Source organism: Duganella sp. 3397 (assembly GCF_031456625.1).
Lineage (GTDB): Bacteria > Pseudomonadota > Gammaproteobacteria > Burkholderiales > Burkholderiaceae_D > Rugamonas > Rugamonas phyllosphaerae.
The window spans coordinates 740,834-788,675 of record NZ_JAVDVB010000005.1; the positions used below are offsets into that span (position 1 = coordinate 740,834).

General features: G+C 62.4%; 48 protein-coding genes (1 of these 48 only partly in view). 15 read left to right on the forward strand and 33 right to left on the reverse strand.

Annotated elements, in window-relative coordinates; genetic code table 11:
- The 14 genes from J2X54_RS19585 to J2X54_RS19650 all read right to left on the reverse strand — a co-directional run.
- Positions 1 to 35 carry the start of a flagellar motor protein MotB gene (locus J2X54_RS19585; protein WP_229255238.1) on the reverse strand. The gene continues 937 nt to the left of window position 1, outside the view, so only the first 35 of its 972 coding nucleotides appear in the window; the start codon lies at positions 33 to 35; its stop codon lies beyond the left edge, outside the window.
- Positions 19 to 936 carry a flagellar motor stator protein MotA gene (gene motA / locus J2X54_RS19590; RefSeq protein WP_070246675.1) on the reverse strand — a complete coding sequence of 306 codons (918 nt, stop codon included), beginning with the start codon at positions 934 to 936 and terminating at the stop codon, positions 19 to 21. The genes J2X54_RS19585 and motA overlap by 17 nt, the downstream gene beginning before the upstream one ends.
- Before the next feature lie 54 nt (positions 937 to 990).
- Positions 991 to 1,728: a FliA/WhiG family RNA polymerase sigma factor gene (locus tag J2X54_RS19595; protein ID WP_070246674.1), complete on the reverse strand. Its 738-nt coding sequence runs from the start codon at positions 1,726 to 1,728 to the stop codon at positions 991 to 993.
- A 33-nt stretch (positions 1,729 to 1,761) separates the two neighbouring features.
- On the reverse strand, positions 1,762 to 2,241 hold the full coding sequence (locus tag J2X54_RS19600; protein ID WP_310182796.1) for a flagellar basal body-associated FliL family protein: 480 nt from the start codon (positions 2,239 to 2,241) through the stop codon (positions 1,762 to 1,764).
- 7 nt (positions 2,242 to 2,248) lie between these two features.
- The gene (locus J2X54_RS19605; RefSeq protein WP_310182799.1) at positions 2,249 to 3,742 is read right to left on the reverse strand and encodes a flagellar hook-length control protein FliK; all 1,494 of its coding nucleotides are present in this window, start codon (positions 3,740 to 3,742) and stop codon (positions 2,249 to 2,251) included.
- Positions 3,739 to 4,056, reverse strand: coding sequence for a hypothetical protein (locus J2X54_RS19610; RefSeq protein WP_310182801.1), 318 nt, complete (start codon positions 4,054 to 4,056; stop codon positions 3,739 to 3,741). Before J2X54_RS19610 ends, J2X54_RS19605 begins: the two co-directional genes overlap by 4 nt.
- Positions 4,049 to 4,444 carry a flagellar export chaperone FliS gene (fliS, locus tag J2X54_RS19615; RefSeq protein WP_070246703.1) on the reverse strand — a complete coding sequence of 132 codons (396 nt, stop codon included), beginning with the start codon at positions 4,442 to 4,444 and terminating at the stop codon, positions 4,049 to 4,051. Before fliS ends, J2X54_RS19610 begins: the two co-directional genes overlap by 8 nt.
- Positions 4,445 to 4,507: 63 nt before the next feature.
- Positions 4,508 to 5,911 carry a flagellar filament capping protein FliD gene (gene fliD / locus J2X54_RS19620; protein WP_070246671.1) on the reverse strand — a complete coding sequence of 468 codons (1,404 nt, stop codon included), beginning with the start codon at positions 5,909 to 5,911 and terminating at the stop codon, positions 4,508 to 4,510.
- 144 nt (positions 5,912 to 6,055) lie between these two features.
- Positions 6,056 to 6,487: a flagellar export protein FliJ gene (gene fliJ / locus J2X54_RS19625; protein WP_310182808.1), complete on the reverse strand. Its 432-nt coding sequence runs from the start codon at positions 6,485 to 6,487 to the stop codon at positions 6,056 to 6,058.
- A 33-nt stretch (positions 6,488 to 6,520) separates the two neighbouring features.
- Positions 6,521 to 7,831 carry a flagellar protein export ATPase FliI gene (fliI, locus tag J2X54_RS19630; protein ID WP_070246669.1) on the reverse strand — a complete coding sequence of 437 codons (1,311 nt, stop codon included), beginning with the start codon at positions 7,829 to 7,831 and terminating at the stop codon, positions 6,521 to 6,523.
- Positions 7,828 to 8,538 carry a flagellar assembly protein FliH gene (gene fliH, locus J2X54_RS19635; RefSeq protein WP_070246668.1) on the reverse strand — a complete coding sequence of 237 codons (711 nt, stop codon included), beginning with the start codon at positions 8,536 to 8,538 and terminating at the stop codon, positions 7,828 to 7,830. The genes fliI and fliH overlap by 4 nt, the downstream gene beginning before the upstream one ends.
- On the reverse strand, positions 8,535 to 9,578 hold the full coding sequence (locus J2X54_RS19640) for a flagellar motor switch protein FliG (protein ID WP_070246667.1): 1,044 nt from the start codon (positions 9,576 to 9,578) through the stop codon (positions 8,535 to 8,537). Before J2X54_RS19640 ends, fliH begins: the two co-directional genes overlap by 4 nt.
- Positions 9,562 to 11,325 carry a flagellar basal-body MS-ring/collar protein FliF gene (gene fliF / locus J2X54_RS19645; protein WP_310182815.1) on the reverse strand — a complete coding sequence of 588 codons (1,764 nt, stop codon included), beginning with the start codon at positions 11,323 to 11,325 and terminating at the stop codon, positions 9,562 to 9,564. The genes J2X54_RS19640 and fliF overlap by 17 nt, the downstream gene beginning before the upstream one ends.
- A gap of 33 nt (positions 11,326 to 11,358) precedes the next feature.
- On the reverse strand, positions 11,359 to 11,703 hold the full coding sequence (locus J2X54_RS19650; RefSeq protein ID WP_070246665.1) for a flagellar hook-basal body complex protein FliE: 345 nt from the start codon (positions 11,701 to 11,703) through the stop codon (positions 11,359 to 11,361).
- A gap of 604 nt (positions 11,704 to 12,307) precedes the next feature.
- Here J2X54_RS19650 and J2X54_RS19655 point away from each other — a divergent pair.
- The 7 genes from J2X54_RS19655 to J2X54_RS19685 are packed head-to-tail and all read left to right on the forward strand — an operon-like array spanning position 12,308 to position 18,709.
- The gene (locus tag J2X54_RS19655; protein ID WP_229255237.1) at positions 12,308 to 13,246 is read left to right on the forward strand and encodes a FliM/FliN family flagellar motor switch protein; all 939 of its coding nucleotides are present in this window, start codon (positions 12,308 to 12,310) and stop codon (positions 13,244 to 13,246) included.
- A 2-nt stretch (positions 13,247 to 13,248) separates the two neighbouring features.
- Complete coding sequence (locus J2X54_RS19660) at positions 13,249 to 13,626, forward strand: FliM/FliN family flagellar motor switch protein (RefSeq protein WP_070246663.1); 378 nt, start codon at positions 13,249 to 13,251, stop codon at positions 13,624 to 13,626.
- On the forward strand, positions 13,623 to 14,399 hold the full coding sequence (gene fliP, locus J2X54_RS19665; RefSeq protein ID WP_310182824.1) for a flagellar type III secretion system pore protein FliP: 777 nt from the start codon (positions 13,623 to 13,625) through the stop codon (positions 14,397 to 14,399). Before J2X54_RS19660 ends, fliP begins: the two co-directional genes overlap by 4 nt.
- Before the next feature lie 17 nt (positions 14,400 to 14,416).
- Positions 14,417 to 14,689 carry a flagellar biosynthesis protein FliQ gene (fliQ, locus tag J2X54_RS19670; protein ID WP_070246662.1) on the forward strand — a complete coding sequence of 91 codons (273 nt, stop codon included), beginning with the start codon at positions 14,417 to 14,419 and terminating at the stop codon, positions 14,687 to 14,689.
- Between the two features lie 9 nt (positions 14,690 to 14,698).
- The gene (locus tag J2X54_RS19675) at positions 14,699 to 15,493 is read left to right on the forward strand and encodes a flagellar biosynthetic protein FliR (protein ID WP_070246661.1); all 795 of its coding nucleotides are present in this window, start codon (positions 14,699 to 14,701) and stop codon (positions 15,491 to 15,493) included.
- Positions 15,486 to 16,625 carry a flagellar type III secretion system protein FlhB gene (locus J2X54_RS19680; RefSeq protein WP_310182831.1) on the forward strand — a complete coding sequence of 380 codons (1,140 nt, stop codon included), beginning with the start codon at positions 15,486 to 15,488 and terminating at the stop codon, positions 16,623 to 16,625. Before J2X54_RS19675 ends, J2X54_RS19680 begins: the two co-directional genes overlap by 8 nt.
- Positions 16,622 to 18,709, forward strand: coding sequence for a flagellar biosynthesis protein FlhA (locus J2X54_RS19685; protein ID WP_070246659.1), 2,088 nt, complete (start codon positions 16,622 to 16,624; stop codon positions 18,707 to 18,709). The genes J2X54_RS19680 and J2X54_RS19685 overlap by 4 nt, the downstream gene beginning before the upstream one ends.
- On the opposite strand, the gene J2X54_RS19690 is transcribed toward J2X54_RS19685, so the two are convergent.
- The 14 genes from J2X54_RS19690 to J2X54_RS19755 all read right to left on the reverse strand — a co-directional run bounded on the left by J2X54_RS19690 (position 18,706) and on the right by J2X54_RS19755 (position 34,514).
- The gene (locus tag J2X54_RS19690) at positions 18,706 to 19,620 is read right to left on the reverse strand and encodes a hypothetical protein (RefSeq protein WP_310182835.1); all 915 of its coding nucleotides are present in this window, start codon (positions 19,618 to 19,620) and stop codon (positions 18,706 to 18,708) included. The two genes, J2X54_RS19685 and J2X54_RS19690, sit on opposite strands and share 4 nt — an antisense overlap.
- A gap of 114 nt (positions 19,621 to 19,734) precedes the next feature.
- On the reverse strand, positions 19,735 to 20,613 hold the full coding sequence (locus tag J2X54_RS19695) for a flagellin (RefSeq protein ID WP_070246657.1): 879 nt from the start codon (positions 20,611 to 20,613) through the stop codon (positions 19,735 to 19,737).
- 195 nt (positions 20,614 to 20,808) lie between these two features.
- Entirely contained in the window at positions 20,809 to 21,684 is an 876-nt protein-coding gene (locus tag J2X54_RS19700; protein ID WP_070246656.1) for a flagellin, read from the reverse strand.
- Between the two features lie 184 nt (positions 21,685 to 21,868).
- Positions 21,869 to 22,744, reverse strand: coding sequence for a flagellin (locus J2X54_RS19705; RefSeq protein WP_310182840.1), 876 nt, complete (start codon positions 22,742 to 22,744; stop codon positions 21,869 to 21,871).
- 115 nt (positions 22,745 to 22,859) lie between these two features.
- Positions 22,860 to 23,897 carry an aromatic ring-hydroxylating dioxygenase subunit alpha gene (locus J2X54_RS19710; protein ID WP_070245751.1) on the reverse strand — a complete coding sequence of 346 codons (1,038 nt, stop codon included), beginning with the start codon at positions 23,895 to 23,897 and terminating at the stop codon, positions 22,860 to 22,862.
- The gene (locus J2X54_RS19715; protein WP_310182842.1) at positions 23,894 to 24,526 is read right to left on the reverse strand and encodes an acetyltransferase; all 633 of its coding nucleotides are present in this window, start codon (positions 24,524 to 24,526) and stop codon (positions 23,894 to 23,896) included. Before J2X54_RS19715 ends, J2X54_RS19710 begins: the two co-directional genes overlap by 4 nt.
- A gap of 20 nt (positions 24,527 to 24,546) precedes the next feature.
- Positions 24,547 to 25,302, reverse strand: coding sequence for an SDR family NAD(P)-dependent oxidoreductase (locus tag J2X54_RS19720; protein WP_404990937.1), 756 nt, complete (start codon positions 25,300 to 25,302; stop codon positions 24,547 to 24,549).
- Positions 25,303 to 25,307: 5 nt separating this feature from the next.
- On the reverse strand, positions 25,308 to 26,363 hold the full coding sequence (locus J2X54_RS19725) for a ketoacyl-ACP synthase III (protein WP_310182847.1): 1,056 nt from the start codon (positions 26,361 to 26,363) through the stop codon (positions 25,308 to 25,310).
- A 2-nt stretch (positions 26,364 to 26,365) separates the two neighbouring features.
- A complete protein-coding gene (locus J2X54_RS19730; RefSeq protein WP_310182849.1) occupies positions 26,366 to 26,584 on the reverse strand; it encodes an acyl carrier protein in 219 nt (72 codons plus the stop codon).
- 30 nt (positions 26,585 to 26,614) lie between these two features.
- Positions 26,615 to 27,637 carry a ketoacyl-ACP synthase III gene (locus J2X54_RS19735; RefSeq protein ID WP_310182852.1) on the reverse strand — a complete coding sequence of 341 codons (1,023 nt, stop codon included), beginning with the start codon at positions 27,635 to 27,637 and terminating at the stop codon, positions 26,615 to 26,617.
- Entirely contained in the window at positions 27,634 to 28,389 is a 756-nt protein-coding gene (locus J2X54_RS19740; protein ID WP_310182855.1) for a CatB-related O-acetyltransferase, read from the reverse strand. The genes J2X54_RS19735 and J2X54_RS19740 overlap by 4 nt, the downstream gene beginning before the upstream one ends.
- Positions 28,389 to 29,522, reverse strand: a complete 1,134-nt coding sequence (locus J2X54_RS19745; protein ID WP_310182857.1) for a DegT/DnrJ/EryC1/StrS family aminotransferase — start codon at positions 29,520 to 29,522, stop codon at positions 28,389 to 28,391. The genes J2X54_RS19740 and J2X54_RS19745 overlap by 1 nt, the downstream gene beginning before the upstream one ends.
- Before the next feature lie 5 nt (positions 29,523 to 29,527).
- The gene (locus J2X54_RS19750) at positions 29,528 to 32,737 is read right to left on the reverse strand and encodes a tetratricopeptide repeat protein (RefSeq protein ID WP_310182859.1); all 3,210 of its coding nucleotides are present in this window, start codon (positions 32,735 to 32,737) and stop codon (positions 29,528 to 29,530) included.
- Between the two features lie 160 nt (positions 32,738 to 32,897).
- Positions 32,898 to 34,514: an electron transfer flavoprotein-ubiquinone oxidoreductase gene (locus J2X54_RS19755; RefSeq protein ID WP_404990938.1), complete on the reverse strand. Its 1,617-nt coding sequence runs from the start codon at positions 34,512 to 34,514 to the stop codon at positions 32,898 to 32,900.
- A 249-nt stretch (positions 34,515 to 34,763) separates the two neighbouring features.
- Between J2X54_RS19755 and J2X54_RS19760 the strand changes: the two genes are divergently transcribed.
- From J2X54_RS19760 to J2X54_RS19770, 3 genes are all read left to right on the forward strand, one after another.
- A complete protein-coding gene (locus tag J2X54_RS19760; protein ID WP_070246269.1) occupies positions 34,764 to 35,540 on the forward strand; it encodes an SDR family oxidoreductase in 777 nt (258 codons plus the stop codon).
- 73 nt (positions 35,541 to 35,613) lie between these two features.
- Complete coding sequence (locus J2X54_RS19765) at positions 35,614 to 36,192, forward strand: methyltransferase domain-containing protein (RefSeq protein ID WP_310182863.1); 579 nt, start codon at positions 35,614 to 35,616, stop codon at positions 36,190 to 36,192.
- Positions 36,193 to 36,206: 14 nt separating this feature from the next.
- Entirely contained in the window at positions 36,207 to 37,013 is an 807-nt protein-coding gene (locus tag J2X54_RS19770; RefSeq protein WP_310182866.1) for a phytanoyl-CoA dioxygenase family protein, read from the forward strand.
- A 6-nt stretch (positions 37,014 to 37,019) separates the two neighbouring features.
- Here the strand turns inward: J2X54_RS19770 and J2X54_RS19775 are convergent, their stop codons facing one another.
- Positions 37,020 to 37,601 (reverse strand): LuxR C-terminal-related transcriptional regulator, encoded by a 582-nt coding sequence (locus tag J2X54_RS19775; protein WP_070246263.1) that lies wholly within the window; start codon positions 37,599 to 37,601, stop codon positions 37,020 to 37,022.
- A 165-nt stretch (positions 37,602 to 37,766) separates the two neighbouring features.
- On the opposite strand from J2X54_RS19775, the gene J2X54_RS19780 reads away from it, so the two are divergent.
- Positions 37,767 to 38,477 (forward strand): CoA transferase subunit A, encoded by a 711-nt coding sequence (locus tag J2X54_RS19780; RefSeq protein ID WP_310182870.1) that lies wholly within the window; start codon positions 37,767 to 37,769, stop codon positions 38,475 to 38,477.
- Between the two features lie 14 nt (positions 38,478 to 38,491).
- Entirely contained in the window at positions 38,492 to 39,142 is a 651-nt protein-coding gene (locus J2X54_RS19785; protein WP_310182872.1) for a CoA transferase subunit B, read from the forward strand.
- 192 nt (positions 39,143 to 39,334) lie between these two features.
- Here the strand turns inward: J2X54_RS19785 and J2X54_RS19790 are convergent, their stop codons facing one another.
- Together J2X54_RS19790 and J2X54_RS19795 are read right to left on the reverse strand one after the other, a co-directional pair.
- Positions 39,335 to 40,642: a dicarboxylate/amino acid:cation symporter gene (locus J2X54_RS19790; RefSeq protein ID WP_070246255.1), complete on the reverse strand. Its 1,308-nt coding sequence runs from the start codon at positions 40,640 to 40,642 to the stop codon at positions 39,335 to 39,337.
- A gap of 141 nt (positions 40,643 to 40,783) precedes the next feature.
- Positions 40,784 to 41,590 (reverse strand): 3-hydroxybutyrate dehydrogenase, encoded by an 807-nt coding sequence (locus J2X54_RS19795; RefSeq protein ID WP_310182875.1) that lies wholly within the window; start codon positions 41,588 to 41,590, stop codon positions 40,784 to 40,786.
- A 118-nt stretch (positions 41,591 to 41,708) separates the two neighbouring features.
- Here J2X54_RS19795 and J2X54_RS19800 point away from each other — a divergent pair, with 118 nt between their 5' ends.
- Genes J2X54_RS19800 through J2X54_RS19810 form a run of 3 tightly spaced genes read left to right on the forward strand, consistent with a single transcriptional unit; the run spans position 41,709 to position 45,265 of the window.
- A complete protein-coding gene (locus J2X54_RS19800) occupies positions 41,709 to 42,587 on the forward strand; it encodes an alpha/beta hydrolase (protein ID WP_310182878.1) in 879 nt (292 codons plus the stop codon).
- 49 nt (positions 42,588 to 42,636) lie between these two features.
- Positions 42,637 to 42,987 carry a RidA family protein gene (locus J2X54_RS19805; protein ID WP_070246249.1) on the forward strand — a complete coding sequence of 117 codons (351 nt, stop codon included), beginning with the start codon at positions 42,637 to 42,639 and terminating at the stop codon, positions 42,985 to 42,987.
- A 7-nt stretch (positions 42,988 to 42,994) separates the two neighbouring features.
- Entirely contained in the window at positions 42,995 to 45,265 is a 2,271-nt protein-coding gene (locus J2X54_RS19810) for a bifunctional (p)ppGpp synthetase/guanosine-3',5'-bis(diphosphate) 3'-pyrophosphohydrolase (protein WP_310182882.1), read from the forward strand.
- A gap of 316 nt (positions 45,266 to 45,581) precedes the next feature.
- Here the strand turns inward: J2X54_RS19810 and J2X54_RS19815 are convergent, their stop codons facing one another.
- Both J2X54_RS19815 and J2X54_RS19820 read right to left on the reverse strand, forming a co-directional pair.
- A complete protein-coding gene (locus J2X54_RS19815) occupies positions 45,582 to 46,850 on the reverse strand; it encodes a TraB/GumN family protein (RefSeq protein WP_310182883.1) in 1,269 nt (422 codons plus the stop codon).
- Between the two features lie 149 nt (positions 46,851 to 46,999).
- Positions 47,000 to 47,638, reverse strand: coding sequence for a CatA-like O-acetyltransferase (locus J2X54_RS19820; RefSeq protein ID WP_310182885.1), 639 nt, complete (start codon positions 47,636 to 47,638; stop codon positions 47,000 to 47,002).
- Between the last annotated feature and the right edge of the window lie 204 nt (positions 47,639 to 47,842).

Consider the following 47,842-nt stretch of genomic DNA (forward strand, 5'->3'; position numbering starts at 1 on the left):
GTCTGGTCATGCGCTTTGTCATGCGGCTTTAGCACCACGACCTCCCCGGCGGCTGTCGTCGGCCGGCTCGCTGTCGCGGCCTTCCAGGTCATTGATCCAGCGCTCGAGCTGGGCAAAGCTCGGCTTGATGTTCAGCGGTACCAGGCGGCGGCCCGAGTCGATCGCCAACAACGCCGGTTTGCCGGCCACGTGGGTCACCAGCACCACTTTGACGGTTTCCTTGTTCGACGCTTCCTGGTTGACCAATTGCTTGAGCATATTGCACAGTGGATCGATCAGGCCGTAGCACAGGAAAATACCGATGAAGGTGCCGACCATGGCCGCGCCGACGTTTTCGGCGATCTCGCCCGAGGTGGCGCCTTGGCTGACGGTGCTCATGGTGATCACGATACCGAGCACGGCGGCCAGAATGCCGAAGCCCGGCATCGCTTCGCCGATCTTGCCCAGCGACTTGGCCGGCTGTTCGAGCTCGGTGTGGAGCGCTTCCAGTTCCTGGTCCAGCACGCCTTCGAGTTCGTGCGCGTTGATCTTGCCCATCGCCATCAGGCGGAAGTTATCGACGATGAAAGCGAGCAGTTTCGGCTCTTCCAGCACGCGCGGATAGCGCTGGAACAGCGGGCTGTCCTTCGGCGCTTCGACGTGGGCGTCCAGCGCTTTCAGGCCGCCGGCGGCCAGTTGCAGCAGTTCGTACATCAGCAGCAATAACTGGCGCTGGAATTCGGAGTCGTACTTCTTGCGGATGATGATCTTCTTGATCTGGGTCATCAGCTCCTTGAGCACGTGGTTCGGGTTGCCCAGCACCAGTGCGCCGAGGCCGGCACCGCCGATCACGACCAGTTCCAGCGGGTGCCATATCTGGTGGAAGGTGCCGCCCATCAGGGCAAAGCCGCCGAACACGCTACCTAAAATGATGAGGATGCCAACTAGTTGCTGCATGATGATTCGCCTTTCCGCGTCATTTTCTTGAATTCCTGGTCGTGGAGGCCGCCATCAGGCGGCGAGCACGGCTTTCATTTTGTTCAGGGCCGCCTTGTTGAGCTGGCAGACGCGGGCGTCGGTCAGGTCCAGCACGGCGGCGATTTCCTTGTAGCTCAGTTCGAACTCGTAGTACATCTGCACCACCCGCTGCTCACGTTCGTCGAGGCTGCGCAACGCTTGCTCGAGACTGCGCCGCACCATCAACTGCTCTTCCGGCCCCGGGGCGCTGTCCTGTCCCACGGTTTCCTGCAGCACTTCGTCGAAACTGGCGATCAGCTCGGCGTTCTCGTCGAGCTGGTAAGCCTGGTATTGCTCGGGCGTCAGGGACAGCCCGGTCATGATTTCCTGCTCGTTGGGCTCACGGCCCAGCTTGCGGGTCAGCGCGCGCACGCCGTCGCGCAATTTGTGGCTTTGCTGGCGGACCGCGCGCGGCCGCCAGTCCTGCCGCCGCAGCTCGTCGAGGATCGCCCCGCGGATGCGCAAGCTGGCATAGCTGCCGAAGGTTTCATCGGGCGTGCCGTAGCGGCGCAGCGCTTCGAGCAGGCCGATCAGCCCGATCTGTTCCATGTCGTCGCGGTCGATCGCACCGGCCACCTGCGAGTTAAGCTGGCGCACGATGCGCTTGACCAGCGGCGCATACGACAACAGGTACTTCTGCTCGTCGGCCGGGCTGTGCACGGCCACCGCGCCGTCACTGCCGTCGCCGTAACCATCGGCATACGCATTGCCAAACTGCTCTACATAGGCCATGCCCGCTCCACTGTTAACCATGCTCGCTGCGGCTTACTCAATGATGAGCTTGCCTATCATCACATCGCTGAACGGCTTTTCCATGCCATCGTGCTCGTACGCTGCGTCGAAAGCCTTGTTCAATTCCGCTGCAAACTGGTCGATCGTCATGCTCTGAGCGGTGGCCAGCGGCAGGCTGGACAGCGTGCGCACGGCCACGCTGCGCAACATCGGCAAATGTTCCTTGGCCCGGCCCGCAGTCTTCTCGTCGGTGGTGATCACCAGGTCGGCCGACATGTAGTGGGCAGTGGTGTCGCCAGGCGAGCGCTTGAGCATGATGATGACCTTGTCCACCGTCAGGTACTTCGGCGGGCCTTCCTTCTTCTTCTCTTCCTTCTTCGCGGCCTTCTTGCCATCGGCAGAGGTCTCTTCCGCGTGGTCGGCGCCCTTGGACATATACCAGAACGCACCACCGGCCACGGCCGCGCCAACTACGACGACCAGCGCAATCGCGACAATTATTTTCTTGTTCATCTACAGATTACTCCTGGTCATTCATGGCAAAGGTTGGGACTGCGCCGTCCTGGTACAGCGCACGACCCGGGGTGCGAGCGCGCTGTTCCTGCTGATCTTGCTGCTGTTGGCGGCCTCCGTCCTGCTGGCCCTGGGCAAAAGACTGCGCCTGTGGGCGGGAGGCTGAGACAGTGACCGCCACCTCGGCGAGCTGGCGCGTGGACAGGTCCTGGCGCACGGTATCGCCGATGGCGTTGAGCTGGCGTACGACCTCGCTGTTGCTGGCCGACAGGTTCACCTGCAGACCGGCGGCACTCTGGCGGATCGAGATCTCGATGCTGCCCATGTTTGGCGGGTCGAGCCGGATCACTGCCTGATTGTTGTTGCGTTGCAAATTCACCTGCAGGCGTTCGCCCAGCGCTTCGCGCAGCGGTTGCTGCCATTGGTCCGGATTGCCGGCGAGTTTCACCGGCACGTTGCCTGCAACCGGCGGCGCGGTGGACGCCACGGCCGCTGGAGGGAGATTGGCACTCGCGAGCGCGGTGGCGAATTTACCCGCTGCCAGACCATCGTCGCGGCCAGCGGCGCCAGTGCCGGTAACGGGCGTGCCGGCAGCGCTGTCGGCGTGATTAGCCGCTGCGCCTGCGGTGCTGCGAGGCAGTGCGCCTCCGTTAGCTTGCGCCGCAGCTGCCTCGCGCACGGGCGGCACGAAGGCGACTGCCGCGCCGGTCATGGCCGCTGCGTTCGATTCTTCCCGCTTGACGTCGCTGGCACCCCGGCTGTTCAACGTTGCGGCTGGGACCGGACCACGAGCAGGGGCTGCAGGTACGACCATTGCCGCCACCGGCATGCTGCCGGCGCTTGCCGCCAGCATCGGATTGAACGCAACCGGCTTGACTTCGGCTTGCGCATTGCTGACGGAGGCTGCCGCGACATCGGCTACGCGCGTAGCCTGCTGTGCCAGGCTCTGTTGGCTGGCATCCTGCAAGGCGGTGAAGCCGCCCTGTGGCGCTGCGCCGACAGGCGGGGAAACGGCAATATTGGCAGCTGTGAGGTTGAATGGCGTCGCTGAAGGATATAGCGTTGCAATGGCAACCCTGTCGCTACGAACGACGTCCGGTATCGTTTGTGTCGCGTCGACTGGCGCTGATGCCGCCAGCGGCGCCACTGTCTGTGCCGGAGCGGGTCCCAGGATGGGGGGTGACGCGTACACGCCTGCGGTCATGGCGCCCAGGAGCGTGGCCTGATCGGCGGACGTCTCGGCGTCAGTGCCAGGATCGGTGACGTCCTCGGCGCTGGTCGTGGCAGGATTGCCGGCATCATTCGAACCAAGCAAGCTGGAAAACAAGGACGCGCCGCCGACGTCCGTTTTCTCGGAGAAGCGTGCAGCGAGCGTGGCTGGCTGGGCCTCGGCGCGCGGCGTACCGGTAGCAGCGATGATGTCTGCGGGTGCTGGAGCGACACCGGTGGCGCCGTTATTGGCGGCGTTAGTGGTAGTTTGGATGGCGATGGCGATGGTCATGCGATGGTTCCGTTTTCTGCTAGTTCGCTGTCAAGGGCGTAGGCGAGCAAGCCTTCTTTATTTGCCTGTAATTCGCTGAGTTTGCGGCCCGTTTCCACGGTGGCAAGGTCGCAGCGACGCACAGCTTCCTGGTGTACCTGGCGCAGCCCCGCGAGCGCGGCCTTTTCAGCTACTTGCCATGGGCCCTGCGTAGCCATCTGGGGCAAGGTCGAGGCGAGCAGCGTATTAATAGCTGCCAACATCTTCCAGTCCTCGCCCTCGACCGCGATATGCATTTTTTGCGTCAGCGAGAGCAGCGTACGTTGTCTATCCACCACTGGCCTTCGCTTGTACGCCCAGCCAGCCGCGTTTGATGGTATTGAGCAGTACCGTGACTTCATCGATGATGGTCGGATCGAGCTTGATACCGGCCGTATACAGGCGGCTGGCGCAGTATTCGTACAGGCGGCCGAGGTTTTCCACGACCTCGCCGCCGTTGTCGTAGTCCAGAGAACTCGACAAACCATTGATGATATCGGTGCACTTGTTCAGGCTGTGGGCCTTGAGCTCGTAGCGCTTGCCGACGATGTGGCCGCGTGCGCGCGCCAGTTCTTCGAGCAGGCCGTCGGTCAGCACCAGCACCAGTTCGACCGGCGAGGCGCGGGCGACCTGGGCGTCCAGGTTGGTGGCGTGATAACTGCTATAAGCTTCTTGGTTCAGCATGGTGTACACCTAGGGTAAAAAGGAGCGGCGGTGCGCTCCGGATTGCGACGGTTGTAATGAGTGCTACGACGATTCGCTGGAGAACAGCGCAGTAAACAGGTTGGACGTGTTGGTCATCGACGACTGCAGCTGCTGCAGCGCGGTGAACTGCGCCAGGTAGCGTTTGTAGGCGTTGTTGAACTGGCCTTCGAGTGTCGCCAGGCGCTTGGTGGTATCGAGCTGCACCTTGTCGTTGGCGCTTTTGCGCGCGCCGAGCACCCCGTTGACCGAGCTGGTCCAGTTGCTGACAATCTTGTTCATCGAACCGAGTACACCGCTGTCGGTGGTGCCCAGCGCAGTGGCGCGGCCGAACAGTTTGTCCAGTCCTTCGGGGTCTGCGGCCATTGCCTTGGTCAGGCGATTCGAGTCGAGCGACAGGGTGCCGTCGCGGCTGGCGGTAATGCCGTAGCTGATTAGCGACTGGCCGCCGGTGGCGGTGCGCAATGCTGCGTTGAGCTGGTCGCGCAGCGATTTGACAGCCGAGTCGCCAGCAAGGGCCGCGCTGGCGGTGCCGGCGGCCGGGTCGCCCACCTTGGTGACGGTGCCGTACGCAGCCAGCAGGTTGTTGTAGGCGGTGACGAAATTCTGCACGTTAGCGGCGGTGGCGCTGGTGTCGGAGGCGACTTTCATCACCACCGGCGCGTCGTTCGCACCCTGGGCCTGATTGACCGTGAACGAGACGCCGTCGACGATGCTGAAGGTATTGGTGGCCTGCTCGATCTTGGTGCCAGTGCCCTTGGCGCCTACCCAGACGATGGCGTTGCTGGCGGCTGACAGCGTGGTCTTGCTCGACAGCGCAGTGGCCAGCGCCGGATCGGCCAGGCCGGCGGTTTGAATCGAAGCGACCGCGTTCGCCGAGCCAGTCTTGGTGGAGCTCAGTACCAGTTGCGTAGCGCCGTTGATGGTCAGGGTAGAGGCGGTCACGCGCGAATTGTTGCCGGTCGCGGCATTGATGGCGGCGGCGATTTCTTTGGCTGTCAGGTCGTTCGGGCTGTCCGGATCGGTGTTCGCAGCGTCGAGCGACACTTCAAACGTGGTGCCGTCGCCCATGGCAATGTTGAACTTTCCGGGCGTGGCGGGACTGGTGTTAGGTACGGAATACGACACCTGGCCAGCCGTGGCCAGTTGCTCGACGTAGAACGAATAGGTGCCGGCGGTGGCCTTGGTGTTGGCGGTGCCGGTGGCAATGGCGGTGTTGCTGAAGGTGGCAGAATTGGCGCTAACCGATTTGGTGCCGCTAGCGATCGACGCCATCGCGGTCTGGAACGCACTCAGTGCAGAACCGAGCGTGGACAGGGCAGCTGAATTGGCCTTCGCCTTGGCGGCCTGGGCGTCGAGAATCGCCTTGGTTGGCGCGACATAAGAGTTGGCAAGGTTGGTCGCCGTGGTAACCGGATCGTAGGTCGGACTGGTGATAACTGTTGCCATGGTTCATGCTCCTGCAAGGATAAGTGAGTGTACCCTGATACAAGGCGACCCAATTCGTTTCCGTATGAAAAGATTTTTAACTTTTTTTTAGGTGTTGCGTGGACGACGCACCCGGCGTGTCGCACTGAGAAACTTCCGACAATGTTACTTTTGGCCGCGCCACCACGCTTGCGTTGCCAATTCGTCATGCTGCTTGCGTTCTTTGGAATGCTGTTCTTTTTGCACGACCTTGTGCTGCTTGTCGAGTACCTTGCCCAGCACTTCGCGCCTGGCCCACGCCGCATTGAGCGCCTGCTGCGAGACGGCCATGTCGGCTTCGTGCAAATGCAGGTCCACCCGGTGGTTGTCGGCCATCACCATCACGGCTTGCTTGTAGTCGCCGCAGTTGCCGGCCAGGGCAGGGTGCAGGTTGCCGCTGGCGCCGCTGTTCACGTACAGCCCGGTCAGGCGGTCGAGGTTTTTCTGGTAGCGATCGCGCAAGCTGGTCTTTTCGGCCATCTCGGTTTGCAGTCGCTCCACTTCGGTGTTGCGCAGGGCCACCAGGGTGGTCAGGTTGCGGATGTTGTGCTGGCTCATGGTGTCGGTCTCGCTTGGGTCAGGTTCACTTCATCAGCGCATCAAGGTTTCGAGCTGGTTGATGCACGGCTCGTACGGTGCTTCTTCCTTGGTGCCCTGGCACAAAAACTGTTCCACGCGCGGGTGCAGCATCACCGCGCGGTCGGTGACCGGATCGGCGCCCGGCACGTAGGCGCCGAGCGGGATCAGGTCGCGCACGCGGTCGTGGCGCGACATGCTGGCCTTGAGCGCGCGCGCCGCCAGCATGTGGTCCTGCGTAATCACCTGGCTCATGCAGCGGCTGATCGACTGGCCGATATCGATCGCCGGGTAGTGGCCGCGCTCGGCCAGCTCGCGGGTGAGCACGATGTGGCCGTCGAGAATTGCCCGCGCGGTATCGACCACCGGGTCCTGCTGGTCGTCGCCTTCGGCCAGCACGGTGTAAATCGCGCTCATGCTGCCCACCTGGTTCTCGCCGTTGCCGGCCGATTCCACCAGCTGGGGCAGAGCGGAAAACACCGACGGCGGATAACCCTTGGTGGCCGGCGGCTCGCCGAGCGCCAGCGCCACTTCGCGCAGCGCCATCGCGTAGCGCGTGAGCGAATCGACCAGCAGCAGCACGTTCTTGCCCTGGTCGCGGTAGTGCGCCGCGATCGAATGGCACAGCTCGGTCGCCATGATGCGCATCAGCGGGCTCTCGTCGGCCGGGGCGATCACCAGCACCGCCTTTTGCAGACCTTCTTTACCGAGCGACATGTCGACGAATTCGCGTACCTCGCGCGAGCGTTCGCCGATCAGGCCCACCACCACCACGTCGGCGACGGTCTGCCGGGTCATCAGGCCCAGCAGCACGGATTTGCCGACGCCGGAGCCAGCCATCAGGCCCACCCGCTGGCCGCGCCCGAGGGTCAGCATGGAATTGATGGCGCGCACGCCGACGTCGAGCGGCTCGGTCACCGGTTTTTTCTTGAGCGGATTGATGCGCGGCGGCTGCGAATCGAGCGGGAAATCGCCGCTCAGCTTGCCCAGGCCGTCGATCGGTTCGCCGATGCCATTGACCATGCGGCCCAGCCAGCTTGAACCAATCTGCAAGTTGATCTTGTCGGGCGAAGGCAACACCCGTGCGCCGGTGGTCAGGCCCACGGCCTTCTTGAACGGCATCAAGTACGACACCTTGTCGCGGAAACCGACCACCTGGGCGTCCAGCCAGTCGCCGCCCACTGTCTCGATCTGGCAACGCTGGCCGGTGTGCAGCGGACAGCCGACCGCCTCGAGCAGCAAACCGGACGCGCCCACCAGCCGGCCCGTGGGGGTGGCCATGGGGACGGTGCCCAGTTCGAGATTGCGCAAGGCGTCGGCGATCACTGTTCGCTCTCCGTTTCGTCATCGCCGCCATCGACGGCCTGCAACTGATTATCGACCTGTTCCATGACCGCAGCAAGACGTTGATGACATCCGGCATCGACTTCATTATCGCCAGCCTTGATGCGGCATTCGCCCACTTCCAGGCGGGCGTCGCCGATCAGGTTCCATTTCTTGGAGCGTTTTGGATCGAGCTCGGTGATGCGTTTCAGTTCTTCCGGGTTGAGGAAGACGTCGATCTCTTCGCGCGTGGGCGGCATCGAGGCCAGCGTTTCTTCCACCAGCGACATCAGCTGCACCGGCTGCAAGGCCAGTTCGGCGCGGATCACCTGGCGCGCCACCTTGGCCACCAGGTCCACCACTTCCTTGCGCTGGGCGGCGCGGTAGTCGGAACGCAGCTTCTTCAAGCTCTTGAGCATGGCGTCAACGGGACGCGCCATCTGGTCGTAGGCGACCAGGGTTTCGTGGCGGCCTTCTTCGCGGCCCTGCTGCTGGCCGGCGTTGCGGCCCGCTTCGTAGCCGTCTTCCTGGCCGCGTGCGAGACCAATCTCATAGCCGTCGCGCTGGCCCTGCTCGAAGCCTTCGGTGACCGACGCCGCCCATTGGGCGCCGGCGTCGCCGCCGCTGTGGCCAGTGGCGGTGGCGCGCTGCTGCGCCATGCTGGTGAACTGGGCCAGCGGCGGAAAGCGGTAGGCGCGGAACTGCTTCATTCAACCACCTGTTCGGCAAACAGCTGGATCTCGACTTCGCCGTTGTCGGCCAGTGCCTTGACGGTATTCATGATTTCCTGGCGGGTCTGCTCGATGCGCGACATCGGCATCGGGCCGGCGCGGCGCATCATGTCCTCGAACGCTTGCGCCTGGCGTTTCGGCATGGTCTTGAGGATGGCGTCGCGGATCGACACTTCGGCGCCCTTGAGTGCAATCGCCCACTGTTCGAGCGGTACTTCCTCGATGATGCGGGAGAGCGCGTTCTCGGACTGGTTGGCCAGGATCAGGAAATCGTACATCGACAGCTCGATCTTGGACACCACTTCCGGGTCATGGGCGCGCAGCAGTTCGACCATCTGCGCGCGGTTGCCCGGCAGGCGGTTGAGGATCTCGGCGGTCTGGCGGATGCCCTCCACGCTGGTGCTTTGCGAATCGAACGAACTGAGGCAGCGCACCACCAGGTCATCGAGCTCCTGCAGCAGGTCGCGGTCGATCTCGTCCAGGCGCGCCAGGTTCAGCAGCACCAGGTCGCGGCCTTCTTGCGGCAGCGCGTCGATGATCTGGCCGGCCAGCGCCGGCGGCAGGAAGGCCAGGAACACCGCCTGCATCTGCACGTGCTCGTTGGAGATGTACTCGGCCAGCCACTTGGGCGAGGCCCATTGCAGGCGCGCCATTTTCGGGCGCAGCTCGTCGCCGTAGATGTTGTTCAAGACGGTATTGGCCAGGTCGGAGCCCAGCGCCAGGTCCAGCGAGCGCTTGAGGTAGCTGCGCGAGGCGCCGTGCACGCCCGACTGCTGGCGGTAGTCGTCGAAAAAGGTCTGCATCGCGGTCTTCACCGACTCGACCTTGATGCCGCTCATGCGCGACATCACTTGCGTGACTTCGATCAGCTCCTCGCGCGACAGGCAGCGCAGCACGGCGGCGGCCGGCTCCTCGCCTATGCTCAGCAGCACGATGGCGGCTTGCTCGACCGGCGTCAGCTTGGCGGTGGCGCCAAATTCGCCGTCGTCGTTATCCTGGTAATTATTGAGTTCGGCCATTTTTCTGCATCCATTGTTTGACGACTTCGGCGACGCGTTCCGGTTCTTTCGCGGCCAGTACTTTCAGGTGATCGACCATCACGTCCACCGCCGAGCCTGGTGGCGGCAGATCGTAGTTTTCCAGCAGCGGCACCATGGTGGTCGGGCCGGTGGCGCCCGGCAGCACCGGCAGGCCGTCGGCGCCCAGCGCCGGCACCGCCGGGCTGCCCGGGATGGCGGCAACCGGGTTGCCGTTGGCGTCTTTGGCATCGCGGGCGGCGGCCACGGCGGCCGCTTCGGCGGCGCGGCGTTCATTGGAAGTCCGGGCTTGCTCCTTCGGGTCGGGTGCGAAGCGCATCGTGACCAGGCGCATCAGGGGACGCAGGATCAGCAGGTAGCCGAACAGCACGCCAGCGCCGTAAATCAGGTACGAACTGATATCGACCACGTTGTCGCGCTCCTGCCACCAGGGCAGCACCTCGGCCTTGGCCGGGAAGTTCATGGCCGACACCACCAGCTGGTCGCCGCGTTCGGCGTTGATGCCCAGGCCGTTGCGCAACAGCTTGTCGATGTTGGCGATTTCGGCCGCGCTCCAGCCGGTTTTCGGGGTCGGGGCGGCCGCTTGCGCCAGCACCACGGCCACGCTCAGTTTTTCCAGGCTGCCACGGCTGCGCTTGGTCTGGGTGATGCTGCGGTCGTAAGCGTACTGGCGCGTGGTGGCGTTCTTGCGCGCAGTGCCGTCGTTGCCGGTGGCCGGATCGGTGGCGGGCTTGGCGGCGTCGGCCGGATTGGGATTGGCCGGCGGCGGACGGTTCGACAGCGTGCCCGGCACGCCCATGGTCATGCGGTTGCGGTCCTGCTCTTCGCGCATGGCTTCGCTGGTCACTTTCGGATCGGCGCCGTATTTCTCGACCGTCTCTTCGACCTTGTCGTTGTTGACGGTGGCTGCCACCGACAGGCGGAAGTTGTCGTCGCCGATCACCGGGCCGAGCAGGCCCTTGATGCTTTGCTTGACGTCGTCCTGGTAGCGCTTGGCCGCCTCGGTGCCGCCGGCGCCGCCATCGAAGCCTTCGGACAGGTCAATGTGGGACGACAGCAGGTTGCCGGCCTGGTCCACCAGGCTGACGCGCGCCGGCGCCAGGCTGGCCACGCTGCCCGACACCATGTTGATCACGGCGGCAATCGCCTCGGGCTGTAACGTACGGCCTGGTTTTAGCGCCACCACCACGGACGCCGACGACTTGTCGCCATCGGACGAGACGAACGAACTCGACTTGGCAATCGACAGGTGCACGCGGGCATGGGCGATCGCGTCGAGCGTCATGATCGACTGCGCCAGCTCGCCTTCGAGGCCGCGGCGGAAGCGCACGTCCTGGACGAATTGCGACACGCCCAGCGGATCGTTCTTGTCCATCAGCTCCAGGCCGGCCGGCAGTTGCGCGGTCACGCCCTTGGCGGCGAGCATCATGCGGACCTTGCCCAGCATGTCGGCCGGTACCAGTACCTGGCCGCTTTCCGGGTGCACGCGGTACGGCACCCGTTCGGCTTCCAGCACGGTCATCATGTCCGACGCCGAGACTTTTTCACGGGCGCCGAACACCGGCTTGTAATCGGACTGGTCCTTCCACAGGAACATCAGCACCAGCGCGGTCACGCCGATCGCCAGCAGCAGTAGCGGGTAGAGGTTCTTGAGCAGGTTGGGGGAGACGGACAGGGCGGCCGGGCTGGCGCGCCAGCGGCCGAAGGCGGTCTTGACGGTGTTAATCACGGGTGAACTTTCGCGGGCGGTGTCAGCGGGTCATTACAGCGGCAGTTTGATGAGCTCGTCGAGCCCGCCCATCACCTTGTTGCGCACTTGCATCAGCATGGAGAAGGACAGGCTCGCTTCCTGGCTCGACAACATGGCGCCGACCAGGTCGTCGCTCTTGCCCGATTCGACGTCGGCCATCTTCTGGCCGGCGGCGACATCGCCGTCGTTGATCTTGCCGATGGTGTCCTGCATAGCCTGGGCAAACGAGAAGCCCTGGTGGGGCGTAGCGCCACCGAACTGGCTGGCGGCCGAGACCGCAGTGTTCGACAGTGCTTGCGCGGCGTTGGTCAGCGCTGCCAGGTCGGCCTGGATCAGACCTGCGATTCCGTTACTCATTGCTACCTCCGGTTACTTACAGCGTTGATGTCCCTAACATAGCCATATTGCCTTTACCCAGCAAGCGCCGCGTGGTGCAACGTGCGACTGGCTATCTCATCCATGCTACACATGCAGACTGCATGTCACACTTTTGTCCGGCAAACAGTGACAGAGATACCTGTCCCGGTGTATCGGACGCTGATCAGGTTCAAAAAATGGTGGGGGAAATCCGAAAAAATTTCACGTTTGACCGCCGCCTGCAAAAGCGACCTGCCGCGTTTCAAAAAACCGATGCATCATGTTTTCTATAAGGAAATATCGTTATAAATCATTCACTAAGCACGATGACTATGGCTTTGTTGCGTTGCAGCGTATACCAACCAATACCGAGCCAAGCTTACCGGCTGGCAATACTCCTGTAAAGGTTTATTTGCCCGCCGTAAACATCACGCGACACTCTCGATGACACAATTCAAACCGAATATTGTTCAATGGCAATAATGTGAAATATCGGGTATGCTTTGGCTTCCGGACCTCCCCAACTTTCAGTTATGCTGTTGCATTGAATAAATTTTAGGTGCGTACGCTCCCGTGGTCCTGTTGTTTGCGATCCGGAGGTGAGATGATGCAGCGTAGTGACATTCAGTGTGATTTCCCGGACCAGCCCGATACGACAATGACGAAACAAACAGTGCAACATCAAGTTCTGGACCCCTCACTGCTGGGTCGTCCCGTGCACCTGCTGCCCATTTTTGCGGCGCAGTTGCGCGACGACCTCATGCAGTCGATGCGGTTGAACATGAACCGGCGCTACTGGGGCGGCTTCCAGGTCGAGGATGTGCAGTTTTCACGCATCGATGGCGCCAATACGCCCAACAGCCGGTGGCTCAGCTTTGCGGCGCCCGCTGGCCAGATCGCTTTTTCACTCGAACGCAAAGTGTTGCTCAGCGTACTCAACTATCGATATGGAAGTGGCGCCAAGAGTGACTCGGTGCCTGAAGTGGACGAAGCGAGCGTGCGCGTCACTGCGACCGAGGAGCGCCTCGCTGTGGTATTGGGGCAACAGTTGGCCGGCACCCTGGCCGGGCGCATCGAGGCCAACCTGCCGCCCGGCGGCAAGCCGCTGGCCGACGATGATGGCGCTGCGGTGGAAGATTATGGTTTCAAGCCGACTACCGGCGCCCAGCCCGCCAAGGGCGCCTGGGTGATCGTGGTCACGTTGGCGGGCGCTAACAGTGGTGCGACCGCCGGTCGCTTCTGGTTCGCGCTCGACAAGCAATTGATGGCCGGCGTGCTGCGCGGCCTGTTGCGCGATCGGGACGGCGCCAAAAAGCGCAAGCCCGCCGGTCCGCTGGCGCAGCGCTTGCATCTGGGACTGATTGGTCGCCTGGCCAGCAAGGAAGTCATGCTGGGCAGCCTGTATGACTTGCAGGTCGGCGATATTATCCCGATCAGTTTGCATCGAGCCGACGTCCTGCTCGAGGACTCGCGCCTGTTTACCGCTGCTGTGACCGAGCACAAGGGCAAGCTCTGCCTAACCTCCTTTGAAGACGCTGAATAACGATGAACATGAATGTAGCCAACCCCAACGACGCCATGCTGGAAGACCTGTCCGACGAAATGATCATTGAGCAGGTCGGTGGAGAGTTGACCGAAAGCACGCATGCGGTAGCTGCTCCGCGTCGCGACCTGCCTGCCATGATGCGCAAGATCCCGGTCACGCTGACGCTCGAAGTGGGCTCGGCGCGCATATCGCTGGAGGAATTGATGGCGATCGGCCCCGACAGTGTGGTCGAGCTCGATGTGCTCGCTGGCGAGCCGCTGGTCATCAAGGTCAACGGCACCGCCATCGGCCGCGCCGAAGTGGTGGTGGCCGGCGAGAATTACGGCCTCAAGGTACTCGACCTCGACGGCCTGAACCTGGACCTGATGACTCCATGACCGTGGTAACGCCGATGACTGGCAAGCTGACGATGGGCAAGCTGACCACAGCCGCCGCGCTCGTTGCAGCGCTCGCCCTGCTGCCGGGCGCCGCCCACGCGGTCGACCTGCTGGCCAACGTGGTGCCGGGCGCCAAGACCGAGCTGACGGTCAAGATGCAGATCCTGATCATCATGACCTTGCTGGGCCTGCTCCCGGTGATGGTCATGATGATGACCAGTTTTACCCGTTTCGTGATCGTGCTGTCGCTGTTGCGCCAGGCCCTGGGCCTGCAGCAGGGCTTGCCCAACCGGGTGATTACCGGCGTGGCGCTGATCCTCACCCTGCTGGTGATGCGCCCGATCGGCGATCAGATCTGGACCGAGGCATTCGTGCCCTACGACCAGGACAAGATCGGTCTCGACAGCGCGCTGCAGATCGCCCAGCAGCCAGTGTCGCGCTTCATGCTGGCACAAACCAGCAAGGCTGCACTCAGGCAGATCGCCCACCTGGCCGGCGAAGACAACGTCACCGATCCCACCAAGCACGCGTTTACTGTGAAGCTGGCGGCATTCGTGCTGTCGGAACTGAAAACCGCGTTCCAGATCGGCTGCATGCTGTTCATTCCGTTTTTGGTGATCGACCTGGTGGTGGCCTCGGTGCTAATGGCCATGGGCATGATGATGCTCTCGCCATTGGTCATTTCTTTGCCGTTCAAGCTGCTGCTGTTCGTGCTGGTCGATGGTTGGACGCTGACGGTCAATACGCTCGTCACCAGTATCCAGGCCTACTGACGCCGAAGGGATAACTCGTGCTGACTCCTGAAATCGCCGTCGACCTGGTGGCCGAATCGCTGCACATGGTAATGCTGCTGGTGGTAATGCTGGTCGTCCCCGGCCTGGTCGTGGGGCTTCTGGTAGCGCTGTTCCAGGCCGCCACCCAGATCAACGAACAGACGCTGAGCTTTCTACCCAAGCTGCTGGTGACCCTGCTGGCGGTGATCCTGATGGGACGCTGGATGTCGGGCTACCTGATGGATTACTGCGTCTCGATCTTCACCCGCGCAGCCACCCTGGTCGGCTAGCTGTTGCGCATGGAACCGGTCCTGGCCAATCTGCTGCCCATGCTCACCGCCATCTGGTGGCCGTTCTGCCGCATCCTCGCCATGTTCATCGGTGCGCCGGTGCTGGGCGAGGTGGTCACGCCGGTGACGGTACGCATCCTGCTTGCGCTGGTGCTGTCGATTGTCATGCTGCCGCTGACTGGCGGAGTCGGGGGGCAGGTGGCACCGATCGATCCGTTTTCCATGCATGGCGTGGTCGCCACCATCGAGCAGGCCATCATCGGCTTTGTGCTGGGACTGGCGTTTCACTTTGCAATGTCGGTTATCGGCGTGCTCGGCTACGTGGTGACGTCGCAGATGGGCCTGTCGATGGCGGTCATGAACGATCCGCTCAACGGCCAGTCGTCGGACGTGGTGTCGGCGCTGCTGTCCACGCTGGCCATCATCATCTTCTTTGCCATCGACGGCCACCTCGTGCTCACCAACATCCTGGGCCAGAGTTTTCAGGCCTGGCCGCTGGGCCACGGCTACTCGCCGTTGCTGCTCAATACAGTGGCCTACAACGTCGCCTGGATCTTTTCAGCGGCCATGCTGCTGGCCTTGCCGGTAGTGTTTTCTACCATCGTGGTACAGCTCGGTTTCGGCTTTCTCAACCGGGTGGCGCCGAGTCTGAACCTGTTTTCGCTGGGCTTTGCGGTGATCACGATCTTCGGCCTGATGATGCTGGCCGAGTTGGTCCGATTCATTCCAGAACACTATGTAAGCATGACCAACCAGGTGCTGGAAATGATACGCCAGCAGATGCAGGCGAGCAGACATGGCTGACCAGAGCACCGGTGACAAAACCGAAAAGGCGTCACAACAGAAAATCAAGAAATCGCGTGACGAAGGGCAGGTGGTGCGCTCGCGTGACCTGGCCACTGCGATAGGCATCCTGGTCAGTCTGAAGCTGTTCGTGTTCCTGCTGCCGAGCTATATGACCGACATTAACGAGATTTTCCACCAGGCGTTCGCGCCGTTCGACAGCGAGGGAGCGATCGACAACACCATGTCGACGCTGTTCCTCACCTCGGTGCTGCTGTTCATCAAGATGGTGCTGCCGCTGTTTGTGGTCTCGCTGTGCATCATGATGGGCGCCATGATTCCGGGTGGGTGGGTAGTCTCGACCAAGAATTGGGCCCCCAAGTTGTCGCGCATGAGTCCAGCAGCCAACCTGGGCCGATTATTTGGCGGCAAACATGCGTTCGAGTTGCTGGTGTCGATCGCCAAGGCAGGCGTGCTCATCGCGGTCCTGATCCACATCACGCGCGCTACCACCGCGTCGTACACCGGCCTGCAGCTGATGCCGATGGGGCAGGCGATTACGGCGGGCGCCAGCCTGATGCTCGACGGCCTGATGTCGCTCGTTGCCGTGTTCGTGATCTTTGCCCTGGTCGACGTGCCGGCGCAGGCGTATTTCTTCGCCAAGAACCAGCGCATGAGCAAGCACGACCAGAAGGAAGAACACAAGACCAGCGAGGGACGTCCGGAAGTGAAAGGGCGCATCCGCCAGCTGCAGCGCGCACTGGCACGCGGCAGCGCCCGCAAGACGGTACCCACGGCCGATGTCGTCATCGTCAACCCCGAGCATTACGCGGTAGCGCTGAAATACGACCATGACCGTGCCGAGGCACCGTTCGTGGTGGCCAAGGGCGTCGACGAGATGGCGCTGTACATCCGCCAACTGGCCAAAGAATTCGAGATCGAAGTGATGGAATTGCCGCCGCTGGCGCGCGCCATCTACAACACCAGCCAGGTCAACCAGCAGATCCCGGTGCAGCTGTACCAGGCGGTCTCGCAGGTGCTCAATTACGTGCTGCAGTTGCGCGCATTCCACAGCGGTCGCCGCAACGCCCGGCCATTGGCTCCTACCGAAGTTGCAGTACCCACATCCATGAGCGAGGTTAAGCAGTCATGAATTTCTTTAAAGCGCTGATTACGGAAGCGCGGCGCCACAAGTTCGCCACGCCGGCGTTCCTGCTGGCGATCCTGGCGATGATCATCCTGCCGTTGCCGCCATTCCTGCTGGACGTGATGTTTACGTTCAACATCGTGCTGGCCCTGATCGTCATCATGGTATCGGTGTCGGCCAAGCGGCCGCTCGACTTCTCGGTGTTCCCGACCGTGATTCTGGCCACCACCATGCTGCGGCTGACCTTGAACGTGGCGTCCACCCGGGTGGTGCTGCTGCACGGCCACGAGGGCACCGATGCGGCCGGTGCGGTGATCGAGGCGTTCGGCCATGTGGTCATCGGTGGCAACTACGTGGTCGGTATCGTGGTGTTCGTGATCCTGATGATCATTAACTTCATGGTGGTGACCAAGGGTGCCGAACGGATCTCGGAAGTATCGGCACGGTTTACCCTGGACGCGCTGCCCGGCAAACAGATGGCAATCGACGCCGACCTCAATGCCGGCCTGATCAATCAGGAACAAGCGCAAGTACGCCGCAAGGACGTGGCGGCCGAAGCCGATTTCTACGGCGCCATGGATGGCGCCTCCAAGTTCGTGCGCGGCGATGCCGTGGCCAGCATTCTGATTCTGATCATCAACATGGTGGGCGGTGTGGCTATCGGCGCCATCATGCAGGACATGTCGTTCGGCGATGCGTTCAAACAATACGCGCTGCTGACCATCGGTGACGGCCTGGTCGCGCAAATCCCTGCGTTGCTGCTGTCGGCCGCCTCCGCCATCCTGGTGACCCGTATCTCGGACACCGGTGACTTCGAGCAGCAGGTGGGCAACCAGGTGCTGACGTCGCCGCAGGTGATGTTCAGCGCCGCCGGCATGATGTTTATCCTGGCCCTGGTGCCGGGCATGCCGTGGCAGATGTTCATGCCGTTTGCGCTGGTACTGGCGTACGTGGGGTGGAAGCTGGGGCAGCGCGTCAAGGCGCCCGACAACACCCACATCGAGGCTATCGAAAGGGCGCTGCGCGAGGACGGCGCGCCCGAACTGGACTGGAACAGCCTGCCGGCCACGCAGCCGCTGCAAGTAGCGCTTGGCTACAAGCTGGTATCCCTGATCGACAAGTCGCACGGCGAGCCGCTGGTCAAGCGCGTGCGCGGGGTCCGCCAGAGCGTGTCCGAAGCGATGGGCTTGTTGCTGCCGCCGATCTCTGTGCGCGACGATCTCGGCATGAAGCCATCGCAGTACGCCGTCATCCTGTCGGGCAGCGTGGTCGCGCAAGCGGAGGTATTTGCCGACCGGCTGATGGCGATCCCGTCGCCCAACGTGTACGGCAGCATCGATGGCATCCCCGGCATCGAGCCGGCTTACGGCATGCCAGTGACTTGGATCGAGACCAGCGAAAAGGCCAACGCGCTGGGGCTCGGCTACCAGGTGGTGGAAACGTCGAGCGCGATTGCCACCCATCTGTCCAAGCTGATCCGTGAATACTTGCCGGAACTGTTCCGACACGAGGACGTGCCGGCCATGCTCGAACGCCTGACCGCGCTTTCGCCCAAGCTGGCCAGCACGCTGGACAAGTCGCTCACGCACACGCAGTTGTTGCGCGTGTTTCGGGTGCTGCTGGCGGAAAACGTCTCGCTGAAGGATATCGTGCCGATCGCTACCACCCTGGTGGACAGCTCGGAGACGACCAAGGATCCGATCTTGCTGGCAGCCGAAGTGCGCTGCGCGCTGCGGCGCCAGATCGTCACTTCGCTGTTTGGCCAGCGCACGGAAATGCAGGCATTTAACCTGGGCGGCGACCTGGAAAACATGCTGCTCGGTTCACTGAACCAGGCCCGCCAGGGCGGCAAGGTGGTCCTCGACAACTACCCGATCGACCCCAACCTGCTCGCCCAGCTGCAAGTGAACATGCCGGTGGCGCGCGAGCAAATGAAGCAACAGGCGACGCCGCCACTGCTGCTGGTGCTGCCGCAGATCCGTCCGCTGCTGGCCCGTTATGCGCGCCTGTTTGCGCCCGGCCTGCACGTCCTGTCGTACAACGAAATTCCCGAGAACCGCGAAGTGAGCATCATCGGCACGGTCGGCTAAACTTGCGCTGGCTGGGGCTGAGAGAGCAGGACGGCGATGTCGGCCATGGCCTTGAACAGCGGCGCCGTCAGCAGGGCGGTGTGCGCCGGGGTGGGGTCGAGTTCCGGGCCGCTCGCCGGTATCGTGCGGCGCAAGTGGCAGCGCACCACGGTCAGGCCGTAGCGGTTGACGAGCGCCGCCAGTTGCGGCAGCGCTTCGCGCATGTATTGCATGGCGGAGGTGTGCGCTGCCCCCACCTCCATCAGCACGCCCTTGGTGCTGGTGGGCTCCACCTGGATCACCACCCGGCCCAGGCCTTGCAACATCAATTCGAGACGCAAGGCCACGCGCGCGCGCCGGCGTTGCCGGCGGTCCGCTTCCTCATCTTCCCGAACCACCACTTTCAATACCAGGCGCTCCGTGCCCCAAGCAAACACGGCAAAGCGCCATGGCTCCAATTCAGTGACCAGCGGCAGGCCGGGCCGGCCTTCGCGCACGGCCGACGGATTGTGGTCGGCCATGAACAGGCTCGCTGGCACATGCTGGCCCTTCGATTGTTCGAGCCAGGCGGCGCGCTGCTGACCGTAGGCGCGCACCATGACCTGCCACGACGCGGCCATCATGGCGGCGTCGGGTGGATGCGAAGTAAGCTGGCGGGCAAAGAGCTGGTTGGGACGCATGGCTGACGACAGCAGCGAGTCGGCACCGTCGAGCAGCGCTTCGGCCATCGCCATCGCCTGCAGCCCGGGCTGGGAGGGCGGCGCCTCTGGCCCGTCGAGGATGGCCCCGCTGGCGAGGGGCACGGCCGGCGGCAGGGTGGGCACCGGGAAACGGCTGGTGGAGTCGAGAGGGCCACGCACGACCGGACCTGGCTGGGTATGCCGGTCGGGAATGCTGACGGATCGCGCCGTGGCGCCGATACGATCTACCATCGGAGTCGCTCTGGTTATCTAGATTTAACAACACTAAAAAAAAAAGCCAACCGAATCGTTCCGGCTGGCCTCCTTGCTGCGCCGGCCCGCGCAGGGGCCGTTGCATTATACCTATTATTGCAGCAGGGACATGACCATAGAGGACATGCTGTTGCTTTGCTTGAGCATGGCGGTGCCCGCTTGCAGCAGCATTTGCGAGGCGGTCATGTTCGAGCTTTCGGTGGCGAAGTCGGTGTCCATGATGCGGCCGGTGGCAGCCTTGGTGTTGGTCGCAATGTTCGACAGGTTGCTGTTGACGTGGTCCAGGCGGTTGGCGGTAGCGCCCAGGGCCGAACGGATGGTGCTGACGTCATTGATGGCTTTTTCCAGCTTGTCGATGGCGCCGTTGGCGGCGGTGCCGGTGGTCAGCTCGGCAGCGTTGGTGATCGACGTGGCAGCGAAATTCGACGACAGGCCGGTCAGCTTGGCGTTCAGCGAGGTCAGGTTGCTGGTGACGTCGAACGTCATTTTTTCGGTCGAGCTGGCGCCGATCTGGAACGTCATCGACGACGACAGGGTGCCGGTGGCGCCGGTGCCATTGCCCAGCAGCTTGGTGCCGCCGAACGTGGTGTTGGTCATCACGTTGTACAGTTCGGTGCCGAGCGCATCGTATTCGGCTTGCATGGCTTTGCGGTCGTCGGTGCTCGACGAGGCATCGGCAGCCTGGGTGGCCAGGTCTTTCATGCGGACCAGCATGTTGGTCACTTCGTTGAAGGCGCCTTCGGCGGTCTGCAGCATCGAGGTGCTGTTCTGGGTGTTGCTCATTGCCACGGTCATGCCACTGGTCTGGGCTTTCAGACGGGTGGCGATCTGCAGGCCTGCCGCGTCATCCATTGCCGAGTTGACGCGGAAGCCGGTGCTCAGGCGGGTCATCGAGGTCGACAGGTTCGACTGGGTGTTGCCGATCGAATTTTGCGCGGACAGCGAAGCGAAGTTGGTGTGGAGACTCAGCATGGTACGTTTCCTAAAGAATGTAATCGGTGAGGAGCGCGTATCGGTGCGCCCTTACCAGTACAAGACGACCAACGACAACTGCTTATTAAGTTCCATGTGGAAATAAAATGAAAATACATGCAAAAAAACGGACGTGCGGACGAAAAAAAACCCAACCGTCTCAACGGTTGGGTTTTTTGGAGTGCGACAACTAGTTTATTGCAGCAGCGACATGACCATCGAGGACATGCTGTTGCTCTGCTTGAGCATCGCGGTACCGGCTTGCAGCAGCATCTGCGAGGCGGTCATGTTCGAGCTTTCAGTGGCGAAGTCGGTGTCCATGATGCGGCCCGTCGCAGCCTTGGTGTTGGTGGCGATGTTCGACAGGTTGTTGTTGACGTGGTCGAGGCGGTTGGCAGCGGCGCCCAGTGCCGAACGGATGGTGCTGACGTCGTTGATGGCGGTGGTCAGGGTGCCGATGGTGGCATTGGCACTCGAGGTCAGTTCGGTCGCAATGGTCGAGCCGCCCGAACGGAAGTTGGTGCTCAGGTTCGACAGCGAGGTGTTCAGCGAGCTCAGGTTGGTCGAGACGTTGAAGCTCATGGTTTCGCTCGAGCTCGCGCCGATCTGGAACGTCATCGACGTCGACAGCGTGCCGTCGGTTGCGGCGCTACCTTTGCCTAGCAGCTTGGAGCCGCCGAACGTGGTGTTGGTCATTACGTTGTACAGTTCCTGGCCCAGTGCGTTGTATTCAGCCTGCATTGCGGTCTTGTCGTCTGCGCTCGACGACGCATCGGCAGCCTGGGTGGCCAGGTCCTTCATGCGCACCAGCATGTTGGTGACTTCGCTGAATGCGCCTTCAGCCGTTTGCAGCATCGAGGTGGAATTCTGGGTGTTGCTCATTGCCACGGCCATGCCGCTGGTTTGGGCTTTCAGGCGGGTAGCGATCTGCAGGCCGGCAGCATCATCCATCGCCGAATTGACGCGGAAGCCGGTGCTCAGGCGGGTCATCGAGGTGGACAGTTTCGACTGGGTGTTGCCGATCGAGTTTTGTGCGGACAGCGAAGCGAAGTTGGTGTGAAGACTCAGCATGGTACAGCTCCTAAAGGGTGGGGTCGATTCGGAGCGTCAGCAACTGCGCTCTTACCAGTACAAGACGACCATCAAGCTGCGGTTATTAAATTCCACGCGGAAATAAACTAAAAAAGACGAAAAAAAGCCAACCGCCGCAGCGGTTGGCTTTTTGATCTTTCGGTTCGCTGGCGAACAGGATAAATTATTGCAGCAACGACATGACCATCGAGGACATGCTGTTGCTTTGCTTGAGCATGGCCGTGCCGGCTTGCAGCAACATTTGCGAGGCAGTCATGTTCGAGCTTTCGGTGGCGAAGTCGGTGTCCATGATGCGGCCGGTTGCAGCCTTGGTGTTGGTGGCGATGTTCGACAGATTGTTGTTGACGTGGTCGAGGCGGTTGGCAGCGGCGCCCAGTGCCGAACGGATGGTGCTGACGTCGTTGATCGCGGTGGCCAGCAGGCCGATGCTGCTGTTGGCGGTCGAAGTCAACTCGGTTGCGCCAGTCGAGCCTGCGCTCGAGAAGTTCTTCGTCAGCGCGGCCAGCGACGAGTTCAGCGAGCTCAGGTTGGTCGAGACGTTGAAGCTCATGGTTTCGCTCGAGCTGGCGCCGATCTGGAACGTCATCGAGGCCGACAGCGTGCCGTCGGCCGCCGCGCTGCCTTTGCCCAGCAGCTTGGAGCCGCCGAACGTGGTGTTGGTCATTACGTTGTACAGTTCCTGGCCCAGTGCATTGTATTCAGCCTGCATGGCGGTCTTGTCGTCGGCGCTCGACGATGCATCGGCAGCCTGGGTGGCCAGGTCTTTCATGCGCACCAGCATATTGGTCACTTCGTTGAACGCGCCTTCGGCGGTCTGCAGCATCGAGGTGGAATTCTGGGTGTTGCTCATGGCAACGGACATGCCGCTGGTCTGGGCTTTCAGACGGGTGGCGATCTGCAGTCCGGCAGCGTCGTCCATGGCAGAGTTGACACGGAAGCCGGTGCTCAGGCGGGTCATCGAGGTCGACAGCTTCGATTGGGTGTTGCCGATCGAGTTTTGCGCGGACAGCGAAGCGAAGTTGGTGTGAAGACTCAGCATGTTACAGCTCCTAAATGGTGGGGATCAGTTTGGAGCAAGATAATCTGTGCTCTCCAATGGCAAGACGACCAACGGCCACCGTTTATTAAATTCCTGGTGGAAATAATTAAAAAAGCTACACGGCCAGTGCAGTCTGTAGGCAGCTGCGGAAATGGCCTATCTTTTCCTCATCAAGCGCAAGGGTGGCAAAGCGCTCGTCATCGATCGCGCCCGGTGCGATGCGCTCGCATATAGCTTGGTCCTCGGCAAATACCTGGCGGTTCATGTGGGCACTTGCATCAAAAAAGCCTTGCAGCGCGGCCGCACTGGCGGGACGAGTCGCGCCATTGAGCAACCGGCTGGAAAAGTGCGTGCGACCGGGCTGCGCTGCCGGGAAGAAATGCTGCAAAGAGTAAGAATACGAAAATGTCGACGACAGCATCGTAAACGGAAACAGGTACACGCTCTGGTAGCCTTCGTACTGGCTGTCGAGCGCGAACAGGCGCTTGACCGAGCGCAGTTTTTTGATCATGGCCGAGTTGCCGAGTTCGGCATGCCAGATCGACGTCCATGGCGTGAACGTGTTGACGCCATCACCAAGTTGCAATTGCGCCAACGATTCGGGGTGGACGAACGGCACGTGCAGCGGCTCGAGCGCATTTTCCAGCGCCACGCGCCAGTCACAGGCGAAGTCGCGCGCGTTGAGGTCGCTGCGTCCGGCGATATTAAAGGACACATCGGCCAGCAGGTTGTAGGTGCCGCCCAGCTGGTCTTCGAGCGCCATGCGCGGCGCCGGGGCCGCGAACAGGAAATCGGCACACCAGTCAATCTGCAGCGTGTGCAGGGTGGCGCGGGCGAGATCGGCCTGGGCATACCGTTCGCGGCACGGGATGTGCATGGCGCCGGCCCGGTATGACCAGCCGTGGTAAGGGCAGGTCAGCGGCGCATTGCCATGGCTGTCGGTAAAAAAGCGCGTGCCGCGGTGCGGGCACAGGTTGTCGAACACTACCAGCTCGCCGTGGTCGTTGAAGACCACTACTTCCTGGCCCAGCCAGTCGAGTTTTAGATAGTCTCCGCTGGCGGGCAACTCGCTGCGATGGCACAGCAGGTGCCAAAATTCGTCGCGCAGACGGTGTGCCTGCGCCTGCGCGGTCAGGTAGTGGGCGTCGATCATAGGGTTTTGGCCGGTGGCGCGTACACGGTGGCACCGGCAGCCACGCGGCGCATGACGACGGCGCCGGCGCCCACCGTGGCGCCGTCGCCCACTTGCACGCGCGGCAGGACCGACGCACCCGAACCGACCATTACCGCCACGCCCAGCTGCACCGCGCCGGTCAGGTCGACGTGTGAACTGAGGGTGCAGCCGTTGCCAAGCACGGCGTCGTGCCCCACGCTGGCGTAGCTATTGATGGTGACGAAGTCGCCCACGCGGCTGCCGGCCGAGACCAGCGCAAACGGACAGACCACGGCGCCCCGGCCCAGGCGGGCAGTGCGCGCCACGATGGCGCTCGGGTGGATCAGCGTGTGAAAACGGGCGCCGCGAGCGGCCAGGCCTTCAGCGATCGCCAGCCTGGCGGCCGGCGCACCGACGGCCAGCACGAACACGTCGTCCGGCCTCAAGCTGTAAGCGGCGATCGCACCCAGCAACGGGTACCGATACTCGTCCTCGAGCATCGGGGCGGGCGCCAGCGTGTCGTCGAGCAGGCCGGCGATGCGTTCGCTGGCCGGGTCGAGGCTGTCTTCAAGCCAGCACAGCAGTTCACGGGCGAAGCGGCCGGCACCGACGATGATGATGTTCTTCATGGGATGTCCGTATCGATGAATTAGCGCGCCAGGTAGCCGCCGTCGACGGCCCAGGTCGCACCGGTCACCCAGCGCGCCGCAGGCGACAGCAGGAATGCCGCCGCCTGTGCCACGTCGGCGGTGGTGCCGAAACCGAGCGGGTGCCGCTGCTGGTACGCCTGCATGGCGTCGGCCGGCAGGCCACGTCCGAGCCGTTCATGCATGGCGGTGTCGACCGCGCCGGCAGCGATGCTGTTGACGCGCATGGCTCGCGGCGCCAGTTCCACCGCCAGCGAGCGGACCAGGCCGTCGATGGCGGCCTTGGCGGCCGAATATACGCCCATGCCGGACTGGCCGCTCTGGCCCGCCACCGACGACATGAACAGCAGCGCGGCGCCGTCGGCCATGACGCCGCGCAGGGCGGCAGCGCGCGCCAGCGCCACGGCGGTCTTCACGCTCGAGGCGAACACGTCGTCGAACTGGCGCGCGCGGGTCAATTTGGCAGGGCGCATCAGTTCGATGCCGGCAGCGTGGAACAGGCCGGTCAGCGGTAGTTCGGCGCTGATTGCTTGCATGAATTCGACGATGTGGTCGCCGCCGTCGAGTTCGAGCGGCGCTGCCACGTGACCGTTGCCTGCCAACGCCTGCAAGGTCTGGTCCAGGCGGTCGGCATCGCGCCCGCTGATGATCAGGCGTGCGCCACAGTGCGAGAGCAGCAGCGCGGTGTCGCGGCCGATGCCGGACGAGGCGCCGGTGACAAAAATATGCTGGCCGGCCAGCATGTCGGGATTGAAAATCATGGTCATGCCTCGATCACCCGGTTGACCTGCAACGATGCCAGACACAGCAATGCTGCAGCCCACGAATAGCCGACGCCGAAGCCGAACATGGCCACGGTCTGGCCTTGCGCCGCGGCGCCGAGGCTGGCGCCAATGAGCAGTGGAATCGAGGCGCTCGACGTGTTACCGTAGCGGTCCATATTGATCGGTGCGCGGTTGACTGCCAACTTGGTTTTCTTGATCAGATGCTTGAGCATGAAGGAATTAGCTTGGTGGAACAGAAACGCATCGACCTGGCTGGTGTCGCGGTGCGACAGTTGCATCAGGTCGGCCACCAGCGGCGGAATGCTGCGCAGCGTGAAGTTGAAGATCTCGCCGCCGTCCATGTACAGCTTGCCCGGATCGCGTGCGGCCAGGCGGGCGTCGTCGCCGGCATACGGCTTGGCGGCGCTGGCGGCCATCATCAGGTGGCGCTCGCCCGCACCGTCGCTGCCTAGAATGAAGTGCGCGGGCGCCGCCTGCGGGTCGAACTCGAGCGCGGTGGCGGTACCAGCGTCGCCGAACAGCAACGCGGTGGCGCGGTCGTTCTCGTCCACGGTCTTGCTGATGGTGTCGCCGACGAGCAGCAGCACCCGGCAAATGGCCTGGCCGTCGAGCATCTTCGCGGCCAGCCACAGGCCGTAAGGGTAGGCCGAGCAACCGAGGTTGACGTCGAACGCCACGCAGCCGCGGTCCAGTCCCAGCCGCCCGTGCAGTGCCAGGGCCGTGGCCGGCAGCACGTAATCGGGGGTCTGCGAGATGAATACCAGCGCGTCCACGCTGTCGCGCTCCCAGCCCAGGTCGGCCAGCAGGGTTTCGGCGGCGGCCTGGCACAGGTCGGCCGTGGTCTGGCCATCGCCGGCGCGGCGCCGGGCCTGCACGCCGATCATCTTGGCGACATCGGCCACCCCTTCCGCGCCGAAGCGCTCGACGAACGCGTCGTTGGTGATCTCGGTGCGCGGCAGCGCGCACACCAGGCCGCGCAGTGCCAGGTTGGACACGGTGAACGGCAGGCCGGAGGCCAGGCGCTGGCGCGACATGGTCAAGCCTTCGGTTTGATCAGCGCCTGCACGTCGGCGACCGTGACGCAGTGGGCCAGGGCCTGGCCATCGAGCATCTGGTCGTACAGGTCGTCCACCAGCGCGATGGTGGAGATGATGGCCAGCGAGTCCCAGCTGAGGTCGGCCAACACCAGTTGCGGCGTTACCTTGGCAGCGTCGATTTCGAGGATGTCGGCCATGCCGTCGATAAATTCTTGCATCATATTTCCTTTAAAAGGTGGAGCTAGCGGTCACAGCCGTGCCAGCGTGCCGGCCCATGAGTAGCCGACCCCAAAGCCCAGCAGCAGAGCCAGGTCGCCGGGCTTGACGCGGCCTGCCTGGCGCGCGCGGGCGATGGCAATCGGAATGGTCGAGGATACCGTGTTGCCGACGGTGTCGATTTCGATCACGAATTTTTCTTCTGGAATCTTGAGCTTGCGGCGCAATGCATCGAGCATGAATTTATTAGCTTGATGGAAAATTACATGATCGATATCGTCGAGCGCCTTGCCTGCCGTAGTCAAGAGTTCATGCATGGCGCGCGGCACGGCGCCCAGTGTGAACTGGACGATTTGGGCGCCGTCCATGAACAGATCGTTGTTGCTGCGCCAGTTGCCTGAAGCATCCTCGCGTTCGATGGCGGTGGCCGCGCTGCGCGGCAGGCGCATGCCGCCGGCCGGCACGATCAGGTTGTCGGCGCCGCTGCCATCGGTGCCCAGCACGAACGGCCCGAGCGCCGGCTGGTCGGCGCGGGTCACGACGCTGGCGGCGGCGCCGTCGCCGAACAGGGTGCGCACGCTGCGGTCGCGCGGGTTGATCAGTTTGCTGTAGGTGTCGGCCGTGAGGATCAGCACCTGGCTGCGGATGCCGGCCTCGACCAGCCCCTGCGCCATGGCCAGCGCATACACGAAGCCCGAGCAGCCGAGGTTGATGTCGAGCGCGCCGCACGACGTGGGCAAGCCCAGCCGATGTTGCAACACGCAGGCGCCGCTGGGCAGCAAGTGGTCGGGGGCCTGGGTGCACAGGATCAAAAAATCGATGCCGGCGCGATCGATCTCGTGGTCGGCAAACAGTTTTTCGGCGGCGTGGCACGCCAGGTCGCTGGCGGTCTCGCCGGCAGCGGCAATGTGGCGCCTGGCGATGCCGGTCTTGTCGAGGATTTTCTGCGCCGACCAGTCGGCAAACTCCTGCGCCAGCATGTCGTTGGTGAGCGTGGCGTCGGGCAGGTGGCAGGCGATGGCGGTGAGCCGGGCGTGGCGACGCAGTGCAGTCATGGGGTGGCCCCGGGTAAGGTGGGCGGCGGGACTGCGGCGCCGTGCTCGGCTTGCCATTGGTCGCGGCTGCGGCGCAGGATGTCGAGCACCAGCAGCGCCTTGGTATCGTCCGTGCTCAGATCCTCGACGAACATGGCGTTGTTGGCCTGGATCCATGCCAGCGGCATTTCCCACCAGGCCAGCGCCAGTAACGCCGCGCGCACCGGTTCGCTGAAGCGGTAGCGGATCAGGCGTGCCGGGGTACCGGCATAGACGCCGTATGGTTCGGTACGAAAATTCTGTGGCACGAGGGTGCGCGCACCGATCACGCAACCGTTCTCTATCACGGCGCCACCGAGCACCATCGCTTCGTCGCCGATCCACACGTCGTTGCGGATCACGGTGTCGCCCAGTTGCGGCGGCAGGACGCTCTTCAGGCCATTGCCCTGCACCGAGAACATATAGGTGGAGATGGTGCGCATGTCGTGCTGGCCGTTGAGCACGAACCGCAGGCGCGCGCCGCCGGCGACAAAACGCCCCACACTGAGGCGTTGGCGGTCGCTGTCGTATTTGACGAATGATTCCACGCCAAAGCCCGAGCAGCGGCCAATGCAAAATTTGCCGAACCCCGGCTCTTCTTCCAGCCAGTCGCGGAAGAAACGATGGGGCAGGGTGCTGAAGGCGCCGTCGGCGTAGCTGAGCACTGCGAACTGGGCGCTCCACGGATGGTCAGCGGCAAAGCCGGCAAAATTGTTTTCAGTCGTCAGCTGCATCAGGAATCTATGGTGGTGGTAAACGGCGCGGCGATGATGGCAACGATGGCGGCCACGATGTCGTCGGCCAGTCCCGGGTAGATCGGCAGGCAAATCACCTGCGACGATGCCCGCTGAGCAATCGGCAACCGGGCCGGAGCCGCGGACGGCATGTCGCGGTACATCGGAAAGTCGCTGATGAGCGGGTAAAAATACCGGCGCGCGTAAATTTCCTGCTCGCGCAGCGCGCCGAACAGCTGGTCGCGGCTCAGCGGGTACGCAGGACCTACCAGGATCGGGAAGTAGGCGTGGTTGGCGGCGTCGCCTTCACCGGCGGTGAGGCAATGGATGCCGGGCACGCCGGCCAGTTGCACGCGGTAGGCCGCGTCGATGGCGCGCCGCTGCTCGCGGGCGGCGTCGATGCCTTTCAGTTGCAGCAGGCCGAATGCTGCATTGATCTCGCTCATCTTGCCATTGATGCCGGCAGCGACCACCGTCACCTCGTCGACGAAGCCAAAGTTCTTCAGGCGGTCGATGCGCAGCTTGGTCTTGGCGTCGGGGCAGATGATGGCGCCGCCCTCGAAAGTATTGAAAATCTTGGTGGCGTGGAAGCTGATTACCGACAGGTCGCCGTAATTGAGCACGCTGGTGCCCTGGTGGCGCACGCCGAACGCGTGGGCGGCGTCGTAGATCACCTTCAGGTTGTAGTTGTCGGCGATTTTTTCGATCGACGCCACGTCGCACGGCTGGCCGTAGCAATGCACGGGCATGATGGCGGTGGTGTGCGGTGTGATGGCTGCCTCGATCTTGCCCGGGTCGAGGTTGAGCGTGACCGGGTCGACATCGACGAACACCGGTTTGATGCCATTCCACAGCAGCGAATGGGCGGTGGCCACGAACGAGTACGGCGTGGTGATCACTTCTCCCGAGATACGCAGCGCCTGCAGCGCCGTCATCAGGGCCAGCGTGCCGTTGGCGAACAGGCAGATATGCTTGACGCCCAGATAGTCGCACAATGCCTGTTCCAGTTGCTGGTGGAACGGACCAGCATTGGTGAGGACCTTGTTTTCCCAGATGGTTTCCAGGTACGGCAGGAAGTCCTGCAGGTCAGGCAGCAGCGGCTGGGTTACATAGACCGGGGTTTTCTTGGGCATGTTCATCACAGTCCGATCGGCGGATTGGGGACGGCCACCGGAACTTCGAACGACACCGGCGGCAAGCCTTCGCACCAGCGCTGCCAGGCCAGGCGCAGCCCGTTTTCCAGGCCCTCTGCGATCAGGCCGGTGTTGCCCATGGCCGAGCGTTCGAGCCGGTGGCGGCTGCTGAAACGGTAGGCCCCCAGCAGCATCGGATTGGCGGCCATGGCCAGCGCCTTGCGCACATATTCGTCTTCGTCGGCGGCGATGAATTCTTCCAGTTCGACTTGGCGCAGGATCGAGGTGCCGGCCCGGCTCGGCTGGGTGGGGCCGGCCATGGTCAGCGTGGGCACGCCCATCCATAGCGCATTAAATGTGGTGGTGCCGCCGCCATACGGGAAGGTGTCGAGGCAGATGTCGACGCGGTGGTGCATCTCCATATATTGGCCGATGCCGGTGCGCCCTTCGTACGTCAGGCGGTCTGCGGCGACGCCTTCCTCGGCGAACCAGCCGGCCAGCACCGCTTGCGGCCCTGAGGTAGGCATTGCCGCGAGCAGCATGCGCGCGTCGGGAATGGCGCGCAGCAGCTTGCACCAGCGCGCCACCACCTGGCGGTTGATCTTGTTGAGGCGGTTGAAACTGCCGAACGTCAGGTAGCCGTTGGTCAGGGCCGGCGCCGGGCGGATGGCGGGGGCATACTCGGACGGCAGGAACGGCGCGCATACTGGCAACTGCATCAGTTTTTCGGTGAACTGGTCTTCGAGTTCGCCCAGCGGCGAGAAGAACGGATCGCTCAGGAAATAGTCGACGGTGGACAGGCCGGTGGTCAGCGGATAGCCGATCCAGGTGGCCTGGATTGGCGCTGGCCGGGCGGCAAACATGCGTAGCCGGTTCTTGCCGGTATGGCCGGACAGGTCAATCAGGATGTCGATGCCGTCCGCGCGGATCTGCTTGACCAGATCGGCGTCGCTCATGCGCTCCACCTGGCGCCAGTTGGGCATGTACTGCCGCAGGCGTTCGGTGACGAAGTCGTCCTCCGCATCGTTGTAATAGCCATACAGAGACAGGTTGGCGGCGGCCGGAATGTTTTCCAGTACCGGCAGCAGGAAGTGCGGCACCGGGTGGTTGTGCAGGTCGCCTGAGACCAGGCCCACCTTGAGCGTGCGCAGCGGATCGCGGTCGTTGTCGTGCGCGGCGCGCAGCGGAGCGGCCAGCGCCTCGAAGGTCTGGCCGAAGCGCGCATGGGCGGCAAACATGGCATCGGCGCTGACGGTGGCGCTGTGCGACATCAGGAACAGGTAGTTGCTGAACAGGTTATCCCATTCTGGGCCGATGGCCAGGCCCTCGCGGCAGGCGTCGAGCGCATCGTCGAGCCGACCCATATTGTTCAAGGTCGCGCTGAGGTTGACGTAGGCGTCGCGGTAGTGCGGATTGATGGCGATAGCGGTGCGGTAATAGCCGAGCGCCTGGGAGGCCTGACTGTCGAGCATGTGGCTGTTGCCCATGGAAAAATGTGCCCGGGCCATTTTCGGATCGATTGCCAGCGCCTTCTGGTAATACTCTCTGGCCTTGTCGAGCTGTTTCCAGTCCTGGTAATTGCCGCCGATGTTGCACAGTGTGAGCGTGTTGCCGGGATCGGACTCAAGCGAGCGCTGGTAAGCGTCGAGCGCCTGCTCGTATTGCTTGAGCGCTTGCAGCGAGCTGCCCATGTTGTTGAGGATGCCAGCGTCCCCGGGTGCACATTCGAGCGCGCGGCGATAGGCGTCCACCGCCAGTTCGTGCTGGCGGATGCTGTAATGATAGTCGCCCAGTTGCATGTGGGCCCGGGCGTCGGTCGGGGCGATCGCGACTGCGCGCTGGAAATAGTCGAGCGCTGCTTCCTGATCGCCGGTCTCACCGAAAATGATGCCGAGGTGGCCGTACGCCTGCGCATCCTGCGGCAGCAGGGCGATCGCCTGTTTGGCGCAGGCGATCGCCACCGGGTAATTTTTTTGCCGGCACTGCAACAGCGCCAGGCTGGTCAGTGCCGGCGCAAAGCCGGCGTCGAGCGCCAGCGCCTGTTCGTAAGCGGCCAGCGCCTCGTCGGCCTGGTTGTGCGCTTGTAAGGTTTGCCCGAGGCGGTGGTGCAGTTCGGCGTTGCCGGGCTCGGCGGCAATGGCTTGACGGTACGTGGCGATTGCCTGGTCGAGGTCGCCCGCCTCGCGCAACGCGGCAGCCAGGTTGGCGTGTACCAGCGGCAACTGTGGGTCCAGGTGCAGCGCGGCGCGATAGCTGACGACCGCCGCATGCCATTGTTGCAGCGCCTGCTGGGCATTGCCGAGGTTGAGATAGATGCCGGCACTGCCAGGCTGCAGCGCCAGGGCCTGCTGGTAGCTGGCAACCGCCTCGTCGTGGCGCGTCATGGCATGCTGGACGTCGCCCAGCGCAATCTGCGCCTTGACATAATCGGGACGCAGGGCCAGCGCCCGCCGGCCAGCCTGTTCGGCCTGTTCCAGCTCGCCCTGCGCCAGCAGCGCCGTGGCCAGGTTGCCATGCGCTTCCACGAAGTCGGGGTTCAGTTGCAGCGCCCGCGTATAACTGGCCACTGCCTGCGCCAGGTCCCCGCGCTGCTGCCACGCCATGCCCAGATTGCCGTGCGCTTCGGCGTCATGCGGGGCCAGCGCAGCGGTGTTTTGCAGCGCCTCGAAGGCGTCCTTTCCCTGGGTTTGCAAGGCGGTGCCCAGCACGCTCCAGGCGAAGTCCGAGGCCGGATACTTGACGGTCATGGCGCGGCTCGCTTGCTCCAGTCCGGCCAGATCGCCGGCCTGGTACAAGGCCACTACGTGATGCCGCTCTTCCAGGGTGGGCGTGGTGGCGATCGCCCGGTCGATGCGCTGGCGCAGCGCCTGTGACTGTTCGTTATCGAGGCCGCGCCCGATGGCGGTCTCGATGATGTCGAGCGCCTGCACCGCCTCGCCGGCCTGGAGCAGGCCCTCAGCGTACGACAGCCAGAACTGGCCCTCGTCCGGGTTGACCGACAACGCCTTGTGCAGGTACGGCAGGCCGGCGGCATGCTGGCCGACCTGGCCCGCCAGCAAGCCCATATTGTGGTTGGCGACCGCGTGATAGGGCTCAGTCTGCAAAATGGTGAGGTAGAGTTCTTCCGCCGGTGCGAACTGCCCCGCCTGGTGTGCCTGGATCGCCTGCTGCAAGAGGTCATCTGAAGGCTGTGCGGGGGCGGCGGTGTTGGTCATGTCGGGGCGGTATGAGGTGGTTATCTGGAATTGTAACCGCTGAAAAGGCAAATAGTGAATTTCCATGTGGAATTTATTTGCAATGTGCGCAAAAAAAAAGCGCGGCCGCCACAGGGGCGCCGCGCTAGCGACATGCAAGCGGATCGGCGGGCTGCCGGACTTACATATTCGGGTAATTCGGACCGCCGCCACCTTCCGGCGTCACCCACACGATGTTCTGGGTAGGATCCTTGATATCGCAGGTTTTACAGTGCACGCAGTTCTGGGCGTTGATCTGCAGGCGGTCGGCGCCGGCGTCGGTTTTCACAAATTCGTACACGCCGGCAGGGCAGTAGCGCGCCTCCGGTCCCGCGTACTGGGCCAGGTTGACGTCCACCGGCACGCTCGGGTTTTTCAGCGTCAGGTGGATCGGCTGGTCTTCGGCATGGTTGGTATTCGAGATGAATACCGACGACAGCCGATCGAAGGTGAGTTTGCCATCGGGCTTCGGATACACGATCGGCGTGAACTGCGATGCCGGTTTCAGGCATTCGTGGTCGGCGTGGGTGTGGTGCAGGGTCCACGGCGCCTTGCCCCGGAACACGATCTGGTCGATACCGGTCATCAGCGCGCCGATGACCAGGCCCTTGTTGAGCCATGGCTTGACGTTGCGCGCCACGTGCAGTTCTTCGTGCAGCCACGATTGCTCGAACGCGGCCGGGAAGGCAGCCAGTTCGTCGTGCTGGCGGCCGGCGCCCAGCGCTGCGACTGCCGCTTCGGCGGCCAGCATGCCGGTTTTGATCGCCGCGTGGCTACCCTTGATGCGGCTCATGTTGAGGAAGCCGGCATCGCAGCCGATCAGCGCGCCGCCGGCAAACACCAGCTTGGGCAGCGACTGCAGGCCGCCGGCCGTGATCGCCCGTGCGCCGTACGAAATGCGCTTGCCCCCTTCGAGGAAGGTGCGGATTTCCGGGTGGGTTTTGTAGCGCTGGAATTCCTCGTACGGCGACAGGTACGGATTTTCGTAGTTCAGGCCGACCACGTAGCCGATCATGACCTGGTTGTTTTCCATGTGGTACAGGAACGAGCCGCCGTAGGTCTTGTTGTCCAGCGGCCAGCCGGTGGTGTGAATCACCAGTCCAGGCTGGTGCTTGGCCGGGTCGATTTCCCACAATTCCTTGATGCCGATGCCGTACGACTGCGGGTCCTTGCCCTTGTTCAGGTCGTATTTGGCAATCAGCTGCTTGCCCAGGTGGCCACGCGAACCTTCGGCGAACAGCGTGTACTTGCCGTGCAGTTCCATGCCGAGCTGGAAGTCGGGACCGGCTTCGCCATCGCGCTTGACACCCATGTTGCCGGTGGCCACGCCCTTGACCGAGCTATCGTCGTTGTACAGGATTTCGGCGGCCGGGAAACCGGGGAAGATTTCCACGCCCAAGCTTTCGGCTTGCTGGCCCAGCCAGCGCACAACGTTGCCCAGCGAGATCACGTAGTTACCGTGGTTTTCGAAGCATGCGGGCAGGGCGAAGTTCGGGGTCTGGTAGGACTTGGTTTCGGTCAGGAACAGCACGCGGTCTTCGGTGACGGCGGTGTTGAGCGGCGCGCCTTTCTCTTTCCAGTCAGGAATCAGTTCGGTGAGCGCGCGCGGGTCCATGACGGCGCCCGACAGGATGTGCGCGCCCAGTTCGCCGCCTTTTTCCAGCACGACCACCGAGGTATCGGGAGAAAGTTGCTTGATCTTGATGGCCGCCGACAAGCCTGCCGGTCCACCGCCGACGATGACGACGTCGTATTCCATCGCTTCGCGCGGGCCGTACTGTTCGATGAGAGTCTGGGGCTGTGTCATGTTTTTATAGTGTCTTGTAGTGATGGGGAAAATTTTAGCACGAGTGTGCTTCTTTTTCGGCCCGATTGCAATGGTGGCGCTATTCTGAGGGACATTATTAGACATCGCAATCTAATCTGGCGATTTGTGTAATGATTGCGATCAGACAGCGGTACGGAAAATCCGCTGCGGTTTTTGTGATCGTCATACAGAGGAGCTGCCGTGGGCATTGAAGTCAATTTTGAGGGGAAAATCGCGCTGGTGACCGGCGCCTCGAGCGGCCTGGGGGCACGCTTCGCAAAGGTGCTGGCGCAGGCCGGCGCCCAGGTGGTGCTGGCCTCGCGCCCGACCGATCGCCTCAAGGAGTTGCGCGCCGAAATCGAGGCTGATGGCGGCGCCGCCCACGTGGTGAGCCTGGACGTGACTGATTACGCCAGCATCAAGTCGGCCATTGCCCATGCCGAGACCGAGGCCGGCCCGATCGATATCCTGGTCAACAATTCCGGCGTGTCCACCACCCAGCGGCTGGTCGACGTGACACCGGAAGACTACTCGTACGTGATGGACACCAACCTGCGCGGCGCATTTTTTGTCGCGCAGGAAACCGCCAAGCGGATGATTGCCCGCGCCAAGGGTGACCCCAAGAAACAACATCGCATCATCAACATCGCGTCGGTGGCAGGCTTGCAGGTGTTGCCGCAAATCGGCGTCTATTGCATCAGCAAGGCCGGCGTGATTCATATGACCAAGGCAATGGCGGTGGAGTGGGGTAAATACGGCATCAACACCAACGCCATCTGCCCCGGCTATATCGCCACCGAAATCAATGAAGACTATTTCGCCACCGAGCAGGGCAAGAAGCTGATCGAGATGTTGCCGCACAAGCGCCCGGGCAAGCCGGAAGATCTCGACGGCCTGTTGCTGCTGCTGGCCGGCGAAGACTCGCACTTCATCAACGGCGCCGTGATCTCGGCCGATGGCGGCATGGGCGGCATCTGAATTGTGAAAGTTTGCCATGAAGTAATTCACCAGTTATCATGGCTGCTGCATCTTCCACTCAAGCGAGACTTTCATGGCCACTCCTTCGCAGTTTGACAACGACACCTTTGAACTGGCCAGGGACCACCTGAACGCGTTCATTACCAAGACGGCCGAGCGCCTGGCTGAGGGCGGCGGCAAAATGCTCGAGGTTGGACCGCAGGACCGCTCTATGGTGCGCGACCGCTTTGCCAACTTCGCCATCGATACCTTCGATATCGTCGACAAGTACCGGCCCACCTTCGTTGGCGACATCACCAAGCACAACGACTTCATTGCCGACAACACCTACGACTGCGTGGCGTGCCTCGAAGTTCTCGAGCACACGCTCAATCCATTCGAGGCGGTCAAGGAGTTGCGCCGTATCCTCAAGGATGGCGGCCATTTGCTGGTGTCGGCGCCACTGAACTGGCGCATCCACGGCCCGATTCCCGATTGCTGGCGCTTTACCGAACATGGCTGGACCGCGCTGCTGCGTGACTTCGATATCGTCGAGATCGACATCCTGGAAACCCCGGGCCGCGAACTGTTCCCCATCAAGTACAACGTTCTGGCCAGGTGCAACAAGCAGAAAAACCTGCGCGACGACGAACTGGCGTTCCGTTACATCTGACCGGCAAGCCCACCATGGACAATGTACTGGAAGCGGTAATCCGCGCGGTCGAACGCGCGTCCGGCCCTGTCTTCGATGCGGACGTGTACCGCGAGGCCGGGTTTTTCGTGTTGCGTGGCGCCATTCCGGCCGAGGTGGTCGAGCGCTGGCAGCTTGCCTGGCAAGCGTTTTACGACAGCGAACTGGCGCAAGGGCGCAACGTCAACCAGGCCAACCCGGTGGCGCTGACCGAGCAGTTGCCGCCGGCGCTGGCGACCATGTACCAGGAACCGGTGTTTGCCGCCACGGCCAGCCATATCTTCGGCCCGCACGTGGCGTTGTACAACCATCGCTTCGTGATCAAGGATGCGCACAGCCGCAACAAGGTATTCCTGCACCAGGACAGCTGCTACCACCTGGGCAACCTGAACAAGTGCAGCATGTTCGTGCCGCTCAGCATAGCTAACCGTGACAATGGCGGCATGACGTTTCATGCGGGCTCGCACAAGCTGGGATTCTTGGGCGATGCAGGCGAAATCAACCCCGACAGCTTCGATGTGCGCTGGCCGAAGGTCACGCCGGAAGTGCATCCGGGCGACTTCATTATCATGAACAGCGCCTTGTGGCACGAGTCGGGACCGAACCTCAATGGCGTGGACCGCATCATGGCCGACATGATCTTGCAGCCGGCCGATGATCCGACCGGAAAAGAATTACTGGCGGGCCAGTGGCAGACCGGAATTTTTTATTCTCCGGCCAATTACATCCGCTATTTTTCCAGTTCGCGGGTTTTAAAAATCATCAAGTACGAAAAAGAGCTGCAAGCCCTGCGTCAATCCTAGCGGCTGTCAGTCGGCGCCGGCTGCGCGATGCAGGGACACGCCTGCGAGCTTGTGAACCAGCTCCGAAGAAGTTGCCGCCGCAAACTTGCGCATTAACTTGGCGCGATGCATTTCGACGGTGCGCGGGCTGAGGTCGATCTGGCGGGCGATGGTTTTGCTGGTTTTGCCTTCCACCAGCAGCGCGGCGATTTCGCGCTCGCGCGGGGTGAGGTCCGCGGTGACCGGGCGTTTTTCGCTGACGTCCTCGAAGGTCCAGATGCCGGCGCCCAGCGGTTCTTCGCCGTGCATCGGATTGCCGGTGACGTGGCACCAGAACAGTTCGCCATTGGCGCGGCGCATGATGCGCTCGTCCGAGTAGCGGCCGCGGGCGTTCATGATGGGGATGATGCGGTCGCCCGTGCGCAGGAATTCGTCCATGGTCGGGTACAGGGCCAGGAACGACAGGCCTTGCAACTGGGCGCGCGTGTAGCCGAACATGGCGGCCAGGGTGTCGTTGGCATTTTGAATCACGCGGTGTTCCGAAATGCACATGCCGACCGGCGCCTGCAGGAAAATGGTTTCGTAGTCGATGACGGTAGATGGATTCATGGCTTGATCGAGACGCTTAATCACGGTGTCCTTAACTGCAATCAATTGGCGGTAGTTCTACGGTATTGTGCTTTTATTTAGGCTATTCTATGCTCAGACTCTTCACAGCGAAAAAAGTTTAGTGTGGAGTCAACGATTTAACGAATTAAGATAACAAGGGACAATATGAATAAAATCTACCCCGATGCCGCCAGTGCGCTGGACGGTGTCGTGCAAGACGGTCAAACCATTGCCGTGGGCGGTTTCGGCCTGTGCGGCATCCCCGAAGCCCTGATCGGCGCGCTGCGCGATTCCGGCGTCACGGGCCTGACCGCCATTTCCAACAACGCCGGCGTGGACGGCTTCGGCCTCGGCCAGTTGCTGGAAACCCGTCAGATCAAGAAAATGATTGCCTCCTATGTGGGTGAAAACAAGGAGTTTGCGCGCCAGTACCTGGCCGGCGAACTGGAACTCGAATTTACGCCGCAAGGCACGCTGGCCGAAAAACTGCGCGCCGGCGGCGCCGGCATCCCGGCCTTCTTCACCAAGACCGGCGTGGGCACCATCGTCGCGGACGGCAAGGAAATCCGCGAATTCGACGGCGAACAGTACGTGATGGAACGCAGCCTGGTGGCCGACGTGGCGCTGGTCAAGGCCTGGAAGGCCGACAAGGCCGGCAACCTGGTGTTCCGCAAAACCGCGCGCAACTTCAACCCGAACGCCGCCATGGCCGGCAAGATCACCATCGTCGAGGTCGAGCAGCTGGTCGAAATCGGCGAGATTGATCCGGACGCCGTTCACCTGCCCAGCATCTTCGTGCACCGCATCGTGGTCAACGCCATGCCGGAAAAACGCATCGAGCAACGCACGGTCCGCGCCAATCCGGCGACCAACTAATAACGGAGAAAAACATGGCATGGACTCGTGATGAAATGGCCGCCCGCGCGGCCAAGGAACTGCAAGACGGATACTACGTCAACCTCGGCATCGGTTTGCCCACGCTGGTGGCCAACTATGTACCGCAAGGCATGGAAGTATTCCTGCAATCGGAAAACGGCTTGCTCGGTATCGGCCCGTTCCCCACCGACGATGAGGTCGATGCCGACCTGATCAACGCCGGCAAGCAGACCGTGACCGCGCTGCCCGGTGCAGCGTATTTCAGCTCGGCCGACTCGTTCGGCATGATCCGCGGCGGCAAGATCAACCTGGCCATCCTCGGTGCGATGCAGGTGTCCGAGCGCGGCGACCTGGCCAACTGGATGATCCCCGGCAAAATGGTCAAAGGCATGGGCGGCGCCATGGACCTGGTGGCCGGCGTCAAGCGCGTGGTGGTTTTGATGGAACACGTTGCCACCGCCAAGGATGGCACCACGTCGCACAAGCTGCTGAAAAAATGCGACCTGCCGTTGACCGGCGTGGGCGTGGTCGATTTGATCGTGACCGACCTCGGCGTGATGGAAGTGGGCGACACCGGCCTCAAGGTACTCGAGCTGGCGCCCGGCGTCACCAGGGACCAGATCGTTGCCGCTACCGGTGTGGAACTGGACCTGACCGCGTTGTAAGGCCAACCTGACGCCATCGAAGCCGCGACGCCATTGGCCTCGCGGCTTTTTTCGTGCCGGGACTCGCCGCTTTACTGCCGTGGCATCACCGTCTTCAGGTCGGCCATGCTGCGGTAACGGCGCTGTTCGATTCCGGATAAAAAAAATCCCCGCACAGCGCTGTGCGGGGATCTTTGGCGACACTACCGGTGATCAGTGTGCTGCGACAGGTGCAACCGCTGGTGGCAGGTCGGTCTTGACCAGGGTCGAACCCGGATTGTTGAGCTCGGCATGCATGGTTTCCATGTTCAGCTCTTTTTCCCATTTCGACACCACGACTGCTGCGACGCCGTTGCCGACGAAGTTGGTCAGGGCGCGGCATTCGCTCATGAAGCGGTCGATACCGAGGATCAGCGCCATGCCTGCAACCGGAATCGTCGGTACCACGGCCAGGGTGGCGGCCAGGGTGATGAAGCCGGCGCCGGTAATGCCGGAAGCGCCTTTCGAGGTCAGCATGGCAACGCCGAGGATGGTCAGCTCTTGCCACAGGGTGAGCTCGGTGTTGGTTGCCTGGGCAACGAACAGGGCGGCCATGGTCATGTAGATGTTGGTGCCGTCCAGGTTGAACGAGTAGCCGGTTGGTACCACCAGGCCGACGACCGGCTTGGAGCAGCCCAGGCGTTCGAGCTTGGTCATCAGTGAAGGCAGTGCGCTTTCCGACGAGCTGGTGCCCAGTACGATCAGCAGTTCTTCCTTGATGTACTTGATGAACTTGAAGATCGAGAAGCCGGTGTAGCGGGCGATCAGGCCCAGCACCACGAACACGAACAGGCCGCAAGTCAGGTAGAACGAGCCCATCAGTTTAGCCAGCGGGATCAGCGACGCCAGGCCGTATTTACCGATGGTGAACGCCATTGCGCCGAATGCGCCGATCGGAGCGACCTTCATGATGATGTTGACCACGCCGAAGATCACGTGCGACAGCTCGTCGATCAGCTTGGTGATCGGACGGCCACGCTCGCCCAGCAGCGACAGCGAGAAGCCGAACAGGATGGCGATCAGCAGCACTTGCAGGATGTCACCCTTGGCGAACGCATCGACGAAAGTCTTCGGGATGATGTTCATGATGAAGTCGGTGGTGGTCAAGCCTTCGGCGTGCGTGTATTGCGCGATCGATTTGGCGTCCAGGTGGGCTGGATCGGCATTGAAGCCGGCGCCCGGTTTCAGCACGTTGGCAACGACCAGGCCGATGGCCAGGGCGAAGGTGGAGACCACTTCGAAGTACAGCAGCGCCTTGCCGCCGACGCGACCGATTTTTTTCACGTCCTGCATGCCGGCGATACCGGACACCACAGTACAGAAAATCACGGGGGCGATGATCATCTTGATCAGTTTGATGAAGCCATCGCCGAGCGGCTTCATGGCAACAGCGTCTTTGGGCAGGAATATGCCGAGCAGGATGCCGCACGCAATGGCGAACAGCACCTGCACGTACAGTACCTTATAGAATGGTTTTTTCACGGGGTCTCCTCGCGTTCAGTTGAGGAGGTCATCATCCGTGAAAATAACAGTTATCACTATTGTGGAAAACCGCAGGTGTTGCAGTTCCATCCGTTTTAGTGATAACCCGGTGTGCTCTGGCTTATGAGAGGGGCGTGCAGCTTATTGGGCGACCCAGCCGCCATCCATATTCCACGCCGCACCGCGCACCTGGCGCGCCGCGTCGCTGGCCAGGAACACCGCCAGCGCGCCCAGTTCTTCCGGCGTGACGAATTCGCCCGATGGTTGTTTATCCGATAGCAATGCCTTTTTGGCCTCGTCGTTGTTGATGCCATCCTTGGCGGCGCGGTCATCGACCTGCTTTTGCACCAGCGGCGTCAACACGAAGCCGGGGCAGATGGCGTTGACGGTGATGCCGGTGGTGGCGGTCTCGAGGGCGCCAACCTTGGTCAGGCCCAGCAGGCCGTGCTTGGCTGCCACGTACGCAGCCTTGCCGGCCGACGCCACCAGGCCATGGGTCGATGCGAGGTTGATGATGCGGCCCCAGTTTTTCTTGCGCATGCCAGGCAGCGCCAGGCGCGAAGTATGGAAGGCCGAGCTCAGGTTGATGGCGATGATGGCGTCCCATTTCTCGATCGGGAAGTCTTCGATATTGGCGACGAACTGGATGCCGGCGTTGTTGACCAGGATGTCGACACCACCGAGCTTGTCGTCGGCGAACTTGATCATCGCTTCGATCTCGGCCGGTTTCGACATGTCGGCGTTGTGATAGACGACCTGTACGCCGAATTCTTTGGCCAGGTCCGCCTGCAGCGTATCGATGGCGCCGGCGTCGCCGAAGCCGTTGAGAACCACGTTGGCGCCTTCGGCAGCGAAGCTGCGGGCGATGCCCAGGCCGATGCCCGATGTGGAGCCTGTTACCAATGCTGTCTTGCCGCTTAAATTGCCGCTTGAACTCTTGTTAGTCATGGTGTCCTCTGGAGGGTTGGAGATAGAAGGCGTGCTGCGCTACACTGCGTTAGGATTTAAGCACATCGCCCGGTAAAATGTCATTAGAACCAACTTAAAAAATGATCAAGGAAGCCGCATGACCGACGCCACATCGAACTTTGTCACCTGCGTGTCACCCGCCGGCCTGCACCGGATGGCGTACAAGGAGTGGGGCGACCGCCACAATCCACGCGTGCTCATCTGCGTGCACGGCGTCACGCGCGTGGGCGACGACTTCGACCACCTGGCGCGCGCGCTGTCTGGCGACTACCGCGTGATCTGTCCCGACGTGGTCGGTCGTGGCCGCTCGGGCCGCTTGCTGAATCCGCAGTTCTACCGCATTCCCCAGTATGTCAGCGATATGGTCACGCTGCTCGCGCGTGTGACCAATGGCAGAGACGCTGAAACCGTGGACTGGTTCGGCACCTCGATGGGCGGCCTGATCGGCCTGGGCCTGGCCTCGCTGCCGGGCAACCCGATCGGCAAGCTGGTGCTCAACGATATCGGCCCGGTGCTCGAGCCCGCCGCGCTGCAGCGCATCGGCGACTACATCGGCCAGGACCTGCGCTTCAATTCTTTTGACGAAGGTGCGCAGTTCATCCGCGACGTCTCGGCCTCGTTCGGCCCGCATAACGAGCAGGAGTGGCACAAGCTGGCCACCGACGTGCTGCGCCAGGACGCCGACGGCAAGTGGGTGCGCCATTACGACATGGGGCTGGCCTTGCCGTTCCGCTCCGTCACGCCCGAGTCGGCCAAGGCTGACGAGGCCATGTTGTGGGCTGCCTACGATGCCGTGCAATGCCCGACCTTGCTGGTACGCGGCGCCAACTCCGACCTGCTCACGCGCGCCACCGCGCAGGCAATGACGCAGCGCGGACCCAAGGCCACGCTGGTGGAGATTGCCGACGTGGGCCATGCGCCCACCTTCATCCACGACGACCAGATTGCGATTGCCCGGAAGTTTTTGCTGGGCTAATAAAAAACTAAGTAAATAATCCGATAATAATAACTTTTAGGAAACCACCATGGAAATTACACGATTGCACGTGGGCGCCCGCCTGTCTGAAGCCGCCATCCACAACAACACCGTTTATCTGGCTGGCCAGGTGCCCGACGACACCACCCTCGACATTGCCGGCCAGACCCGCGAAGTGCTGGCCCATATCGACCGCCTGCTGGCCGAGTGCGGCAGCGACAAGACCTGCATCCTCAGCTGCCAGATCTACCTGGCCGACCTGGCCGACTTCGACGGCATGAACCAGGAGTACGACGCCTGGGTACCGGGCGCCCATACCCCGCCGCGCGCCACCGTGCAAGCGAAGCTGGCCAATCCCGATTGGCGCATCGAAATCGTCGTCGTCGCCGCCCAGCGTTAGGAGCATCATGGTTTCAACCACCGCGCTGGCTGGCACCACGTCCGCCACCACAGATCCTTTGTTGTCGGGCCTGTCACTCGACGACAGTAGCCGCATGCAGGCCGCGCTCGACTTTGCCGGCGTGGCTTACGCCGACCGCGTGACCACCAGCGGCCAGCCGGCCATCGAGTTTGCCACCGGCGTGGCCGCCACGCTGGCCTATATGCGCAGCGACGTGGAAACCCGCATCGCCGGGCTGGTGTTCGAACTGACCTTGCTCGACCCGGCCCAGGCGCCGCTGATCGAGCCGCGTTTCGGCACCGAAGTGGGCGACCTGGTTGCTGGCGTGCGCCAGCTGATACGCCTGCGCGAACTGACGCAAAGCCAGGCCCCGGCCCCATCTGCCAGCGGCGGTCCGGCGCGCGGACGCAACGCTGCCCAGCAGGCGGTGGCGCAAGTGGAAACGCTGCGCAAGATGCTGCTGGCCATGGCCTCCGACATGCGCGTGGTGCTGGTGCGGCTGGCCTCGTGCGTGACCACCTTGCGCTATTTTGCCGACATCAAGTTGTTCAACGACATGACCTGCGCGTACGGCCGCGAGACGCTGGACCTGTATGCGCCGCTGGCCAACCGGCTCGGGATCTGGCAACTGAAGTGGGAATTGGAAGACCTGTCGTTCCGCTTCATCGAGCCCGACACCTACAAGCGCATCGCCAAGATGCTCGAAGAAAAGCGCATGATGCGCGAAGGCTTTGTCACCAACGCGATTGCCCGCCTGCAGTCGGAAATGGCGGCAGCCGGCATCGAGGCCGAAGTGTTCGGCCGGCCCAAGCACATCTACTCGATCTGGAGCAAGATGAAGGGCAAGGAGCTCGACTTTACTGATCTCTACGATGTGCGCGCCTTCCGCGTGATCGTGGCCGATGTGAAGACCTGCTACACGGTGCTGGGCGTGGTCCACAATATCTGGACCCCGATCCCGAAAGAGTTCGACGACTATATTTCGCGGCCGAAGCCGAATGGCTACCAGTCGCTGCACACGGTGGTGACGGCAGAAGACGGCCGGCCGCTGGAGGTGCAGATCCGTACCCAGGAAATGCACAGCTTTGCCGAGTACGGCGTGGCTGCGCACTGGCGTTATAAGGAAGGCGGCGCCAACTCGGTCGGCCAGAAGTACGAGGAAAAGATCGCCTGGTTGCGCCAGCTGCTGGCGTGGAAAACCGACGTGGCCGAATCGGTGGTGGGCGAGGAAGACCAGCAGCGCGAATGGGTGGAAAAGCTCAAGTCGGCCGCGCTGGACGACCGCATCTTCGTGCTCACGCCGCAGGCGCGCGTGATCGAACTGCCGGTGGGCGCCACCCCGATCGATTTTGCCTACTACCTGCACAGCGACGTGGGCCACCGCTGCCGGGGGGCGCGCGTCGACGGCATCATGGTGCCGCTCAATACGCAACTGAAGAACGGCCAGACCTGCGAGGTGATCACCGCCAAGGGCGCACCGGGCACGGCCGGGCCGTCGCGCGACTGGCTCAGCGACGAGTACACGGTAGCCACGCGCACGCGCTCGAAAATCCGCGCCTGGTTCCACGCCATCGACATGCAGGAAACCCTGTCGCACGGCCGCTCGATGGTGGAAAAAACCTTGCAGCGCGAAGGCAAGACGGCGGTCAACCTGGAAGCCCTGGCCAACAAGCTGGGCTTTGCCAAGGTCGATGATTTATTCCTGTCGGTGGGCAAGGACGAATTCAGCCTGCGCCAGATCGAACACGCGCTCAACGACAGCGGCGAGCCGGCCGAGCCGGTGGACGAAGTTTTCCTGGGCAAGAGCCGGGCCTCGAGCACGGAGCAGGGCGCCAAGTCGGGCGTGCTGGTGGTGGGTACCGAGGGCCTGATGACGCAACTGGCCAAGTGCTGCAAGCCGGCGCCGCCGGACGGTATCGTCGGCTTTGTCACGCGCGGCAAGGGTGTTTCGATTCACCGCGCCACCTGCAAGAATTTCGCCGAGATGCGCACCAAGGCGCCGGAACGGGTGATCGTCACCGAGTGGGGCCGCGCCGTCACGGACACAGTCTACCCGGTGGACATCTTCGTGCTGGCCAACGACCGCCAGGGCTTGTTGCGCGATATTTCGGAAGTATTTTCGCGCGAGAAAATCAACGTCATCGGCGTCAACACGCAAAGTACCAAGGGCTTCGCACGCATGACCTTCACCGCCGAAATCGGCGCCACGGCCCAACTGCAAAAAGCGCTGAACGCCATCGGCGAAGTGGCCGGCGTCCAGGAAGCTCGCCGCAGCTGATGTGCCACTTCGGGGTCAGTGCCGACAATTGGACACGAACTCGGCACTAAATGCTTGAGCCCGTGTCCGATAGTCGGCACTGACCCTAATGCAGCTGCTGACCCAAATGCAGCTGACACTAATGCCGTTAAGTTAAGCTCCGCGTACCCGTCATACCGCATCGGCGGACCGCTGCAAGGGTGGGTATCCAAGTTCCGTGAAATTCGTCGAATTGCCGACGAAATTGGATCCCTGCCTGCGCGGGGACGAAGTTTTCAGACTAACAAAATCAAGACTTTCCCGTTAACTTAACTGCATTAGGCACTGACCCCGAAGATTATTGTCGGGGTACGCTGGTGGTGACGCAGTTGTTGCTTGGCCCCCAGGCGGTGTCGCGGCTGACGCAGGCTGTGAGTTTATTGTGCGCGCTGCCGTTGTCGACCACGGTGATTACCGTGCCGCCGCCTGCCCAGCCGCATAGTTCTCCGTGCGGTATGTCTGTGCACTGGCCGTCGAGTACGGTGCGCTGCCAGGGCTGGTCGGACGGTGGCGATGGCTTGGCGAGCGGCGCTGGCAGGTGGTGCAACAGGGCGGACAGTTGGGCATGGTTGCGCACCATCGTCAAGCGGTAGCCATCCTCGCGCAGCAGCCGCAGCAAACCTGGTCCGGCCTCCGAGTCAGGCAGGTGGGCGGCGCCCAGGACCATGAACGGCAAGCGCTGGCCAGCCGTCATCTGCGGCAGGCGCGCGATCCACTGGCGGTTGCGGGCCGCCAGCAGGTAACGTTCGATGTCGAGCTGGTTCTTGTCAGCGGTGGGCGAGTCCGATATGGCTGCCCGGGATGCACCATGGTTCGAGTCCACCGCCAGCGCGATACGCTGCACCCATTGCCTGTAGTTGGCGTCCATCCGGGCAGCATTTACCTCCAGTTCACGGCGCTCCAACACCTCGGGATTTTCCCGTTTGCCCAATTGATCGAGCGGCGGCGCATGGCCGGCCTGGCGCAGCAGTTGTTGCAATGTCGCCCGCGCCAGCGCGGTGCGCTGCGCCGGCGCCAGTGAGCAATAGGCGTGGAAGCTGGTGGCCGGTGTATCGACCGAGGCATACGAACGAGGGTCGTCAATCATCAGGCGGTTGGCGTAGTTGACGGTTATTCTGGCAGGCAGCACCTGCGTTGGCTGCGGCTGCGGCTGCGGCTGCGACGATGCTGCATCTCGCCCTGCCGGGTTCAGGAAGGCGTCTTCCAGCACGAGGTAGAACCGCTCGAAGCGGCTGAAGTCGGTCATTGGGGTCGATGGAGGAAACACGCCCCAGTACGAGGCCGGCAGCCGTTTGGGCAACGCCGCGTTGAGCGCGGGATCCACCTGGGTTTCGTCGGGCTGCTCGTCGGGGCAGGCCTGGTAGCGCAGGCTGGGCACGGTTTGGAGCGTAGACGAGCGTTCGCTCAGCATCAGGCTGGAGGCGACGAAAGCAGGTTCGATCACGGTCTTGAAATAGCGGTCGTACTGGGAGCGCAGGCCCGCATGGGTTTCCGGTAGCAGGAAGATCAGCTGGCCGTTGCGCTCGGCGGCGACCAGGCGCGCCGGCAGGGCACCGTCGTGCGGCAAGCGGGCAGCTCCCGCACTGGACATCACGCATAAGGCAATCGAAATCGAAAGAATCCGCACAACACCCCTCCAGGGATATGAATGTGGTTTCATCTTACCGATAAACGTTGATGCTTATGTATCGAATTGTATTGATGCCTTGGAAATGTTCATATCAGGTCCCGCGCCCGCGCCGCGATCGATTGCGCCAGCAAATGCACGTGGTAGCCGTCGACAAAACCATGGTGTGCCTGCACCGAAAACGGCACCATCATCATGCCGTCGGCCTGGGCATCGCCAAAACGGCCCCAGGCCAGCGAGGGAATATCGTAGTCGGCGTGGCGGTAAATCGGGTGCTCGACCGAGGTGAGCTTGAACCACGGCATGCAGGTGATGTGGACGTTCTGCTTTTGCTCGAGCGGCGTCATCAACGGTCCCATGTTGGCCAGTTCGGTGCGTGCTTCGGCGATCTTTTTCGCCGCCAGGCTGCGCGCGATAAAGGTCGGCAAATCGTCGCTCATCTCGAACTTGGTGATGTTGAGATCGTTGTTATGGTTGATCACCGTGTAGGACGCGGCAAAGTCGTCGAGCTTGATCACTTCGCCATCGAGCACCCGGTACATGAAGTTGTCGATGTTCTTGACGGCATTGAGCACGCAAAACAGGAAGAAGTGGAACGGCGGCAGGCCGTTGGCCTTGCAGTACGGCCGGAAGTCCGGCATCGGCAGCTCGAAGCTGAGGTTCACGAGAGGTTTTTCAAAAGACGCAAACAGTTCATAGCGGTCGCGACGTTTTTCGAAGTTGTGCATGGTGCTTTGTCTAATTGTTGACCAAGCGTCGGGGTCAGTGCCGACATTCGGACATTGTTGAACTTAATGAGATTGTTGTGGTCACGTTTTAAGGCTGGGAACGTGTCCGAATGTCGGCACTGACCCTAATGCCGCTAAGTTAAGCTTTCTTAGTTAGTCGTTTCTCTGGATATCGCTGCGCCACCGCTTTAACGACCCGGTCGA

What these genes read in the sequence shown, in the direction of transcription:
- motA (WP_070246675.1), bottom strand. Translation starts at nt 936, where the DNA reads ATGCAGCAACTAGTTGGCATCCTCATCATTTTAGGTAGCGTGTTCGGC.
- J2X54_RS19595 (WP_070246674.1), bottom strand. Translation starts at nt 1,728, where the DNA reads ATGGCCTATGTAGAGCAGTTTGGCAATGCGTATGCCGATGGTTACGGC.
- J2X54_RS19600 (WP_310182796.1), bottom strand. Translation starts at nt 2,241, where the DNA reads ATGAACAAGAAAATAATTGTCGCGATTGCGCTGGTCGTCGTAGTTGGC.
- J2X54_RS19605 (WP_310182799.1), bottom strand. Translation starts at nt 3,742, where the DNA reads ATGACCATCGCCATCGCCATCCAAACTACCACTAACGCCGCCAATAAC.
- fliS (WP_070246703.1), bottom strand. Translation starts at nt 4,444, where the DNA reads ATGCTGAACCAAGAAGCTTATAGCAGTTATCACGCCACCAACCTGGAC.
- fliD (WP_070246671.1), bottom strand. Translation starts at nt 5,911, where the DNA reads ATGGCAACAGTTATCACCAGTCCGACCTACGATCCGGTTACCACGGCG.
- fliJ (WP_310182808.1), bottom strand. Translation starts at nt 6,487, where the DNA reads ATGAGCCAGCACAACATCCGCAACCTGACCACCCTGGTGGCCCTGCGC.
- fliH (WP_070246668.1), bottom strand. Translation starts at nt 8,538, where the DNA reads ATGAAGCAGTTCCGCGCCTACCGCTTTCCGCCGCTGGCCCAGTTCACC.
- J2X54_RS19640 (WP_070246667.1), bottom strand. Translation starts at nt 9,578, where the DNA reads ATGGCCGAACTCAATAATTACCAGGATAACGACGACGGCGAATTTGGC.
- J2X54_RS19650 (WP_070246665.1), bottom strand. Translation starts at nt 11,703, where the DNA reads ATGAGTAACGGAATCGCAGGTCTGATCCAGGCCGACCTGGCAGCGCTG.
- J2X54_RS19655 (WP_229255237.1), top strand. Translation starts at nt 12,308, where the DNA reads ATGATGCAGCGTAGTGACATTCAGTGTGATTTCCCGGACCAGCCCGAT.
- J2X54_RS19660 (WP_070246663.1), top strand. Translation starts at nt 13,249, where the DNA reads ATGAACATGAATGTAGCCAACCCCAACGACGCCATGCTGGAAGACCTG.
- fliP (WP_310182824.1), top strand. Translation starts at nt 13,623, where the DNA reads ATGACCGTGGTAACGCCGATGACTGGCAAGCTGACGATGGGCAAGCTG.
- J2X54_RS19675 (WP_070246661.1), top strand. Translation starts at nt 14,699, where the DNA reads ATGGAACCGGTCCTGGCCAATCTGCTGCCCATGCTCACCGCCATCTGG.
- J2X54_RS19680 (WP_310182831.1), top strand. Translation starts at nt 15,486, where the DNA reads ATGGCTGACCAGAGCACCGGTGACAAAACCGAAAAGGCGTCACAACAG.
- J2X54_RS19685 (WP_070246659.1), top strand. Translation starts at nt 16,622, where the DNA reads ATGAATTTCTTTAAAGCGCTGATTACGGAAGCGCGGCGCCACAAGTTC.
- J2X54_RS19690 (WP_310182835.1), bottom strand. Translation starts at nt 19,620, where the DNA reads ATGGTAGATCGTATCGGCGCCACGGCGCGATCCGTCAGCATTCCCGAC.
- J2X54_RS19695 (WP_070246657.1), bottom strand. Translation starts at nt 20,613, where the DNA reads ATGCTGAGTCTCCACACCAACTTCGCTTCGCTGTCCGCGCAAAATTCG.
- J2X54_RS19700 (WP_070246656.1), bottom strand. Translation starts at nt 21,684, where the DNA reads ATGCTGAGTCTTCACACCAACTTCGCTTCGCTGTCCGCACAAAACTCG.
- J2X54_RS19705 (WP_310182840.1), bottom strand. Translation starts at nt 22,744, where the DNA reads ATGCTGAGTCTTCACACCAACTTCGCTTCGCTGTCCGCGCAAAACTCG.
- J2X54_RS19710 (WP_070245751.1), bottom strand. Translation starts at nt 23,897, where the DNA reads ATGATCGACGCCCACTACCTGACCGCGCAGGCGCAGGCACACCGTCTG.
- J2X54_RS19715 (WP_310182842.1), bottom strand. Translation starts at nt 24,526, where the DNA reads ATGAAGAACATCATCATCGTCGGTGCCGGCCGCTTCGCCCGTGAACTG.
- J2X54_RS19725 (WP_310182847.1), bottom strand. Translation starts at nt 26,363, where the DNA reads ATGTCGCGCCAGCGCCTGGCCTCCGGCCTGCCGTTCACCGTGTCCAAC.
- J2X54_RS19730 (WP_310182849.1), bottom strand. Translation starts at nt 26,584, where the DNA reads ATGCAAGAATTTATCGACGGCATGGCCGACATCCTCGAAATCGACGCT.
- J2X54_RS19735 (WP_310182852.1), bottom strand. Translation starts at nt 27,637, where the DNA reads ATGACTGCACTGCGTCGCCACGCCCGGCTCACCGCCATCGCCTGCCAC.
- J2X54_RS19740 (WP_310182855.1), bottom strand. Translation starts at nt 28,389, where the DNA reads ATGCAGCTGACGACTGAAAACAATTTTGCCGGCTTTGCCGCTGACCAT.
- J2X54_RS19745 (WP_310182857.1), bottom strand. Translation starts at nt 29,522, where the DNA reads ATGCCCAAGAAAACCCCGGTCTATGTAACCCAGCCGCTGCTGCCTGAC.
- J2X54_RS19750 (WP_310182859.1), bottom strand. Translation starts at nt 32,737, where the DNA reads ATGACCAACACCGCCGCCCCCGCACAGCCTTCAGATGACCTCTTGCAG.
- J2X54_RS19755 (WP_404990938.1), bottom strand. Translation starts at nt 34,514, where the DNA reads ATGGAATACGACGTCGTCATCGTCGGCGGTGGACCGGCAGGCTTGTCG.
- J2X54_RS19765 (WP_310182863.1), top strand. Translation starts at nt 35,614, where the DNA reads ATGGCCACTCCTTCGCAGTTTGACAACGACACCTTTGAACTGGCCAGG.
- J2X54_RS19770 (WP_310182866.1), top strand. Translation starts at nt 36,207, where the DNA reads ATGGACAATGTACTGGAAGCGGTAATCCGCGCGGTCGAACGCGCGTCC.
- J2X54_RS19775 (WP_070246263.1), bottom strand. Translation starts at nt 37,601, where the DNA reads ATGAATCCATCTACCGTCATCGACTACGAAACCATTTTCCTGCAGGCG.
- J2X54_RS19780 (WP_310182870.1), top strand. Translation starts at nt 37,767, where the DNA reads ATGAATAAAATCTACCCCGATGCCGCCAGTGCGCTGGACGGTGTCGTG.
- J2X54_RS19785 (WP_310182872.1), top strand. Translation starts at nt 38,492, where the DNA reads ATGGCATGGACTCGTGATGAAATGGCCGCCCGCGCGGCCAAGGAACTG.
- J2X54_RS19795 (WP_310182875.1), bottom strand. Translation starts at nt 41,590, where the DNA reads ATGACTAACAAGAGTTCAAGCGGCAATTTAAGCGGCAAGACAGCATTG.
- J2X54_RS19800 (WP_310182878.1), top strand. Translation starts at nt 41,709, where the DNA reads ATGACCGACGCCACATCGAACTTTGTCACCTGCGTGTCACCCGCCGGC.
- J2X54_RS19805 (WP_070246249.1), top strand. Translation starts at nt 42,637, where the DNA reads ATGGAAATTACACGATTGCACGTGGGCGCCCGCCTGTCTGAAGCCGCC.
- J2X54_RS19810 (WP_310182882.1), top strand. Translation starts at nt 42,995, where the DNA reads ATGGTTTCAACCACCGCGCTGGCTGGCACCACGTCCGCCACCACAGAT.
- J2X54_RS19820 (WP_310182885.1), bottom strand. Translation starts at nt 47,638, where the DNA reads ATGCACAACTTCGAAAAACGTCGCGACCGCTATGAACTGTTTGCGTCT.